This window comes from Bifidobacterium sp. (genome assembly GCF_022640935.1).
Taxonomy (GTDB): Bacteria; Actinomycetota; Actinomycetes; order Actinomycetales; family Bifidobacteriaceae; genus Bifidobacterium.
Map to the genome: position 1 here is coordinate 1 of NZ_JALCCV010000010.1, position 57,671 is coordinate 57,671.

At 60.4% G+C, this 57,671-nt stretch carries 44 protein-coding genes and 1 tRNA gene (1 of these 45 running past the window's edge); 20 read left to right on the forward strand and 25 right to left on the reverse strand.

Going from position 1 to position 57,671, the window contains the following annotated elements:
* Positions 1-549 precede the first annotated feature (549 nt).
* The 11 genes from ileS to nrdD all read right to left on the reverse strand — a co-directional run bounded on the left by ileS (position 550) and on the right by nrdD (position 22,714).
* Complete coding sequence (gene ileS / locus LKG04_RS03955; RefSeq protein ID WP_291759400.1) at positions 550-3,903, reverse strand: mupirocin-resistant isoleucine--tRNA ligase; 3,354 nt, start codon at positions 3,901-3,903, stop codon at positions 550-552.
* A gap of 404 nt (positions 3,904-4,307) precedes the next feature.
* Entirely contained in the window at positions 4,308-5,174 is an 867-nt protein-coding gene (locus tag LKG04_RS03960; protein ID WP_291759402.1) for an aldo/keto reductase, read from the reverse strand.
* A gap of 358 nt (positions 5,175-5,532) precedes the next feature.
* Complete coding sequence (locus tag LKG04_RS03965; protein ID WP_291759879.1) at positions 5,533-6,525, reverse strand: ribokinase; 993 nt, start codon at positions 6,523-6,525, stop codon at positions 5,533-5,535.
* A gap of 241 nt (positions 6,526-6,766) precedes the next feature.
* Complete coding sequence (locus LKG04_RS03970) at positions 6,767-7,723, reverse strand: nucleoside hydrolase (protein ID WP_291759404.1); 957 nt, start codon at positions 7,721-7,723, stop codon at positions 6,767-6,769.
* A 32-nt stretch (positions 7,724-7,755) separates the two neighbouring features.
* Positions 7,756-9,771 (reverse strand): ABC transporter ATP-binding protein, encoded by a 2,016-nt coding sequence (locus LKG04_RS03975; protein WP_291759406.1) that lies wholly within the window; start codon positions 9,769-9,771, stop codon positions 7,756-7,758.
* The gene (locus LKG04_RS03980) at positions 9,768-11,846 is read right to left on the reverse strand and encodes an ABC transporter ATP-binding protein (protein WP_291759409.1); all 2,079 of its coding nucleotides are present in this window, start codon (positions 11,844-11,846) and stop codon (positions 9,768-9,770) included. The genes LKG04_RS03975 and LKG04_RS03980 overlap by 4 nt, the downstream gene beginning before the upstream one ends.
* Positions 11,847-12,133: 287 nt before the next feature.
* Positions 12,134-13,405, reverse strand: coding sequence for a glutamate-cysteine ligase family protein (locus LKG04_RS03985; protein ID WP_291759411.1), 1,272 nt, complete (start codon positions 13,403-13,405; stop codon positions 12,134-12,136).
* Positions 13,406-13,619: 214 nt separating this feature from the next.
* Positions 13,620-13,778, reverse strand: a complete 159-nt coding sequence (locus tag LKG04_RS03990) for a hypothetical protein (protein WP_291759414.1) — start codon at positions 13,776-13,778, stop codon at positions 13,620-13,622.
* A 218-nt stretch (positions 13,779-13,996) separates the two neighbouring features.
* A complete protein-coding gene (locus LKG04_RS03995) occupies positions 13,997-18,922 on the reverse strand; it encodes an acyl-CoA dehydratase activase-related protein (RefSeq protein WP_434734834.1) in 4,926 nt (1,641 codons plus the stop codon).
* Positions 18,923-19,236: 314 nt separating this feature from the next.
* Positions 19,237-19,938, reverse strand: a complete 702-nt coding sequence (nrdG, locus tag LKG04_RS04000) for an anaerobic ribonucleoside-triphosphate reductase activating protein (protein WP_291759418.1) — start codon at positions 19,936-19,938, stop codon at positions 19,237-19,239.
* A gap of 385 nt (positions 19,939-20,323) precedes the next feature.
* Entirely contained in the window at positions 20,324-22,714 is a 2,391-nt protein-coding gene (gene nrdD, locus LKG04_RS04005; RefSeq protein ID WP_291759420.1) for an anaerobic ribonucleoside-triphosphate reductase, read from the reverse strand.
* A 290-nt stretch (positions 22,715-23,004) separates the two neighbouring features.
* Here nrdD and xseA point away from each other — a divergent pair, with 290 nt between their 5' ends.
* Positions 23,005-24,372, forward strand: coding sequence for an exodeoxyribonuclease VII large subunit (gene xseA / locus LKG04_RS04010; RefSeq protein ID WP_434734835.1), 1,368 nt, complete (start codon positions 23,005-23,007; stop codon positions 24,370-24,372).
* A gap of 100 nt (positions 24,373-24,472) precedes the next feature.
* Positions 24,473-24,766 (forward strand): exodeoxyribonuclease VII small subunit, encoded by a 294-nt coding sequence (locus LKG04_RS04015; protein ID WP_291759883.1) that lies wholly within the window; start codon positions 24,473-24,475, stop codon positions 24,764-24,766.
* A 99-nt stretch (positions 24,767-24,865) separates the two neighbouring features.
* On the opposite strand, the gene LKG04_RS04020 is transcribed toward LKG04_RS04015, so the two are convergent.
* Positions 24,866-25,906, reverse strand: coding sequence for an endonuclease/exonuclease/phosphatase family protein (locus LKG04_RS04020; RefSeq protein WP_291759423.1), 1,041 nt, complete (start codon positions 25,904-25,906; stop codon positions 24,866-24,868).
* A 135-nt stretch (positions 25,907-26,041) separates the two neighbouring features.
* Here LKG04_RS04020 and LKG04_RS04025 point away from each other — a divergent pair, with 135 nt between their 5' ends.
* On the forward strand, positions 26,042-27,070 hold the full coding sequence (locus LKG04_RS04025; RefSeq protein WP_291759426.1) for an isoaspartyl peptidase/L-asparaginase family protein: 1,029 nt from the start codon (positions 26,042-26,044) through the stop codon (positions 27,068-27,070).
* 217 nt (positions 27,071-27,287) lie between these two features.
* Here LKG04_RS04025 and LKG04_RS04030 read toward each other — a convergent pair whose 3' ends face one another.
* The gene (locus LKG04_RS04030) at positions 27,288-27,890 is read right to left on the reverse strand and encodes a TetR/AcrR family transcriptional regulator (protein ID WP_291759428.1); all 603 of its coding nucleotides are present in this window, start codon (positions 27,888-27,890) and stop codon (positions 27,288-27,290) included.
* Between the two features lie 249 nt (positions 27,891-28,139).
* On the opposite strand from LKG04_RS04030, the gene LKG04_RS04035 reads away from it, so the two are divergent.
* The 3 genes from LKG04_RS04035 (at position 28,140) to LKG04_RS04045 (ending at position 30,806) form a co-directional block, all read left to right on the forward strand.
* Positions 28,140-29,021 (forward strand): ABC transporter ATP-binding protein, encoded by an 882-nt coding sequence (locus LKG04_RS04035; RefSeq protein WP_291759431.1) that lies wholly within the window; start codon positions 28,140-28,142, stop codon positions 29,019-29,021.
* A gap of 15 nt (positions 29,022-29,036) precedes the next feature.
* Positions 29,037-30,659: an ABC transporter permease gene (locus tag LKG04_RS04040; protein ID WP_291759435.1), complete on the forward strand. Its 1,623-nt coding sequence runs from the start codon at positions 29,037-29,039 to the stop codon at positions 30,657-30,659.
* Between the two features lie 74 nt (positions 30,660-30,733).
* Positions 30,734-30,806: transfer RNA gene (locus LKG04_RS04045), tRNA-Arg, on the forward strand.
* Between the two features lie 68 nt (positions 30,807-30,874).
* Here the strand turns inward: LKG04_RS04045 and LKG04_RS04050 are convergent.
* Positions 30,875-31,000, reverse strand: coding sequence for a hypothetical protein (locus tag LKG04_RS04050; protein WP_291759437.1), 126 nt, complete (start codon positions 30,998-31,000; stop codon positions 30,875-30,877).
* Here LKG04_RS04050 and LKG04_RS04055 point away from each other — a divergent pair.
* Entirely contained in the window at positions 30,999-31,820 is an 822-nt protein-coding gene (locus LKG04_RS04055; protein WP_291759439.1) for a DUF4391 domain-containing protein, read from the forward strand. The two genes, LKG04_RS04050 and LKG04_RS04055, sit on opposite strands and share 2 nt — an antisense overlap.
* 243 nt (positions 31,821-32,063) lie before the next feature.
* Here the strand turns inward: LKG04_RS04055 and LKG04_RS04060 are convergent, their stop codons facing one another.
* Positions 32,064-32,564, reverse strand: coding sequence for a very short patch repair endonuclease (locus LKG04_RS04060; RefSeq protein WP_434734840.1), 501 nt, complete (start codon positions 32,562-32,564; stop codon positions 32,064-32,066).
* Positions 32,565-32,881: 317 nt separating this feature from the next.
* On the opposite strand from LKG04_RS04060, the gene LKG04_RS04065 reads away from it, so the two are divergent.
* From LKG04_RS04065 to LKG04_RS04075, 3 genes are all read left to right on the forward strand, one after another.
* The gene (locus tag LKG04_RS04065; protein WP_291759441.1) at positions 32,882-33,307 is read left to right on the forward strand and encodes a VOC family protein; all 426 of its coding nucleotides are present in this window, start codon (positions 32,882-32,884) and stop codon (positions 33,305-33,307) included.
* A 244-nt stretch (positions 33,308-33,551) separates the two neighbouring features.
* Positions 33,552-34,595: a Gfo/Idh/MocA family protein gene (locus LKG04_RS04070; protein WP_291759442.1), complete on the forward strand. Its 1,044-nt coding sequence runs from the start codon at positions 33,552-33,554 to the stop codon at positions 34,593-34,595.
* Between the two features lie 166 nt (positions 34,596-34,761).
* Positions 34,762-36,516 (forward strand): hypothetical protein, encoded by a 1,755-nt coding sequence (locus LKG04_RS04075; RefSeq protein WP_291759443.1) that lies wholly within the window; start codon positions 34,762-34,764, stop codon positions 36,514-36,516.
* Between the two features lie 103 nt (positions 36,517-36,619).
* Here LKG04_RS04075 and LKG04_RS04080 read toward each other — a convergent pair whose 3' ends face one another.
* Both LKG04_RS04080 and glmM read right to left on the reverse strand, forming a co-directional pair.
* Positions 36,620-37,276 carry a peptide deformylase gene (locus tag LKG04_RS04080; protein ID WP_291759886.1) on the reverse strand — a complete coding sequence of 219 codons (657 nt, stop codon included), beginning with the start codon at positions 37,274-37,276 and terminating at the stop codon, positions 36,620-36,622.
* Entirely contained in the window at positions 37,276-38,661 is a 1,386-nt protein-coding gene (gene glmM, locus LKG04_RS04085; RefSeq protein WP_291759444.1) for a phosphoglucosamine mutase, read from the reverse strand. Before glmM ends, LKG04_RS04080 begins: the two co-directional genes overlap by 1 nt.
* A gap of 396 nt (positions 38,662-39,057) precedes the next feature.
* Here glmM and LKG04_RS04090 point away from each other — a divergent pair, with 396 nt between their 5' ends.
* From LKG04_RS04090 to LKG04_RS04125, 8 genes are all read left to right on the forward strand, one after another.
* Positions 39,058-39,816: an amino acid ABC transporter permease gene (locus LKG04_RS04090; protein ID WP_291759445.1), complete on the forward strand. Its 759-nt coding sequence runs from the start codon at positions 39,058-39,060 to the stop codon at positions 39,814-39,816.
* Positions 39,817-40,010: 194 nt separating this feature from the next.
* The gene (locus LKG04_RS04095) at positions 40,011-40,838 is read left to right on the forward strand and encodes a transporter substrate-binding domain-containing protein (RefSeq protein ID WP_291759446.1); all 828 of its coding nucleotides are present in this window, start codon (positions 40,011-40,013) and stop codon (positions 40,836-40,838) included.
* A 48-nt stretch (positions 40,839-40,886) separates the two neighbouring features.
* On the forward strand, positions 40,887-41,597 hold the full coding sequence (locus tag LKG04_RS04100) for an amino acid ABC transporter permease (RefSeq protein WP_291759447.1): 711 nt from the start codon (positions 40,887-40,889) through the stop codon (positions 41,595-41,597).
* A complete protein-coding gene (locus tag LKG04_RS04105) occupies positions 41,594-42,355 on the forward strand; it encodes an amino acid ABC transporter ATP-binding protein (RefSeq protein ID WP_291759448.1) in 762 nt (253 codons plus the stop codon). Before LKG04_RS04100 ends, LKG04_RS04105 begins: the two co-directional genes overlap by 4 nt.
* 106 nt (positions 42,356-42,461) lie before the next feature.
* Positions 42,462-43,682 (forward strand): PLP-dependent aminotransferase family protein, encoded by a 1,221-nt coding sequence (locus tag LKG04_RS04110; protein WP_291759449.1) that lies wholly within the window; start codon positions 42,462-42,464, stop codon positions 43,680-43,682.
* A 20-nt stretch (positions 43,683-43,702) separates the two neighbouring features.
* Complete coding sequence (locus LKG04_RS04115) at positions 43,703-44,683, forward strand: NAD(P)-dependent oxidoreductase (RefSeq protein WP_291759450.1); 981 nt, start codon at positions 43,703-43,705, stop codon at positions 44,681-44,683.
* Positions 44,684-44,789: 106 nt separating this feature from the next.
* A complete protein-coding gene (locus tag LKG04_RS04120; RefSeq protein ID WP_434734836.1) occupies positions 44,790-45,680 on the forward strand; it encodes an amino acid ABC transporter ATP-binding protein in 891 nt (296 codons plus the stop codon).
* Entirely contained in the window at positions 45,677-47,161 is a 1,485-nt protein-coding gene (locus tag LKG04_RS04125) for an MFS transporter (RefSeq protein ID WP_291759451.1), read from the forward strand. The genes LKG04_RS04120 and LKG04_RS04125 overlap by 4 nt, the downstream gene beginning before the upstream one ends.
* A gap of 142 nt (positions 47,162-47,303) precedes the next feature.
* Here the strand turns inward: LKG04_RS04125 and LKG04_RS04130 are convergent, their stop codons facing one another.
* The 8 genes from LKG04_RS04130 to alsS all read right to left on the reverse strand — a co-directional run bounded on the left by LKG04_RS04130 (position 47,304) and on the right by alsS (position 55,621).
* Positions 47,304-48,335 carry a C-terminal binding protein gene (locus LKG04_RS04130; RefSeq protein WP_291759452.1) on the reverse strand — a complete coding sequence of 344 codons (1,032 nt, stop codon included), beginning with the start codon at positions 48,333-48,335 and terminating at the stop codon, positions 47,304-47,306.
* Positions 48,336-48,497: 162 nt separating this feature from the next.
* Positions 48,498-49,787: an aspartate aminotransferase family protein gene (locus tag LKG04_RS04135; protein ID WP_291759454.1), complete on the reverse strand. Its 1,290-nt coding sequence runs from the start codon at positions 49,785-49,787 to the stop codon at positions 48,498-48,500.
* A 329-nt stretch (positions 49,788-50,116) separates the two neighbouring features.
* Positions 50,117-51,160: a zinc-binding dehydrogenase gene (locus LKG04_RS04140; protein WP_291759456.1), complete on the reverse strand. Its 1,044-nt coding sequence runs from the start codon at positions 51,158-51,160 to the stop codon at positions 50,117-50,119.
* Between the two features lie 123 nt (positions 51,161-51,283).
* Positions 51,284-51,862, reverse strand: a complete 579-nt coding sequence (locus tag LKG04_RS04145) for a GNAT family N-acetyltransferase (protein WP_291759458.1) — start codon at positions 51,860-51,862, stop codon at positions 51,284-51,286.
* A 110-nt stretch (positions 51,863-51,972) separates the two neighbouring features.
* Positions 51,973-52,353 (reverse strand): type II toxin-antitoxin system PemK/MazF family toxin, encoded by a 381-nt coding sequence (locus tag LKG04_RS04150; protein WP_291759460.1) that lies wholly within the window; start codon positions 52,351-52,353, stop codon positions 51,973-51,975.
* Positions 52,350-52,604 (reverse strand): AbrB/MazE/SpoVT family DNA-binding domain-containing protein, encoded by a 255-nt coding sequence (locus LKG04_RS04155; RefSeq protein WP_291759462.1) that lies wholly within the window; start codon positions 52,602-52,604, stop codon positions 52,350-52,352. Before LKG04_RS04155 ends, LKG04_RS04150 begins: the two co-directional genes overlap by 4 nt.
* 94 nt (positions 52,605-52,698) lie before the next feature.
* On the reverse strand, positions 52,699-53,547 hold the full coding sequence (gene budA / locus LKG04_RS04160; protein ID WP_291759464.1) for an acetolactate decarboxylase: 849 nt from the start codon (positions 53,545-53,547) through the stop codon (positions 52,699-52,701).
* A 184-nt stretch (positions 53,548-53,731) separates the two neighbouring features.
* Entirely contained in the window at positions 53,732-55,621 is a 1,890-nt protein-coding gene (gene alsS / locus LKG04_RS04165; RefSeq protein ID WP_291759466.1) for an acetolactate synthase AlsS, read from the reverse strand.
* Positions 55,622-55,937: 316 nt separating this feature from the next.
* Here alsS and LKG04_RS04170 point away from each other — a divergent pair, with 316 nt between their 5' ends.
* A complete protein-coding gene (locus tag LKG04_RS04170; RefSeq protein WP_291759467.1) occupies positions 55,938-56,405 on the forward strand; it encodes a MarR family winged helix-turn-helix transcriptional regulator in 468 nt (155 codons plus the stop codon).
* A 120-nt stretch (positions 56,406-56,525) separates the two neighbouring features.
* Positions 56,526-57,671, forward strand: the 5' portion of a protein-coding gene (locus LKG04_RS04175; RefSeq protein ID WP_291763305.1) for an alpha/beta hydrolase family protein. It continues 885 nt past the right edge of the window; only the first 1,146 of its 2,031 coding nucleotides appear in the window; its start codon is at positions 56,526-56,528; its stop codon lies beyond the right edge, outside the window.

Sequence of the window (57,671 nt, forward strand, 5' to 3'; positions counted from 1 at the left end):
AGTAATTCTCCCGGCTGTCAGCCAACAGCCTGACCGCCCGTTCTTTGAACTCCTTGGTATATCTCGTACTCATAATTCCATCATTCCCTACCTAGGGGAAATCAGGAACAAAACCCAGTCCATATCACTATAATATAGCGAGCGATATGGTGCTACCAATGAAATGAATGAGTAGACACGCCTCGATATACGGGAAGAACTTGATATCCAATTAACAGCATCGAAACCGAGAATACAAGGCAGTATCCCTCCGTGAAAATCAGAGAGAGAATTAGACACAGACTCACGAGGAAGTTCATGCAGTGAAAAGTTTTCTTGGTGTCGTGCTCTTTCACCATGTTTTGCGCGGATGCAGCAATCATCAGCAGCGCATATACGCCTATAATGATTTTCAGTACTACCATAAGGCGTTTCTTCCTCATCGATTGTTGTCCGCAACATTTGAACTCCCAGCCGTGCTACGCCAATGCAACTAAACGGCAGCGCCGGGAAATGACCAACCACTCATTCCCGACGCCGCCGTTTAGTACCAATCAGCACAAGGCAACATCACGCCTTCTCCACACTCACTCCCAGCTCCTGCACCGCGTCATCCGGCACCACGTCCAGACTCGTGGCGAGCGTCTCGGCAGCGATTAGTTCGCGGAACTGTTCGACTTTTGGCGCGTCGGCAACTGGCACGGTCAGGCGCAGCGCGATGCGGTCGGAGATGTCGAGACCGGCGTCCTTGCGGGCGTCTTGGACAGCTCGAATGGCGTCGCGGGCGTAGCCTTCGGCGAGCAGGTCAGCGTTTAGCGCGGTGTCGAGAATCACGAAGCCGCCGGTCGGCAGCGTGGACGATACAGCGCCGGCCGCGACGCCGGCCGCGGCATCACTTTCCTCAACCTGGTTGATGAGCTCGTACTCTCCCTCGACCAGCGCCAAGTCACCAGACGGTGTCTGGACGACCGGCGAACCGGTGGCAGAGTCCACATGCCATGCGCCGGACTTGGAGGCCTTGATGGCGAACTGCACTTGCCTGCCAAGCCTCGGACCGGCTGCGCGGGCGTTGACCTTCAGGTCATTGATGACTTTCAGGCCGTGCTTGGGTGCGTCCTCGATGGTAGAGAACTCAATATCCTTGACGTTGAGTTCAGACTTAAGCAGCTCCTCGTAGCCGGCAGCGCCAGTCGGGTCATCGACCAGAACAGTCAAGCGCCCCAGCGGCTGGCGCACGCGGATCTGCTCCGCCTTGCGCAGGGAGAGCGTGGCGGAAACGATCTCGCGGACCTTCTCCATCGCGGCGACCAGCTGCTGATCGGCAACAAGTACCTTGCCCAGCTCGGTATCCTCACCGGACTGTGCGTCCTTGACGAACGGCCAATCCATCAGGTGCACCGATTCGCCGCCGGTCAGCCCGCGCCACACGGCTTCGGCTTCCATCGGTGCGAGCGGTGCGAGCACGCGCATGAAGGTTTCCAGCACGGTGTAGAGCGTGTTGAACGCGTCCGGATCCTCGTTCCAGAATCGGTCGCGCGTGTTGCGGATGTACCAGTTCGTCAGTACGTCGATGAAGTCCGAGGCCGCGGCATAGGCGTCGGAGATCGCGAAATCGTCCAGCGCCTTTTGCGCACACTCGACCAGCATGCGCGTGCGGGCGAGCAGATAGCGGTCCATCGCCGGCAGGCCGGCCACTTCGTCAGGGCGCAGCAGCCGCGCGTCGAAGCCCGCCCCATGGTTGGCGGCGTTCGCATACAGGGTGAAGAAGTAGTACGAGCTCCAGATCGGCAGCATGGCCTGACGCACGGTGTTGCGGATGCCATCGGCGGTGACGATGAGATTGCCGCCGCGCAGGATCGGCGAGCTCATGAGGAACCAGCGCATCGCGTCGGAGCCGTAGTCGTTGAACACGCCGTTCACATCCGGATAATTATGCAGGTGCTTGCTCATCTTCTGGCCGTCGCTGCCGAGCACGATGCCATGGCAGATCACGTTCTCAAACGCCGAACTGTCGAACAGGCCCGTGGCCATCACATGCAGCAGGTAGAACCAGCCTCGTGTCTGGCCGATGTATTCCACAATATAATCGGCCGGGAAGTGCTGCTCGAAATACTCTTTGTTCTCGAAGGGGTAATGGAACTGCGCGAACGACATCGAGCCGGACTCGAACCAGCAGTCCAACACGTCACTGATCCGGTGCATATGCGACTTGCCCGTAGGATCATCGGGGTTGACGCGCACCAGCTCGTCGATGAAGGGCCGGTGCATGTTGATCTTGCCGTCGCGCCCGCGCGGATAGTCGCCGAAATCGCGTTTGAGCTCCTCGAGCGAGCCATACACATCGACGCGTGGATGCTTCGGATCGTCAGAGACCCACACCGGGATGGGCGAGCCCCAGAAACGGTTGCGGCTGATCGACCAGTCGCGCGCGTTCGACAGCCATTTGCCGAACTGGCCGTCCTTGACGTTCTCGGGGATCCAGTTGATCTCCTGGTTGTGCGCCAGCAGGCGGTCCTTGAACTTCGTGACCGAGACGAACCACGAGGAGACCGGCTTGTAGATCAGCGGCGTGCCGCAGCGCCAGCAGTGCGGGTAGGAGTGCACGTAGCTCTTCTCCTGGAAGAGCAGTGCGCGATGCTCGGCCGGAATCTGCGCGAGTGAGCCGTCGCCGGCGCGCAGATTGCGCAGGATCGGCAGGTTGGCGTCGAATACGTACAGCCCTTCGTAATCCGGGCAGGCGTTGGTGAACTTGCATCCTGCGTCGAGCACGTCGGTCGATACGATGCCATATCTGGTCAGCGTGTTCATATCATCTTCGCCATAAGGCGCCTGATGCACCAGGCCGGTGCCCTCGACAGTATCGACGTAGTCCGCCAACAGGATCTGATAGGCGTTCGGCCCGGGCACACCGCCCTCGGCCGTGGCCTTGTCGTCCGCAAAGTACGGAAACACCGGCCAGTAGCGCCAGCCGACCATCTCGCTGCCCTTGAGCTCGCGCACGACCTCGTAGTCCTCCCCCAGCTCCTTGGCATACGAGCCGAGCAACGGCTTGCCGAGGTAGAACTTCTTGCCCGCGAACTTGCCAGTCGTTGGTTTGACCTCAACATAATCGATGTCAGCGCCCACGACGATGGCGAAGTTGGTCGGCACAGTCCACGGCGTAGTCGTCCAGAAGACCGCGTAGGCGTCCTCTTCGTCGCGCAGCTTGACCGCGACCGAAACGGTAGTGTCCTGACGGTCCTGATAGACGTCGGCATCCATGCGCAGCTCGTGCGCGGACAGCGGCGTCTCATCTTTGGGGCAGTACGGCAGCACGCGGTAACCCTGATATGCCAAGCCCTTCTCGTAGAGCTGCTTGAAAGCCCACATCACCGATTCCATGTACGGGATGTCGAGCGTCTTGTACCCGTGCTCGAAATCGACCCAACGCGCCTGGCGATGCACGTAATCCTGCCATTCGCCGGTGTACTTGAGCACTGACGCACGGCAGGCGTCATTGAACTTCTCGATGCCCATCTGCTCGATCTGGTCGACCGACTCGATGCCCAGCTCCTTTTGCGCCTCGAGCTCCGCAGGCAGGCCGTGCGTGTCCCAGCCGAAGACGCGGTTGACGCGGCGCCCCTTCATGGTCTGATAGCGCGGGATCACATCCTTGGCATACCCGGTGAGCAGGTGGCCGTAGTGTGGCAGGCCGTTGGCGAAAGGCGGGCCGTCGAAGAAGACGAACTCGTTCTGGCTGTGGTCGCCGGAGGGGTTGCGTTCGACGGACTTGTTGAAAGTATCGTCCTTATCCCAGTAATCGAGCACCGACACTTCGAGATCCGGGAAGCTCGGGTTCGGCGCGACATGCGCGCTCTGCTCGCCGGCAGCGGCCTTGGGATACACATGCTGAGATTCGGCATTCGAATTGGTGGTTTCACTCACCGCAGTTCTCCTCGTTTGGCAGGTTCGTCATACACAACCCACGAGGACGACAACGGCACCGAAGCCGCCGGAACGTGCTGTTTCAATCGGCATGTCCGGCCTGTCGGCAACCGCAACCGCGGTACCACCTCGCTTGCCGTATGTTCATCTCGCCATATTCCCACGAGACCCGCGCACGGCCGCTCGATCCGGCTATGTCGGGCCGGACCCGTCGGTTCTACTGGATTGCGACCCTCCTGCCGCCCTGATTCAATAGCGGTCAAAGCAGACCGGACGACTGCAATCGTTCTTCCGAAGACTCCCCGCTGATAACGGATCAACGCCATACTGCTTGGCATACTAGCACTGATCTGAGGACAGTTCGGCATCTTGTTCGCCAGCCGCCGCAATCGCGCGCAGGAGCATTACTCCATGTCGAGCGGAACCGGCTGATTCGGCGCGGGCAACGCGTGGCTCAGTGCGTCGAACTCTTGGTCGGCAAGCGGATTGCCCAGCACATCCGCGTTTTCCAGCGTATGCTCCGAGCTGCCGCTGCGCGGAATCGCGATGATATTCGGCTGATGCAACACAAAAGCCAGCAGCACCTGCATCGGAGTGAAACCGTGTTCCCGCGCGACCTGCCGCACTGTCCGATCGCTGACCAGACCGCGTCGCAGGCTCCCCGCCTGGGCAAGCGAGCAATATGCCATCACCGGAATATGCCGTTCGGCGAGCCACGGCATCAGATCCACCTCGATGCCGCGCGAACCTAAATGGTAGAGCACTTGGTCCACGCAGCAGTTCGAGCCGCCGTCAAGCGACAGCAGCTCCTGCATATCTGTCAGATTGAAGTTCGAAACGCCCCAACGACGAATCAGGCCTTCGTTCACGGCCTCCTGCATGCAGGCCACGGTTTCGGCCAGCGGGACGGAACCACGCCAGTGCAGCAGATACATGTCGAGGTAATCCGTGCCGAGCCTGTCGAGGCTCGCTTCCAAACTCTCGCGCAGATGAGTGCGGCCGGCATTGTATGGGTACACCTTGGAAACCAGATAGAGTTCTTTGCGCGAGTAGCCCGAGATGGCTTTGCCAACCAATCGCTCAGCCTCGCCCTCACCGTACATCTCCGCGGTGTCGATGAGCTGTACGCCCGCGTCCAGACCGGCGCGAAGCGCCTGGATCTCCGCATCCTGCGGACGCCGGCCCTCCCCCAGATACCATGTACCCATGCCGAGCCGGGGCATCATGCTGCCGTCGGGCAATTCGACTTGAAGATCTCTCGTGACATTCATATCGTTCTCTTTCTGTCGAAAACGTTCATGCAGAGGTGCTCGCTCGCATAATCCACAATATCTTTCTGCTGCTGGACGGCGTTTACAAAGTTGTGCCGTGCAGCGTATTTTCCTGTCGCACGCACCTATCTGCGTTGTGTGCGGCGTTATTCCATTCTTGCGGAGGCCTATCTGCGTTATGTGCGGCGCCATTTCACGGAGAGACGAGTATCAGACGGCCATGAAGCGCCATTTTCAGACGACGACACCCATGATGCCACAGATTTTACGCCCCATGCAACGCCGATAACCGGTGGTTAAACAATTCCCATGAGATTGCAGCGACCCCTGTAGGCCGAAAGAGGTTGAAACAGGCGTTTCACCGTCCGATGAAACGCTTCATGATCTGGACGACGTTGCCATATGAGGCTTGCGCACCGAGTCCGGTCGCCGCGTAGGCGGAGACGTAGGAGGCGAGTTGGGCGGCGTCGCGCAGCGCGAAGCCAGAGGCGAGACCAGCCAGCACGGTACCCATGAATGCGTCGCCGCAGCCGGTGGTGTCCACCGGGGTGACCTTCACTGGCGCGATAGGAGTCACATCAGTCGCATCCAAAACCACCGAACCATCGCCGCCCAACGTTACGATCGTCTGTTCGAATCCGAGCTCTCGCAGCTGATCCAATGCCTGATCCCAGTCGAAAGCGCTCCAATCATCGTTTTCCGGTTCGACGACATCAAGCATCTGCGCCATCTCGTGCTCGTTGACAAGCAGGATATCGCAAAATTCAATCAGCTCTTGCGGCAACGTGGGCATGAATGGCGAGTTGTTGATCAGCACCTTCACACCGGCCTCGTGGCAAATTCTGGCGGAGGCCGTCACCGTCTCGATGGGGCTTTCCAGGCACAGCCCCAGCACGCCGGAAGAGACCAGCTTCTCCCGCATCGATTCAATGTACTTCGCGCTGACCTGTGCGTTCGATCCGGGCGAATACACGATAGTGTTCTCGCCATGGGCATCGACCGTGATCACCGTGGTGCCGCTGGGGCCTTCGACGCGCAGCACATTCGCCGTGTCAACGCCGGCATCGCCGAGCTTGCCCAGCAGGAAGTCGGCGTTCGCGTCTTCGCCGACCGCGCCGAACAGCCACGTATCGGCGCCGATACGCGCAGCTGCAGCCGCCTGATTGCCGGATTTGCCACCGGGGAGAATCCGCAGCGGGTCACCGGTGACGGTCTCCCCAGGTCTGGGCAAACGCTCGGTGGTGACCGTGTAGTCGGCGTTCATCGAACCGACGACGGAGACGGTGCCGTGGATGCGGCTTAGCGCAGCAAGAACCGGATTGTTCGTTGTCGTGTTAGTCTCGTCACTCATTGCAGCATCAGTCGTTGCGGTAGTCATTGCGTTTCCTTTCCCCGAATATCCAATCAAGACGTTTGGCGTATGCTCGCCCCGTCAGGCTTGGCTCGAACAGCAACAGCGATGTCCGTACAAGCCTGGATCTGCGATATTGCCTGTTGCAAGATTAGCGCCTTTACCAATGCTGCACGCCGACGTTCCCGCCGAATATAATGCCGTTTTACGTCACAAAACGAGGGGAAACGTCACGCAACTGTCAGCCGGCGGCCTGCGCCAGCGCCGCAATCCGGGTCATGAACTCATTCAGGAAGCGCCTCACATCGACGCCAATCGCCACCTTCGTCGTCTTGACCGGGTCGTTCAGCCGATCGTTGTCGCCGATGGTGCGCCCGCGCGTAGGGCCTTCGACGTCGACCTTCATGTTGATCGGCAGCGTGGTCACCAGCGTCGGATCCACCGCTACGCCCACTGCCAGCGGATCGTGCAGGCCGCAGCCGCCCAGATGCGGGGCAGTGGTCTCATACGCTTTGATGTAATAGTCGGTCATATCGGCGAGGAATGCGCCTGCCGTGGTTCCCAAATCGCGCCAACGCTGCGTTTCCCTGTAGGTCAGCAAGGTTTGCAGTGTCACATCAAGGCCGATCATTGTGGCAGGAGTGCCAGAGCGGAACAGGTAGTCCGCGGCCTCCGGATCCTGGGAGATATTGGCCTCAGTCCAGGCATTCACATTGCCAGGCACGGTGAGCGCGCCGCCCATGAGCACGATGCCGCCGAGCCGATCGGCAGTCTCCGGCGCCTTGCGCAGCGCCGCCGCAATATTGGTCATCGGACCGGTCGGCACGTAGATGAGTTCCTTGCCATAGGTTTTGGCCGCATCGATGATGAAATCGATGGCCGGCTCGCTCTCCGGCTCACGATTCGAATCCGGTATAGTCACCTCCCCGATGCCGTTCTCGCCGTGGATAAACGCGGAAGCCTCGCCCACCGCGAAGGAATCGGCGGCGCTGGCATGCGGCAAACCCTTGTACACCTTAATTTCCGGATGGCCAAGCAAATCGGTAACGGCCAGAGAATTGCGCACGCCTTGGTCGAGCAGTACGTTGCCATAGGTGCCGGTGATGCCGATCAGCTCGACTTCCGGGCTGCCAAGCGCGTACGAGATCGCGAGTGCATCGTCCACGCCGGTGTCCAGATCCAAAATCAGCTTTTTCATGTACACATCTTTCGTTATCGAGGAAATGCCTGCTATTCCAATTCCACAGCACCGGTATACAACTGGTAATACTCCCCTCGCTTCGCTATCAGCTCCTCGTGCGAGCCGCGCTCGATGATGCGGCCGTGGTCGAGTACCATGATGACATCGGAATTGCGCACGGTGGAGAGCCGGTGCGCGATCACGAACACGGTGCGGCCTTTCATGAGCGCATCCATGCCGGCCTGCACCACTTCCTCGGTGCGGGTGTCGATGGAGGATGTCGCCTCGTCAAGAATCATGGCCGGCGGGTCGGCTGCGGCGGCGCGCGCGATGGAGATCAGCTGACGTTGACCTTGGGACAGGCCTGACCCGTCGCCTTCGAGCACTGTCTGATAACCGTTGGGCAGCATGCGGATGAAGCCGTCGGCGTTGGTGAGCTTCGCGGCTGCGATGCACTCCTCGTCGCTCGCATCGAGACGGCCGTAGCGGATGTTGTCCATCACCGTGCCAGTGAACAGGTTCACGTCCTGCAGCACGATGCCGAGCGAACGCCGCAAGTCAGGCTTTTGGATATTCCTCACATCTATGCCGTCATACAGGATCTGCCCTTGCTGGATGTCATAGAAACGGTTGATCAGATTCGTGACGGTCGTTTTGCCGGCGCCGGTCGCCCCGACCAGCGCGATCTTCTGACCGGGCTCGGCGAACCATGTGATGTCGTGGAGCACCGGCTTGTCCGGGTCGTAGCCGAAGGTCACGTCAGTGAAGCGCACATCGCCGCGCAGCAGGGTATAGCGCCCGTCCCGCGAAGTGACAGCGTTTTCCTTGGCCTTGAGCGCCACCTCGCGGGCCGAGCCCTGAAGTTTCTCCGCAGCCGCCAGCGAGCGCGTTCCGTCGTCTCCTGCCTCACGTTTCCACGCCCATTTGCCGGTTTCGTGATCGACCTCGGTGAGCGTGTGGCCGTCTTCGCCGACTTCGACGTTGACCAGCTGCACGGAGCCGCTGTCGCTTTCGACCGGCTCGTCCAGCAGCGCGAAGATGCGCGAGGCGCCGGCAGACGCCATCATGACCATGTTGAACTGCATCGAAACCTGGCCGATCGGGTTGATGAACGCCCTCGAGAGCGTGAGCACGGAGATGATGGTGCCGAGCGTGAACGCGCTCGCGCCAGTGAGCCCCAGATTCGGCCAGCCGGCGATGGCGGTGATGCCGCCGACGATCGCCAGCAGCACGTAAAGCAGATAGCCCATGTTGCCGATGATCGGCATGAGGATGTTGCCGTATGTATTGGCGGCCGCCGCCGCATCGAACAGTTCGTCGTTCTTCTTGTTGAAGGTGTCGGCGGTGGAATGCTCGTGGTTGAACACCTTGATGACTTTCAGGCCGTTCACGGATTCTTCGACGAAGCCATTGACCCCACCCAGCGAGCGCTGCTGGCGCACGAAATACAACCCGCTGCGGCCGACCAGCATACGGACCACCGCAATGAGCAGCACGGTGAACAGGATGGTGAATACGGTGAAAGGCACGGAAAGCCACAGCATGGCGATCAAAGCTGCCAAAGCCGAGACGCCAGAGGCGAACATCTGCGGGAAGGATTGCGAAATCGCCTGCCGCAGGGTATCGGTGTCGTTGGTATAGCGGCTCATGACGTCGCCATGCTCATGGGTGTCGAAGAAGCGGATGGGCAGCTGCTGCTGGTGCGCGAACATCTGGTCGCGGATCGTTTTGAGCGTGCCCTGCTCGACTTTGACGATCAACCAGTTCCACAGCCAGGTGCTGAGCGTGCCGATGGCGTAGAGGACGGCCATCAATGTCAGCGCGCGGATCAGCGGCCCCCAATCGGGGCTGGGTTCGCCGACCAGAGGCAGGATATACGAGTCGATCAGCGACTGCAGGAACAGCGCGGACCCTGCTTGGGCCGCAGAGCCGGCAAAGATGCACACGACGATGGCGATGACGCGCCAACGATACTGGAGAATATAGCCGAAAATGCGTTTGATGATTCCCCAGTTCGCACGGCGTGGAGCGAGCTTACGCTCCTTGAATGAAGTGGATTCGCTCATCGCGCGCCTCCTTCCTCAGCGGTTGATTGGCCGATGGTTGATTGGCCGGTAGCTGCCTGCCTAGCTATGCCCCCAGCGTCTGCTTCACCGCTGCCTGTTTCCTCAGCACCCACTTCCTCAGTGTCCACTTCCTCAGCACCCACTTCCTCAGTGGAGGAACGTCCGATAGTCGCCTGTTTGATGATCGGCACCTCAAGCTCCGGCACATGAATGGCCGGCTGCCCAATGGCAGTCTCCCGGCCCGCCGCCTCGACCGCCTCAGCAGGCCCGGCCGCCCGGTTCTTGGTCTGCGACTCGTAGATGGAGCGGTATTCCTCGCAACTTTCAAGCAATTCCTCGTGCGTGCCCGTAGCGAGGATCTCGCCTTCTTCAAGGACCACGATCAGGTCGGATTCCTGCACGGATGCCACGCGCTGGGCGATGACGATCGTCGTGGTGTCAGGGATTTCGCTATGCATGGCCGCGCGGATCAGCCGATCCGTCTTGGTGTCCACTGCACTGGTGGAATCGTCGAGAATCAGGATCTTCGGATGCTTGAGCAACGCCCTGGCGATGCACAGCCGCTGCCGCTGCCCGCCGGAGACGTTCGAGCCGCCCTGCTCGATGTATGTGTCGTACTTGTCCGGGAATTCGTTGATGAACCCATCCGCCTGCGCGAGCTGACAGGCGTGAACCAGCTCTTCGTCAGTGGCATCGGGATTGCCCCAGCGCAAATTCTGGGCGATGGTCCCGCTGAACAGCACGTTCTTCTGCAAGACCATGGCCACCTGGTCGCGCAAGGCTTCCAGCGAATATTCGCGCACATCGCGCCCGCCGACCTTCAGCGAGCCACCAGTCACATCGTAGAGTCTGGGAACCAGCTGCACAAGGCTGGACTTCGACGAGCCTGTGCCACCCACGATGCCGACTGTCTGGCCAGAGGCGATCGCGAGGTTGATATCGTTCAGCACCGGTCTCTCGCCGGTTTCGGAATACCGGAACATCACATGGTCGAAGTCGATCGAGCCGTCGGCGACGGCGTCCACCGGCCGCTGCGGGTCGCGCACCGTGCTTTCTTCATTGATGACTTCGCCGATGCGCTCCGCCGACGCCTGTGAGATGATGATCATCACGAACACCATCGTGAGCATCATGATCGACATGAGAATCTGCATCGCATAGGTCACCAGCGCGGTGAGATCGCCCGTCGTCAGACCCAGCGCAGCATTGTTTCCAGAGGCCGCGATCTGCTGCGCGCCGATCCACGAGATAAGGATCATGAGCACGTACATGCACAGCTGCATGGCGGGCATGCTGAAGCTCAGAATCTTGTCTGCGAGGCTGAAGTCCTTGAAAATCAGTTGCGAGATCCTGCCGAACTTGCCGACTTCGTAGCTTTCGCGGTTGTAGGACTTGACCACGCGGATGCCCTGGATGTTCTCGTCGACCACATTGTTCAGCCGGTCGTAGGTGTGGAACACCCGCTCGAAGATCGGATGGACGACCAGTACCAAGCCGATGGCCACCGCCGCGAGAACCGGTATGGTGGCGAGGAACACCAGAGAGACTTGCGTGTTGATGCGGAAGGTGAAAATCCAAGAGATGATGATCATCACGGGGGCGCGCACGCCCAGCCGCACCACCATCTGATAGGCGTTCTGCAGATTCGTCACGTCGGTGGTGAGCCGAGTGATGATCGAACCGGTCGAGAAGCGGTCGATATTGCTGAAGCTGAAGGACTGCACCTTTGCGAACAGATCCGACCGGATGTTCTTCGCAAAACCAGCGGAGGCGATGGCCGCGTACTTGCCGGACATATACCCCGAGAACAGCGAGACCGCGGAACACGCCAGCAGGATCAGCCCGAACCGCCAGATGGCGGGCATGGAACCGGCCGTGATGCCTTCGTCGATGAGCAACGCCATCAAGGTCGGGATGAGAATCTCAAGCGTGCCTTCGACGACTACGAACAGGGGCCCGAGCAGGCTGGGCCTGCGATATTCGCGCAAACTGCCCAGCAACGTACGGATCAAATGCCGCTGGTGCGCCGGTTCCTGGGTTTGCTGCGCTTCCTCCGCCGTCACTGCTCGTGCCACCTGATTGTCTCCTTGCCTTTTTGGATCGATGATGGGAAGCATCGACCGCGCACACGCCTGAGACTGGGATGACCTGCCTGTGAGCAATCCGGTTCAGCCGGGATCACGGGGAGAATTGGGCCGCAGTCGAAGCGATATTCAACTGTGAATATCATGCTCCGACAGATGGATAATTGCCTCGGGGTTCCTCCCCGAGCATGAGTGTCGGCAATCGTCGATTGGGCATGCTAAACGCCGCCATATCGCCTATTTTCGGCGATATCGAGCAATCGTGACCGAGTCGGGCCTTACGCTTGGAACACGTCGGGATGCTTTGGGTCGCCAGGTTCGTCCGCCAGCAGACCTTCAAGGCCGAGAAACTCCTGCCAGAAGGCCAAGGGCTGGCCATACGGCGTGCTGTGCGCGCCATGGGCCTGCAGATCCGTTTTCGTCTCGATCACATCAAATTCGTTGATGCCCCCGAAGTACGATTCGAGTCGCTCCCGGTTCGCGCGGTCGTAGAACAGCGAGCCGACGATCTCCGTCAATCGCTCGGCACGGTCGATGGGCAACGAATCCCAATGCCGTAGCTCGATGAAATTCTTGAGCCGTACATCGTTGAAATGCGTGGAGAGCACATGGTTGATTTCATATGCATTGAGCTCCCGGTCGGGGTATATCTCGCCGGCGTTGTCGCGGAAGGCAACGCGGTGTTTCTGCGGGTCTGGCAGGCTGCTGGCCTCAGGGGTATGAGTAAGGTCGGCGAACATCAGCGGCGTAGAAAGCACGTCCACTGCATAGTCCTCCCAGCCGAATCGCGAATCGTAGAGACCGGGGATGATGCCAGTGCGCTGAGGATCCTGCGTATCCCACATGAGCTGACGCAACAGCGGATAGGGATTCGTCTGCCCTTCGAAATACGGCGTGTTGCGGAAGAACCATGCCATGATCGGCCCGATGGCCGTGCCGATGCGCAGCTTCTCGATGGCATCGTATTCATTGTGATAGTCGATGCTGACCTGGGTGGAGGCCGAGCATCGCATCATGCATGGGCCGAACTTGCCGACACGGCCCAAGTATTCGGTCATCGCAGCATATCGGCTTTTTGGGTTCAGCGGCACATCGGCATAACTGGTTTTGGGCTGATAGCCGTAATTGATCAGGCGAATGCCCAGATCGTCGAGAATTGGATTGATCTGTTTGCGGAACGTGCCATATTCGCCAACCAGCTCCTCAGGCCGGTGCAGCACGCCGATCGAACATTCGAGCTGGCCTCCCGGTTCCAATGAGATGCCAATGCCCTTGCGTCCCAAGCCCACCAGCCGGCCATTCTCCCAGTGCTCTTCATCGGCGTCATAATAGGGTCGCAAACGATCCAGCAGCGTTTCGATGCCGTTGGGCTCGTAGTAATTCACGGCTTCGTCGCTGCCGTTGTGCACCGGCAGATGCTCGATCTCGACGCCATAGCCGTTCTCGCGCTCCGATTTGGCTCCGTGTTCGAAGAATCGCACCAAACTCGCCACATGCCTAGGGTTGACCGTGGTGATCAGATGTGCGTAGCTGATGCGTGGTGTATTCATGAGCGCTATCGTATCCGCCCCGGCTGGAAGACGCAGACTTCACGCTATACGAAAAATCGATAGCGAAGCCAGGTGCTAGGCGTTGACTTCATTATGACGATTGTGACGGCGGATTTCAGTGGCGAGTACGGCGACGACGGTGCCAGCCGAGAACGCGCCCGCTGCGGCGAAGATCGCATCGTGGAAGTAGCCGAAGGACAGCGATGAACGCAGGTCAGAAAAATGCTCGTGATGCTCGCGCGGAATACAGCCACCTGCCGGCGACGACAATCAGTCCTGCCACGGCGATGACGATGACGATGACGATGAGACCGGGGATATCATGGCTTTCCTCCGCCGTCAAGGAAGGCGCAATCGCCGCAATCACGGGCATACCAGTTATCTCGTCACGGACACCACGAAGGCAAGCGGCATCGCAAATCGTCGAACATGTCACCGCGCGCCCCCGAGATATTAGGGCCAATGGAAACCCGGCTCTTCGTTGCCTGACTCGACCGGGCAACGAAGTCTTGAACGCCATGCCGCTGCAACTGGCACATTATGACCGCGAGAATCCACCGCCGATTCGCCGGTTGGGCCAAATCAGAACGATCAGTCGGCCGAGGTCAGCTTCTGATGGCGTTTCTTCGCCGCGGCGATCATAAGTTTGATGCGGTTGAGCTGGTTGGCTTCCGACGCGCCCGGGTCATAGTCGATGGAGACGATGTTGGCCTCGGGGTGCAGGCGGCGGATCTTGCCGAACATGCCGCGGCCGGTCACATGGTTGGGCAGGCAGGCGAAGGGCTGCGCGCAGACGACATTGGGGCAGCCGGATTTGATGAGCTCCATAATCTCGGCGGTCAGCAGCCAGCCCTCCCCCGCCTGCACGCCGATCGACGTTACTTCGCCGGCCATCTCGACCAGCTCAGGCATCGGGGTGTCCTGGCTGAACTTGCCATGCGCAAGACCGATCGCCCGGCGCACAGGGCCCAGATACCGGTCCAATCCCCAGCGCATCGCCGCATAGGCCGCCCGGTTTCCGCCCATGCCGAGGTGATGCTCTTTCCAATCGGCGATGTAGGGCGCGGTGGTCATGAACTCCATGATGCCGGGCACGACCGCCTCGCAATCCTGCGATTCGATCACGTCGATCAGATGGTTGTTGGCATCGGGATGGTACTTGACTAGGATCTCGCCGACGACGCCGACGCGGGGCTTGCGCGGCTTGCGGTTCAATGGCAGCGTGTCAAAGCTCGTCACGATTTTCCTGAGCAGCACCGGATACGGCAGGTAACGTCTGCCGAATTCGCGTCTGGCGCTGTCTGAAAAACCATGATGCTCGATGGTTTCGCGCACGATGGTGTCCCAGAGTTCGTAGAGTCTGTTCGCGCTGCCCGGATCGGCCTCGTAGGGCCGTACACGGTACAGGCATTTCATCAGCAGGTCGCCGACGATCAGCGCCTTGATGGCACGATGTACGAGCACGGGAGTCACCCTGAAGCCGGGATTGTCTTCGATGCCTTGCGTGCTCAGGGCGATGACGGGGATCTGCGGATAGCCCGAGTCGACCAGCGCCTTGCGGATCAAGCCGAAATAGTTCGTCGCACGGCACATGCCGCCGGTCTGCGTGATGGCTAATGCGACTTTGTCGGGGTCGTATTTGCCCTGCACGATGGCATCGACGAGCTGTCCGACCACCATGATGGCCGGGTAGCAGGCGTCGTTGTTGACGTATTTGAGGCCGAGCTCGACGTCCTCATGGCTCGCGGTTGCGAGCAGGTCGAAATGGTAGCCGCCCGAGCGGATCACGGCCTCCACCAGCGACATGTGGACCGGGCTCATCTGCGGGCCGACGATTGTGTAATCCTTTTTCATCGACTTGCCGAAGGGGATCTTGTTCGCATAGCGCGACAGCGTGGCGTTGTTGTGGCGAGCCGTGCCCTTGGCGGCCCTGCCACTCTCAGCGGCTGACGCAACGCCCTCGGAGCCGCCAACCGAATCGGCCTGCGCGACTTTCCTATTCGCCAGGCGCGCGGCGTCGCGCATGGCTTCTGTGAGCTTGGGATTTGCCGCCATCACCGCGTCCAGCATGACTTGGCGTCCGGGCGTGGGCGCCTGCGGACCAGTTTTCCGGAACACGGCCTTGCGCAATGCTCCAAGCTTCGACGCCGCAGCATTCCCTACATCGCGCGCCTGTCCATATTGGCCCTGCGCTGCGAGCAGGGCAGCCTTGGCGGCGTCCAGTTGCCGCTGCGCCTGCTCGACCTTGGCCTGCGCCTGGGCAATGCCGTCATTCAGCGCAGTCAGCGCCGCCTCGTCATGCCTGCCGGGCAGCGTGGGATGCGTCTTACTCGCCTCGCGCTCTTCGACGGCTGCCTTGAGCGAACGCAGGCGGATCTTCGCCGCACCCAGGTTGCTGACCTCGTCGATTTTGAGCTGCGTGTACACGTCGGATTTGTCGGCGAGGATCTCGCTGACCTGATCGGTGGTGATCGCGTCGAGGCCGCAACCGAAAGAGTTGAGCTGCACCAGTTCAAGCCCGGGATAGGAGGCCACGAAATTGGCCGCCGCGTAGAGCCGCGCATGGTAGGCCCACTGATTGGTGACGCGCAGCGGCATCGCGGTGATCTTGCGGCCGCCAACATGGATGAAGCCTGCGGCGTCCTTCGTGCGAGGGTCGTGCTCGCCTTCGCTCAGATACTCGCTCAACCGCAGATCGTCGCCGGGGTGCAGCTCGCAGACGGAGTCTTCGGAAAGCACCACCATGCCCAGCGCGCAAATGGTTTCGGGAATGCCATGGTTGATTTCCGGGTCGATATGGTATGGCCGGCCGGCGAGCACGATGCCCCGGCAGTCGTGTTCCTTCATATAGGCCAGTGCGCGCAGCCCCTCGGTCTGCACGTCGTTCTTGAAAATCTTGTCTTCCGCATAGGCGGCGGTGACGGCCCGCTCGGCTTCGTCCCGGCCGACATCGGCCCAAGCGAATTCTTCGAGAATGCGGTCGACCATAAGTTCATGTTTGGCGAGATTGAAGTAGGGCCTCATGTAGCGCACGCCGGAGTCGCGCAATTCAGGCATATTCGCCTCGATCACGACCGGATAGTTGGCTACGACCGGGCAGTTGTAATGGTTGTCGGCGTTCTCGACGAGCTCTTCCTCATAGGAGACGCACGGGTAGAAAATCGTGTCGACGTGCTTGCCCAGCAACCACTTGATGTGCCCGTGCACCAGTTTGGCAGGGTAGCAGATGTTCTCGGAGGCGATCGACTCGATGCCGTCTTCGAACAGCTCGTGGCTCGAACGGCCTGAAATCATGACCTTGAAGCCAAGCGAGGAGAGCAGCGTGAACCAGAAGGGATAGTTTTCGTACATATTCAGCACGCGCGGGATGCCGATGGAGCCGCGGTAGGCCTTCTTATCGGTGAGCCGGCGGTAGGCGAAGCATCGCTTGTACTTGTAGTCGTAGAGGTTCGGCCGGTCGGAGCGTTGCCTCTTGGCGTCGCCGCCGCGCTCGCAGCGATTGCCGGTCACATAGCGCGAGCCGTCCTGGAAGGTCGTGATCGTGAGCTTGCAGCGGTTCTGGCACAGCTTGCACACATCGCGTTCGGAGGTCATCGACAGGTTGTCGAGCGCCTCGCCGGAAAGGACAGATGAGAGCGTGTGCCCGGAGTGGGCGTGCGCAACGACATCATCGGCCGCATCAACATAGTGCATGCGCGCGGTCAGCGCAGCGCCGTACGCGCCCATCAACCCCGCGATATTCGGCCGGGCGACCTCGCGTCCGGTAAGCAGCTCAAAGGCACGCAGCACCGCATCGTTGAGGAATGTGCCGCCCTGCACCACAACCGTATCGCCCAGTTCGCCGGAGTCGCGCAGCTTGATGACCTTGTACAGCGCGTTGCGCACGACAGAGTAGCACAGCCCGGCAGCGATGTTCTCCATCGACGCGCCTTCCTTCTGCGCCTGTTTGACGGAGGAGTTCATGAACACCGTGCAGCGCGAGCCCAAGTCGACTGGATGGTCGGAGCGTAGCGCGGCCTGTGTGAAGTCTTCGATGCTCAATCCCATCGATTGCGCGAAGGTCTGCAGGAAGGAGCCGCAGCCCGAGGAACATGCCTCGTTCACAGCAATGGAGTCCACGACTCCGTCAGTGATGGCCAGGTATTTCATGTCTTGGCCGCCGATGTCGATGACGGCGGTGACTCCAGGGCTCACCATTTCCGCACCGCGATAGTGTGCCATCGTTTCGACCACGCCCTCGTCCAGATGCAGCCCGGCGGTGATGAGACCTTCACCATAGCCGGTGGCGCAGCTGCGGGCGATATAAGCGCCATCGGGCAGCTCGGCCTGAATGTTCCTGACGATGTCAACGGCGGCGGTCAGCGGGCTGCCGTCATTCGTCGCATACGACGACCATACGATTTCGCGGTCGTCGTTGACCAGTGTGGCCTTGATGGTGGTCGACCCGGCATCTACGCCAAGGAAATGCGGGCCGTGCGCGCCCTCGAGCGTGCCGATATGGATATGCTCGCGGTGGTGACGAACGTTGAAATCCTCGCGGTCTTGTTCAGCGTCGAACAGCGGCGGCATCGTGGGCGTATCGCTCGGCAGGTTCTCAAGGGCTGCTAATTGCTCGAGTATCTCCACGCAGCCGCGCGGTTCGAAATGCTGACTCGGGTCGAGCTGGTCGTCCTCGCCGGCGAGCAGCGCCGCGCCGAACGCGACATACAGATGCGCGTCAGTCGGCGTAATGAATTCGCTGACCTTGCCCTCAAGCGCGCGGCCGAACGCCCCGCGCAGCTCGGACATGAAAAACAGCGGACCGCCCAAAAACACCACAGTACCGTGAATCGGGCGTCCTGCAGCCAGCCCGGCGATGGTCTGCGTGGCCACGGCGGTGAAAATCGACGCCGCCAGATCAGGCTTCGCCGCACCGTCGTTGATAAGCGGCTGCAGATCCGATTTCGCGAATACGCCACAACGAGAAGCAATCGGGTACAAGGTCTGATACTGCTTGGCCAGCTTGTTCAGACCGGCGGCGTCAGTGTCGAGCAGCGTCGACATCTGGTCGATGAACGCCCCAGTGCCGCCTGCGCACGAGCCGTTCATGCGCTGCTCGGGCGTAGGCTTCAGATACGTGATTTTCGCGTCCTCGCCACCCAGCTCGATGATGACATCGGCCTGCGGATACTCTTGGTCGATCGCCCGGGTTTCGGCGATGACCTCCTGCACGAAGGCCACATGCATATGGTCGGCAAGCCCTAGCCCGCCCGAACCGGTGATCGCCAAGCGGATCAAGTCATCGCCGCGGCCACGCCGTTCAAGTTCGGCGTGGATATCCTGTAGCAGCCCGGCGACGGTGGCACGGACATTGGCGTGATGACGACGATAATCGGAGAAGAGCACATCGCCGAGGCTGTCGCTGCCGCCAAGCACGACGGCCTTGACCGTCGTCGAGCCGATATCCAATCCGACTCTGAGCGGCTTGGCCGCACGCCGCCGCGCCAATGTCACGTCCGCCGCATCCGCCATGTGCATCTCCAATACCTCGGGAGCCGCCGGGCGCCGCCGCATTCCGCTTCGCAGCTTCGCCCGAGAACCTAGACCACACAATAGTCCGCTGCCATGTCAGCCCTAAGGCGTGTTCTTGCCAAGCGATTCGCCCAGACGTAGGCCATGCATATGCGAATAAGTTATTGAAATACTCACCTGGCATGTAGAGTTAGAGTCGTGTGGAAGACGCAAGACACTGTACTGAGTTGAACGTCGTTCCTCCGAATCGGGATGGTGCGCGATGAGCTGAAACTGCCCTGAACACGCCCCTTCTTCATCTTCGAATCACGCGTAAAAAACTACGACGCATCGCCTTCGCCGCTGGCACGGTCTTTGCCGTAGACCTCGGGGATGAAACGCTCCTGGTCATGCAGCTTGGCCCAGATCACCGGCCTGCCTTGCGCGAAGGACTGCGGCACGTCGATGATGCGCTGGTTGCTTGAACCGCGGAATTGCAACAACGAGTCGTGCAGCGTCTTGATATAGCGCCCGTCGACCAGAATATCGATCAGATGCAGCAGTTCGAGCTTGTCCTCGCTCTCCCCCGGCCGCATCAGTTCCTCCCACGTGTATCCGGTCCAGCACCAGATGTCCTTATCATGGCCGAATTCTTTGCGCAGCCGTCTGGCCAACGGTATGAGGATGCCCGTATTGAGCAACGGCTCGCCGCCAAGGAACGTGATGCCCTGCACGAAGCTCTGGCCGATATCCGCGACGATCTTGTCCTCAAGCCCAGCCGTATACTCGGCCCCAGCCCGGAAGTCCCAGATGGATGCGTTATAGCATTCTACGCAATGGAACGGGCACCCGGAGACATACAGCGAGCAGCGAATCCCCTCGCCATCAGTCATCAAAAACCGTTTGTAATCAGCGACCGTATTATGGCTCATCCGGTCGCTGCGCCACTGCCCCGCCCGGGGATTATTGCTCAACGCACAAGGAACACCCGGCCCTCGATTCACATCAGTCCGAGCAAAATCATGCAACGCACCCTGCGCCATCCCGGTCTCCTTTCTGTGCAATATTATTGATATCCATGTTTCAGATGGTGGGCTTTGGGATGGGGACGACGCTCGACACGTTCCGAGCTGAGCCGTTAAGCGGACAGCCCTGTGGACTGGCTGTCCGCAGGCGAAAGGAGCAGCCGCCACGGCTGCGACGAACGCGCGTAGCCCGTTGCTGCCGTTCATGCAGCCGGGCATCGCCTAATCCAAACCAAGCTTCAATGCTAACGGGCAAAATCCGCTAAGAACTACTCCGCATAAAAGACACCAGAGCGTACGTACAGGCAGGGACCGCTCACATCAGAGCGCCTAGACCCAGCATCGCAGGCAGCAGACAAAATCAAACTGACCATTCAACCGATCAGACCAAACGACACGTCACCTACTTAGTTTCTTCGAACCATTCGCGCTCCTCGCCATCCTTTAACGTCACATGCCCCGTCTCTCCGCTCATGTGCTTGACACGGTGGGCGATCTCCTCATGGCGACCGTGCACCATGGGACGCTGCACCGGGTTGCCGAGGTATCCGCAGGTGCGCTTGGTGACGTTGCATTTGTCAGGGTCGGCGTTGCCGCACTCAGGGCATTTGAAGCCTTCCTCGGTGGGCTCGAAGTCGCCTTCGAAGCCGCAGACGAAGCAGTGGTCGATCGGCGTGTTGGTGCCCAGGTACCCGATGCCAATGTTATAGGCGTAGTCCCATACTGCCTCCAGCGCCTTGGGGTTGGATTGCAGGCAGGGGAATTCGCAGTAGTTGATGAAGCCGCCAGCCGCGTAGTACGGGAAGTCCTTCTCGTAGTCGAGCTTCTCCATCGGCGTGGGCGACAGCCAGACCGGGTAGTGGAATGAGTTGGTGTAGAAGTCGTGATCGGTGACGCCCTCGACTTTGCCGAACTTTTCGCGATCCATGCGGTTGAAGCGGTCGGTCAGGCTTTCAGCAGGGGTGGAGTACACCGAATAGTGGTATCCCTCCTCGGTCTCCCACTGCCTGCACAGCTGGGTCATGCGCCTGACGATAGAGAGTGCGAACTCCTTGCCTTGCGGATCCCAGCCGTGGTCCCGCATCCAGTTCTTGCCATAGAAGACAGCGGTCGCCTCGTACAGACCGATGTAGCCCAACGAAATCGTGGCGCGCCTGTTGTTGAAAAGCTGGTCGACGTTGTCATTGGCCCCGAGCCGGCCAAAAGCGCCATAGCGGAACAGGGTCGGCGCGTTGACCGGCTTGGCCTGCTTGCAGCGCATGATGCGGAACTGCAGCGCCTGATGCGCGATGCCCATGCGCTCGGCGAACAGCTTCCAGAAGCGATCTTTGTCGCCGTGGGATTCCAAGGCGATGCGCGGTATATTCACGGTGACGACGCCGAGGTTCATGCGTCCGTCCTCTTCGTCCCTGCCGGTCCTGGGATTGATCCAACCTTGCAGGAATGAGCGGCACCCCATGGGGGCCTTGAAGGAGCCTGTGATCTTGACGATATTCTCGTAGAAGAGCACGTCAGGATACATGCGTTTGGCCGAGCATTCCAAGGCCAGCTGCTTCATGTCGTAGTTCGGGTCGCCCTTGTCGGCATTCACGCCGTGCCTGATGGTGAAAACCAGTTTGGGGAAGATGGCGGTGAGCCGATCCTTGCCGAGGCCGCGGATGCGGTTAAGGAAGATCGCGCGCTGGATTTCACGGGCGAACCATGAGGTTCCCAGTCCGAAGCCGACGGTGACGAAAGGTGTCTGGCCGTTGGAGACACGGTTGGAATTGATCTGATATTCCATGGTCTGCATCGCGTCGTAGATGGCCTTGCGGGTCGTGATCTTCGCATAGATCTCGCGCAGCTGCTCAAGCTCGGGGGCATCCTTATGGAATGGCTCGTCCGCAGGCAGCGGCTCGCGGTTTTCGAAATGCAGGTTGTCGGGCTCCTGCGCCTTCAGCCCTTCGATCATGGCGCGGACCGCTTCGGTCGGCATGATATCGGGTATCATCGCGTGCGCGGCATTGAGATTCTTCTCGTAATCCTTTTCGGCATACGGCTCGAGCATTTCATCGGCGCGGTTGACGGTCTGGCCGCCATATTGCGCGCCGGCGATGTCCTTGATGATCTGCGTGATCTGCGTTGCCGCGGTGCCGATCGATCTGGGCGAATCCATCATGGCGTTGCCCAGAGCGAAGCCATGCGCCAGCATGTCGCCGAAGTCCGGCAGCGAGCAATTGTTCATCGAAGTGAACGGCGAATAATCGGCGTCGTGGAAATGGATGTCGCCTTTCATGTGAGCGTTGGCGACTACATCGGGCAGCATCGAGAAGGCCGAGGCCTTGGACACCGCACCGGCCAGCAGATCGCGCTGGGTGGCGTAGACATTCGAATCCTTGTTCGCGTTCTCGCGCACCAGCGACTCGTCACGGTTGACCAGCCGATTGACGGCCTCGTTGATATCGGTGGCCTTGGACCGCTCGATGTCTTTGCTTAGGCGGTAGTTCGTATATGTGCGCGCCACGTCGTACAGGTGGTCTTCGACGAGTCCGTGTTCGACCAGGTTCTGGATGTCCTCGATTTTGGCCGGGCCGTTGTAGCGTTCCTTGATCTCGCCTTCAACCTGATTGGCGATATCGCGGATAAGCTGCTCCTCTTCGGGCCCCACCTCTTTGCCCAGATCGGAAAAGGCGGATTTGACCGCGCCGATGATGTTGACCGGATCGAATTCGACTACGCGCCCATCGCGCTTCTCCACGAGCACAACGGCAGTCGCGCTGCGTGTGCCGGTAGCGTCTTGCACCTGTACTTCCATCTGCATCCTCCTCGGAGCCCGCCTTGAGCCGCACAAAACTACATTGATGTAAGTTGATTTAACTATAACCCCGGCACCCTATTTAGTAAATTCGCGAAGTGACCTACCTACATATAGTGTTTATCGCAGAATAACGCCAAATCACACCCTTGTAATCCACCATCCGGCCGCTCTTCCGCGTGTCGCGTCACTTTCGATCGGCCGCCCTCTGCATCCAGGCCGCCGCCTTCGTCTTGCCGGTCAATATACCCGGCTTCGCCGACCGAAATCGGCAACCGACGCACCTGGCGATGTCCCTTCTCTATAGGACTGTAGAGAGCATGAGTTCTGCATATGGCTATGGTTCACCGACGCGCCCCGATGCGCCTGCGCATAACATGCCGGCAGATGGCAGCGGGCCGAAACCACTCGATCAACTACCGCGGCTGGCACGCGACACGACCGCCGAAAACCCATGGCCGGTCACCGTGCTCAGCCAGAAGTTCCACGATTCCGTGGCCCGTTGGCCGGAAGCCTGGGTGGGGGGCCAGATCGTCGAGATCAACATGCGTCGGCCCACGTCGGGCTATATCACGCTGCGCGACAATTTCGAAGAGATTTCCCTGCCGGTCATGGGCTTCAGGGCATTCGTGTCCAAGGCGCGCGAGTTCCGCCAAGGCGACCGCGTGGTGATCCATGGCAAGCCGGACATCTGGATGAAGGCCACCCGGCTGAGCTTCGTGGCCGATGACATCCGGCGCGTCGGCACGGGCGATCTGAAGGCCCAAATCGACGAATTGCGCAAGAAGCTTAAAGGCGAAGGACTGTTCGACGCCGAGAACAAGGTGCCGCTGCCGGAGTTTCCGGCATGCATCGGGCTGATATGCGCCCCGCAGGCGCGCGCCGAAGGCGATGTGATCACGAACGTGAATCTGCGCTGGCCAGTCGTGCAGTTCAAGATCGTGCACGCGCACGTGCAGGGGGCGCAGTGCCCAAGCGACGTGATCAACGCGATCCAGCTGCTTGATCAGGACCCGCAGGTTGACGTGATCATCGTCGCCCGAGGCGGCGGCAGCTTCGAGGATCTCATCGGCTTCTCCGACGAAGGCGTGGTGCGTGCTGCGGCGGCGTGCCTCACTCCGCTGGTCTCCGCCGTGGGCCACGAGGACGATTGGACGCTGATCGACCTGGCGGCCGACTTGCGCGCATCGACGCCGACCGACGCGGCCAAACGGGTCGTGCCCGACGTGCGCGAGCAATGCCAGCTCATCGCATCCGCCCGTGCACAAATGCATATGCGGGTCAGTGCGCGCATCGACAACGAAATCCGCTTGATAGAGGGCTATGCGAACCGCCCCAGCCTTACCCGTCCGCTCACTATGCTTGAACCGCACCAGCGCTTTCTCGACGATGCGCGGCAACGCATGGAACGTGGACTGACGCGCATCGTCGACGACGCCGGCTTGAACGTCGAAAAACTGCACGCCAGTCTGACCGCGCTCAGCCCTCAATCCACCCTGAATCGCGGGTACGCCGTAGTGCAGGGCGAAGACGGACGCGTGCTCGACGATGCGCAAAACATAGCGCCAGGCGACGAGCTGACGCTCACCCTCAAGCATGGCGTCGTGGTGAGCCGGGCCACTGTGATCGGCGGACGGCGACAAGGCAAAACCATATAAATCTCGACACGAATATCAGATATATACCCATATAAGCGATCAAGGAGCAACGATGAGCACAGCAGCAGCGAGCAACGACAACGGTGAAAACACCGAAAACATGGACGAAGGAACCGCCACTGCCGGCCCGGGCTCGAACCTGAGCGACAAGGAACGCGACGCCATCGCCGTTATGCCCTACGAAGAGGCGCGCGACCGGCTGATCCAAGCCGTGCAGGCGCTGGAGGCCGGCGGCCTCAACCTCGACCAATCGATGCGCCAATGGGAGCTGGGCGAGGCACTCGCCAAGCGCGCGCAGTCGCTGCTGGACGAGGTCCACGCAAAGCTGGATGCCGCCCAGGCCGAGCAGGAATCCTCGGCGGAGATGGCTGGTACTCAGTCCAACTTGGACTGAGTACCCTTAGCCGATGCTAAGGCATCGTCTTTGAGGCCTTAGCGGCCGCTCGCTTCTCCTGCGGAGACAGTGACGGCACCGTCTGCTTCACGGCTCGGCCTAACGGCCCAGTACGGCAATCGTGGCAAGGAGCGCAGCGTGGTCGGAACCCGGGACGGTGACCACGCTCATCTGTCCGGCAGTGATGCCCTTGTCCACGACCACATGATCAATGCCGGCAAAGGGCGGCACATATCGCCGATTATTGGGCCAGGTGAACGTGAAACCGTGACCGGCAAGCTGTGCGGCATCACGAAAACGTTCTCCGAGGAAATTCCTGAATGCCGCATGATCGGCCGTCGCATTGAAATCGCCCATAAATATGTATCGAGAGCCGGTTTTCGCGCGCATTCTGGCAAGCTCATCCAAGGATCTTCTCCACTGCCGCCATGTTCCCGGTTTGGGAGATGTCGTGTGCACACTGACGAATCGTATCGCCGTATCGCCGAAGTTCACTGTGCCTCCCGGCATGAACGAGGCGCTCGAACTGACCTCGTCATCGACGACGTCGCCCAGTGGCGAGGCCGACCACAGACCGTTGCCAAAGACCCCGTCAGCGGAAGATACTTGTGAATATGGCAGATAATCGGCGATGCCCGCTTGCTCTAGGGCAGCAATGAAGCTGCGCGTCGTCTCCTGGAGCGCCAGTACCTCGACATGCTGGTCACGCACCGTTTCGACGATCGCCCGCGCATCGGCATGCCCTTTGTAGACATTCATCGTCATCACCCGCGCGTAGGCGTCATTGGCATTAAGCGTCGCAGCAGACACAGCCGTTTTCGCCGCGCCCGGCAGTTGAGCCGCAGCCTTGAAGAACGGCGCCTGCCACCACACCTGCACACCGATCAGCGCCACCGCCACAAGTGCCACGCCCCACCGCCTCGCAGGCAGCGCGCACAGCAGCGCGAACAATGCCGCCAACGCGAACCACGGCGTGAACGACACCATCACCGGGACATACGGCTGCGATTGCAGCCCTTCCGGCAGTATCCTCGCGAGCGCGCCCAGCAGCGCGACGAGCGCGAACAACCCGGCAAACGACCCCAGTATCATATGATGGGATCGTTTGCGGGCATATGATTGCGAGGCGACTGCGGCCATGGTTCCTCCCTTGTCGACGCTCACACACTAGGTCGTTCGCCAGGTGTGATCAATCAGCGCGCGAAAACCCACGCCATATCCGCACCATCGCTTCCGCGCGGTACATTGAATCATATTGAACGATCGGAGATTCCCATGGCACAGACTACGGAAACACGGATCACGGAGGCGCAGCCTACGACTCCACAGCCATTATCCGCACAATCAGCAGCACTGCAGGCCGGGGCAACGCATGCTTCGCCCCGGCTCCCTCAGGCCACCAGCGAACTGGTCGGGCCGGAAGACGGCCCGTTGCTCCTCATCCACGGCGGCGCCGGAGATCGCGGGCCGAACAGCACTGCAGCGCGCCGGGAACAGGTGGCGACCGATCTCGAACGGGCGCTCGACGCCGGATACGCGGTGCTGGACGCGGGTGGAGCAGCCGAGGACGCGGTGTGCGCGGCGATCCACATCATGGAAGACGCTCCGGAATTCAATGCCGGTCGGGGCGCGGCACTCACCAGCGACGGCAACGTTCAAATGGACGCCTGCCTGATGACCGGTGACGGCGAGGTCGGCGCGGTCGCCGGGCTCACGACCGCACGTCACCCCATCGATGCGGCACGGGCCGTCAAACACCGGACCAGGCATGTCCTTTTCGCCGCTCCAAACGACAAGGAGCTCACAGATTGGGGCGTCGCCATGGAGGATCCGTCGTATTTCGTCACCGAGCAGCGCAAGGCCTCGCTGGCCGACGCACAGGCCAATGGCGACGCTTGGGAGAAACATGGCACGATCGGCGCAGTGGCGCGTGACGCCGGCGGAAACATCGCGGCAGCGACTTCCACCGGCGGCATCACCAACCAGATGACCGGGCGCGTCGGCGACTCGCCGCTGCCCGGATGCGGCAACTACGCCAACGCTGACACCATTGCGGTTTCAGGCACCGGCATCGGCGAGGCTTTCGTGCGCGCAGTCGCTGGCAGGCAGCTTTCCGATCGCATCGAATACGCCGGGCAACCGCCTAAGGATGCCGCTGAGTCGACGCTGGACGATATCGCCAGGCATCGCGGGGACGGCGGCATCATCGTTGTGCCGGCGCGCGGCCAAGGCGTGATCGCATTCAACAGCGAGATGATGAACTTCGGCTACCGCTGCGCGGGATCCACGCGGGTCAACAGCTGACCGTGCCTGCGGCTTGAAACTATCGAAGCTCCCTGGGGCATGCGTGTTTCAGGCTACGTCAAGGCTGCCGTGCGAAAAAGCACGTTGCACGGCCACTATGCGTACCCCCTTTTGCACAGCCCATGGCACTAGCGTAAAAAGGGCATGCAGAAACGGGCGAGATCAACGGCCAGAAACACTTACCCGGTTGTTCGTTGCCCTCCAACCTATCTCAACCTCAACGGGACGGCGAGGGCGCTATGCCTTTGATGAGCATCTTCACAAATTGCTCGCTGTAGGGCACGATCGCATCTCTGATGCCCGGATCCAGCGCACCCTGCGTCATCATGCGCAGGTACAGCAGCAGGAATTCGTCGGAATATTCCGGGTCGACGCTGCCCTCCTTGCGCCCCTTGGCAAATAGGGAGAGCAGGATGCCGAAGGATTGCCTAGTGTATCGCGCCCGTAAGTCCTGCATGCCCGGCCCATCATCCTCGGCGTACCAGCGCATGAGGTCACGGTAGAACTGTTCGGATACACGACTGAGACTATCCAGTTCATAACGCGTCAGCGCCATCATCATCGGCGCGAACGGCAGATCCTGCGTGACAATATGCTCGGCCCCCTCGGCGATCTGGGCGAGGAAACGGTCGAACACACCCGAAATCAGTCCTTGCCTCGAACCGAAATAATTGAAGATGGTGGCGCGCGAAACATGGGAATGCACCGCGACAGCGGCGATGCTTAAGGCTTCTGCTCCCCCGCCGGTGTTCACAAGGTCGAACGCGGCCCCGAGCACCTGCTCCCGCTTGACCCGGGTGCGGAGCTCGAAGCCATCCATATCGATCCTTTCTGTTGCCGTTGCGGCGATTACAGCGCTGCGGCCATTGAAAATTCCAATGCTCACAGTGTATAACGGCCATCGCAACACCCGATCAAGGCATCGTTGTCGACACAGGCTTCGTACAGCCCACGAATCGCAGAGTTTTATACTTTTTAGGAAGATAAGTCTATAATGTTCCGTATTCATTGGCATATTCCATGGTCCAATGGCGGACGGCCAACAATGGCCCGGGAAAAGAGGTTCACCATGAGCAATGTCGTTGCAATAGCTCAGCTGCGCAAATCATTTGGCAGCGTGCAGGCGCTGGACGGCGTATCGTTCGATGTCGACGAGGGTGAAGTCGTCGGGTTCATCGGCCCGAACGGCGCGGGCAAGTCGACCACCATCCGCACGCTGCTCGGCATCCTGCGCCGGGACGGCGGCAGCGCGACGATCTTCGGCAAAGACGTGTGGTCGCACGCCCAGGAGATCCACCGGCGGCTCTCCTACGTGCCCGGCGACGTGGCGCTCTGGGGGAACCTTTCCGGCGGCGAAATCATCGACTTGTTCATGAAATTGCACGGCGGCGGCAGCGCAGCCCGGCGAGACGAGCTCACCGAGCGTTTCGAGCTCGACCCGCGCAAGAAGGCCAAAGGCTATTCGAAGGGCAACCGGCAGAAAGTCGGCCTGATAGCGGCGCTGTCCGTGGATTCCGATCTGTACATTCTCGACGAGCCGACTTCAGGCCTCGATCCGCTGATGGAGTCGGTGTTTCAAGAAGAGATCGCGACCATCAAGTCGCAAGGCAAAGCCGTACTGCTCTCCTCACATATCCTGAGCGAGGTCGAGCGGCTGGCCGACAAGGTCGTTATCATCAGCAAAGGCGCCATCGTCGAGCACGGCACGCTCGACCAGTTGCGTCATCTGACCAGATCCACGGTGACCATCTCAGCCATCGGCGACCTTGCGACGCTGGAGCCTTTGGAAGGCGTGCATGATTTCATGCGCAAAGGCGCATCAGCCACGTTCTCGCTAGACGATTCCGCCATCAACGATGTGCTCGGACATGCCGCCAAGCTGGGCATCACGAAGTTCGAAGCGGTGCCGCCCACACTCGAAGACCTCTTCATGCGGCATTACGCGGCCTGAAAGGAGCACATCACGATGAAACAACTGAACCAGCAATTCGAATCGTGCACGACCTTGCTCGTGCAGTATCTGCGCCGAGACTGGAAGAAGATCCTTGTCTGGGTGCTGGGCCTAGGGCTGTTCTGCAGCGTCTATGTGCCGGCCTTCGAAGAGGTGGCGCAGGGCAACGGCCATATCGGCATGTTCGTCACCATGGGCAATCCGGCGATGATTGCGCTGGTCGGGCCCACGCCCGTCACGAGCGCCGCCGATTACACGGTCGGGGCGATGTACGCGCATGAAATGCTGCTGTTCTGCAGCATCATGGCCATGGTCGTCTCCATTCTGCACGTCGTGGGCCATACGCGGCGCGAGGAGGATCTGGGCCTGAGCGAGATGATCCGCGCCTTCCCCGTCGGTCGGCAGGCGAGTTCGCTGGCAGTGATCATCGAAACCGTCGGCATCAATATCGTCCTTGGCGTATTCACCGCTGCGGTCATGGCGAGCTTCCACGAGGCCTCGATAAGATTTGCAGGCAGCATGCTCTTCGGGCTGTCATTGAGCGCCGCAGGAATATTAGGCACCGCAATTGCGCTTGTATTCGCGCAAGTCATGCCGACGGCATCAGGGGCGAGCGGCGCGTCGCTCGGCGTGCTCGGCGCGCTCTATATCCTCAGGGCGGCCAGCGACGTGAGCAATGAGACCCTTTCCCTTATCAATCCGCTAGGATCCACCTATCTCACGTATCCTATGACGCAGAACCGGTGGTGGGTGCTGTTCATTGCGCTGGGCTATTCGGCGGCGCTGTTCGTCATTGCTGCGCTGCTCGAGAATGGTCGCGATATGACGGCGAGCTACATTCCCGAGCGGCTCGGGCTCTCCCATGCACGACGAGGACTGCTATCGGTGCACGGGCTGCTGCTGAGGCTCAATCGCGGCATCATCATCGCCTGGTTGGTGGCATTCGCCTGCCTCGGCGCTGCGTACGGCTCGATTTACGGCGACATGAGCTCGTTCCTGAACAGCAACCAGCTCATGAAATCAATGTTCGCGGATTCAGGGGTGTCGCTCGAAGCCTCGTTCACGAGCACGATCCTCATTGTGCTCAGCGGCCTGGCCGCTATATTGCCGATTGTCGTCGTCAACAAGCTCTATGCCGAAGAGACGCGGCTGCATTTAGCCCAGCTCATGTCCACGCAGGTCTCGCGCGGCCGCCTGTTCTGGACGAATACCGCGTTGGCATTCATTTGCGCCGTGCTAGGCACGCTGTTCACCGCCGGGACGCTCGGCGCAGCAGCGCTGTCATCCGCCTCGGGCCAGCTGTCGATCGGCATGGGCGATTTTCTTGCGGCGGGATTCAATCAGCTTCCCATCATGCTGATTTTCGTCGGGCTGGCGGCGCTGCTGCTCGGCCTCGCCCCGCAACTCGGCAAAGCGGCATATGGTTACCTGACGTATGCGATTCTGCTGAGTTACTTCGGCAATATCCTCGATCTTCCGCAATGGGTGATGAAAACCTCGCCGCTCAACTGGATGCCGCGCATGCCCGTGGAATCCTTCGACTCTGCGCCGTTCCTGTTGGTCGCAGCAGCTGCGATCGCTATGACCATAATCGGCGCGTGGGGCTACTCGCGGCGCGATATGCACGAAGGGGCGTAGCCCTTCGGGGGCTACATGGCTGAGACCCTACGCCGCTTCAACCGTCGTAACTCCGTGTACAATGGTTGCTCGTTGCCCGGGTAGCTCAGTGGATAGAGCACCGCTCTCCTAAAGCGGGTGTCGACGGTTCGAATCCGTTCTCGGGCACTCCGACTTGGCATTCACACCATCGGTATGCGCGTCTTTCATGCTCTTTGCTTTTTTACGAGAAAACGTCACATAGGCGAAGCCTCGACTTTGTGTTTCGCTGCGACGCCGAGCCCGTATACGATGGAGCGCAGGAGTTTCATGTAGCTAAAGCCTACGAACGACTTGGAGATATCGGAAAGAAGGATGCTCATGCCCGCAGCACAACCCATATCGCAATGCGCTTCTTTGACGGCGCTTTCCCTAGGGCTCCCCGCCTCCACTGCCATTCCCGCGGCCAAAGGCACGTTGCCCAAGCAGATGTTCACCGCGAAAACACCGGTTTCCGCCAAGCTCAAGCAACGTTTCGCCAATGACATCGACAGCATCACCATGCTGGCCCTGCTGCGACCGTCCACCGTAGGAGTTGCTGCGAATCCGGACGGCAAAGGGGTCGACGAGATCATGGTGCTCGGCATCCGACACCAAGGAGCGAGCGCACCGATCGAAGTCATCGACCATATTGCTGCCATGCGGCGTTCCGGCATTGTCTTCGTGTGCGTGCGCGACGACGCCGCCGTTGGCGGAGGCGGCAATGCCAGGCAGCAGGCGCAGCCGCCGCACGGCGAGAGTTCCGGCAGCAAATCGCCCGCGGCGGCACAGGTCAATCAGAGCGAAGCATGCGCATTCGCAGTGCGACGCTCCCTGCCCAGCAAACCCGGCCATCCGCAGCTAAGCAAGGTGTTCGTCAGCGACTACCGCCCTGTTGGCGAGGCCCGGCTTATCATCAGCGGCGCGACACTCGACGACGTGTGGGACAGCCTCAATGCGCAGATCATCCTCGGCAGCACTGATGCAAAGAGTATCGACGCACGCATCGCGAATCGTGACCATTTGGCAGCTCTGCGCGCTGACGAGGCCAAACTTGCTAGGGATCACGCCCGCGCCAAGCAGGCTGCGCAACGCAATGAACTCTATGCCAAACTGCACAAAGTGCGCGTCGAACTGGGCCGGTTGGAGGCTGAGCAGCAGTAGGCGGCAGCGGGGGGCAGCAGTCAGGGCTTGCGCCATGATGCCCCATGGCGAGTTCGCGCATTATGGGACCAGAAATCCGCGGCCACGGCCACGACCATCTCGGGACTCCCGCTGGGCGCGCCGAAAGACGGCGAAATGGCTCTTTCCCAGTCTGCAAAGCTGCAACAACTCGCCGAACAGCACCCCGCCACATGCAAAGAAGATCGCACGCAACAGGACTGCATACCTCACGGTGCCTCTGGCCTAGGCCAGTTCGTCAGGCATATCGGCCGACCCTGTGATTTCCCCGTACAGGCGGGCCAACTGCTCTTCGCGCGTCTGCTTGTTGAGCTCGCATTCCCAGACGTCGATCACGCGCCAGCCCATCGCTGCCAGTCTCGCATGCTGTTCGCGGTCCCGCTCGCGGTTGCGCAGCAGCTTGACGCTCCAGTATTCCACATTGGATTTGGGCAGCGAATACCTGGCACAGTGCTCATGCGCATGCCAAAAGCACCCGTTGACAAAGACCATGGCATGCCATTTCGGCAGCACCACATCGGGATGGCCCGGGTAGCGTTTGTCGTTTTTGCGGAAACGCAGTCCGCGCGCGAACAGATAACGGCGCACCTCCACTTCGATGGCCGTGTCTTTGCCATGGATATGCGACATTGTGTAGCTGCGCGTGCCCCGGGCGTATTTCTCGGCATGGTGCTTCGACTGACGACCCGCCGCCCGCTTCGTGGGTCGGGGTTTCGCTTTGCGAATCGATTCAGGCTGCGAAGCAGTTCCCGTCATCTTGCGGTTGTCGCGCGGGATCGGCATTTTCCCGATGCCCGTCGCATCACCTTGCCCAATGACTTTCTCAGCTTCGTTCACGTCACCCATCACCACGCAATACGCCTCGATCACTGTGCTTTGGCGAATGTGACGGATCCACCGTGCCGACTCCGATGCAACCGCCTCAACGCAATCTCCTCAGTGCGGACACCCAACGCAGTCAACCGTCGCAAAGCGTTGCAAAGCCGGCATAACACCGCTGGACGCAATCCTGGAGTAACCACAGAACCTATAGAATAGCTCATATGATTGATCATGTCACTGTATATGTGAGAGACCTCGGCAAATCCGGACGGTTCTATGCCCGGTTGCTGCAGCCACTCGGCTATCAGCGGAATCTGACCATGCGCGATGCCATGAGCTTCAGGCAAGGCGACGGCCCGTCCGCCGATCCCGGGGGCGACTTCTGGATCAGCTGCACGCAAGATTCCTTCAAACCGACGCACATCGCCTTCCACGCAACAGATGCCTCCCAGGTGCGGGCCTTTCATGCTGCGGGACTGGCCGCAGGCGGCACCGACCATGGTACGCCTGGACCGCGCCAGTATCATCGAGGCTACTATGCGGCCTTTGTGCTCGATCCGGACGGCAACAATATAGAAGCCGTGATCCACGACTATGTGCCCCCCATATCAAAGGCAGCAGCACCGGATGCGGCAGCATCAGCGTAAACACTGCCATTTAGCCATAACGTGATTCGCGTCACCGGTTGTACACGCCCATCACCAGCGCTCGATGATCGCCGAGCCTTCCGATTTCAGCGTTATGCCCGTGAGAGCCTCGGAGAATCGAGGCCGTGGCAAAGTTTTCTACCACGATGGCTCCACTTTTGTCTTGTTCCGCAAAAGGCATGAGCCTCGCCTCGCCAGACCACCGCATACACTGGAAGACGACACCACGATTCAAGGAGGAATGATGAGCAGACTCAATGGCAGGCGTGCCGAGGCCGAACGGGACGGCCTGAAGGTGAATGTCGCGATACTCGGTGCCGGCAACATCGCAAACGCAATGGCCACGACGCTCAACGCGATGGTCAGGGATCCCCGATACCACGGTCTCGTCGCGCCGTATGCCGTCGCCGCGCGCAGCAGCACGCGAGCAGAGGCCTTCGCCAAGCGATATGGCATCCCGGTCTCGTATGGCTCGTATGAAGAGCTCGCGGCCGACCCGAATGTCGATCTGGTCTATATCGCTACGCCGCATAGTCTGCATGCCGAGCAGGCAATCCTGTGTCTTAAGGCCGGCAAGAACGTGCTGGTCGAGAAATCCTTCACCGCCAACGCCGGGCAGGCGCAGGCGCTGCTGGACACGGCCCATGCAACCGGGCTGCTGTGCACCGAGGCCATCTGGACGCGGTACATGCCTTCACGCGGGATCATTGACGGCATCGTGGCTTCGGGCGCCATCGGCGAAGTGCGCGCTGCACGGGCGAATCTGGGTTATCCCGTCTTCGGCAATCTCCGTTTGACCGACCCTGCGCTGGCTGGCGGTGCACTGCTCGACATGGGCGTGTATCCGCTCAATTTCATCGATATGGTGATGGGTCCGCGGCCGATCGAGCGGATCAGCACCGCTATGATTCCCTACGAGAGCGGCGTCGACGCGCAAAGCTCGACCATGATCAGCTATCGGGACGGCACGATGGGCGTCGCCGACTGCTCGATGGTTTCCGTCTCCGAGCGCATTGGAACCCTCTGGGGCACCGAAGGCTATCTCATTTGCGAGAACATCAACGACGTGGCGTCAATCGACGTCTACGACGCCGATCACAGCCTGGTCAAGCACCACACCGTTCCTAAACAGCTGACGGGATACGAGTATCAGGTGGCCTCGGCGGCCAACGCGATCCTCGACGGCAAAGGCGAATGCCCCGAGATGCCGCACGCCGACACGATGCGCATCATGGGGCTCATGGATCGGATCCGCAGCCAGTGGGGCCTGCGATATCCTTTCGAATAGACCCGATGGAACCGAATAGAACAAATGCGGTCAATTTAATTGACATGGAATCAGATTCAGTGCGAAGCCCGATCATATCCGGTTTCACGCCTCCAGCGAACCTGCCGTTCGGTAGGCTTGAAGATGCAAGGCCCTACGAGCTCACGAGCGAAGGAGACGATCAGCCATGACACGGTCATTTTCCAAACGACACGACTCCTCTGAATGGCATGATGCTGACGAGCGTCACGATCCTTCCGACTACGATGACTACGCTGCAGCCAAAGCGGACAGGAACTGGCCCACGCAGGAGCTTGATGCGCTCCGCGAATTCGTCGAGGAAAGCTGGCCGCAATGCGCCGATAACGAGGGGCCAACCTTCCTGTGGAGCCAGCTGGTCGAGGAGCTGGCGAACCAAGCGGATTCCGCGCGCACGAACGGCCCGGTCGCACCGGCCGATCAGGCGCGCGCGATCATGACGGCGCCGCTGCAATGGTATCTTCGCTCGGTTGCCCCTGCCGTGTCGGAGGCAGACCCCCTAGCAGACGATTATGCGCATTCGCTCGACGCCATATCCCAAGACGCCATGACGCTCGATGCCTTGCCTACTTTTCATCTCGAAACCCATGCGCTGGATGGCGTGCAGGCCGTTGTCGGCAATGCGGTGATGAGTCGGCAGTGGCGTGAGGCGGCTGAGAATCTCGCGTTGGCTTTGACCATTACTACAGACTTCATCGGCAGCATCGCCGACCGCGAGGATGAGGGCTTCGCATTCCTCAAGCAACTGATCCAAGAGGTGCGCGTCTACTTCGAATCGCTGGCACGCCAGGCCGATCCGATCACTGCGCAGGGCGCGTTGCAAGCCATCACCGAAGCCGCCTGCAACGAGAATTTCGGGCTCAATCCGGCGCAGATGGTCGAGTTGCTCTCATGCGCGCTGCCGTTTGCCCAATGGGACGACACCCGCGTGCTCGCATACGATACGGTGCACAAGGCCGATGCGGTCATGGGCCGCATGGTGCAGGAGGAGCGCCAGGAACGCCATGGGCAGGATAATTCGATGGGAGAGCAGGATCGCATTGAAGGTCAGTTGCGCGACGCGGATGGCGAAAACATCATGTATCCCCTCGAACTCGTGCACCTGCATTATGAGCAATCGATGCTGTTCCTGCGCCACGATCTGCTGCGTCTGAGCGGCGAGTACGAGGCGGCGGACCGCTTCCTGGCCGAGCATCATGACATGGAGCCTTTCGCCGACGCCTACGCCGCCCGGCTCATCACGCAGGAACGCTGGCAAGAGTTGCTTGATTTCAGCGAGACGGTGATGCGCGACGAGCCAAACCAGCAGCTCATGATCATCCCGCCGGATGCAGCGCCCTACGACTGGGATTCCCTGCGCGAGGCCGCGCTGCAGGGTTTGCATGAGGGCGAGGAGCTGTGCGAACTGTATCGCGAACGCATCGTCGACGCCTATGGGTCAGACGAGGTCGTCAACGTTTCGCGGCTTCGGGCTGTGAGCGGCAAAAGCTGGCCTCGACAGATCGACATGATTGTCAAGGAATACGATGATGGCCGCGAGCATTTCACGCGCAATATGGCCTATGAGCATCTGCTGATCAGCGAACGGCTCGGCGAGCGGGCATGGCGCTACTCCCGTCAATTCCCTAAGGCGCGGACGAAACTGGCGAAGACCATCGCCTTGGCGAAACCGGACACGGCGCGGCGCATCATTCTGGGCCCTATCGGCATGGATGGCAGTTACGATGGCGATATGCCCGCACGACAGGCCGTCTACCAGCGCATCGCCAAGTCGCTGATGAAATACGCAACCGTCTTCAGCCTGTCCGAGGCGCGATCCATCGCATACGGACTGGTGCGGCATTACCCGGCCCGGCCAAAGCTCGCGCAGGCGCTGCACGCACTGCTGGAGACGGAGAGCTAAAGATCGACCAGCGCATCATTTGCGACATCACCCAAGCTAACTGGCGTAAATGATGCATGGGCAGGGGCGAAAGAACAGGTTACCGGAATCTCGTCCTGTTCTTTTACTCGATCGAAAAGCCGAGCTCCTCGGCGGCCTCGGTGGGCACAGGGTCTTCGCTCCACAGTTCGCTCAGATTCTCGTCCTCGCTCAGCGAGCGGATCTCGGCCTTATCGATGTAGACCTCGCCGCTCAAATGGTCGGTCTCATGCTGGAAGATGCGGGCCGGCCAGCCGTGCATCCGCTCCTCGTGCTGCTTGCCTTCCTCATCCTGCCAGCGCGCGGTGATATCGAGCCAACGCCGTCGCACGGCCTGATAGCCGGAGAAGCTCAGGCAGCCTTCGTAGAAGCTCCGGATTTGCGTGCCTGCCGGCTCGTACACCGGGTTGATGATGGCATGGAACGGCAGCTCGGCGATTTCGCGCGGATCGTCCTCGTCACCACGTACATGGTCTTCAATCACCGCTATGCGCAAACCAAGCCCGATCTGCGGCGCCGCAAGGCCGACGCCGGGGGCATCGAGCATCGTCACATGCATCACGTCGATCAGCTTGGCCAGCGTGCGGCGACTGAGCTGCCCGGCATACTGTTCGGCCGGCTGACGCAGCACCGGCTCCCCCATCTGCACGATGGGCAGAATGCGCTCGTTGCCCGACTCATGCAGCAGATCCTCGACATCACGATTGAGTTCAGCATCAATCTTCGTATTGCGTGAAAGAATCACAGCGCCAGCTCCTCGGCGACCACTGCGGCGAGCCGCGCGCAAACCTCATCGGCCTGGGCTTGCGTGCCGGCCTCGGCCATGACGCGCACGAGCGGCTCGGTGCCGCTCGGCCTCAGCAGCACGCGCCCGGTGTCGCCCAGCAGCTTCGACTCGCGTTCGACGGCGGCTTGCACGGCGGCGTTGCCGGCGGCCGCGGTCTTGTCCACATTGGGCACATTGACCAGCTGCTGCGGCAGCTGCGGGAAGTCAGCGGCCAGCTGGCGCAGGCTGCGCCCTGAGGAAACCACTTCATTGCACAGGGCCAGCGCGGTGAGCGTGCCGTCGCCGGTCGTGGCGAACTCGCGGTTGATGACATGGCCGGATTGTTCGCCGCCGATCGAATAGTCGCCGCGCAGCATTTCCTCGAGCACATAGCGGTCGCCGACTGCAGTCTGCACGGTCGCGATGCCCATGTCGGCGAGCGCGAGTTTGAGCCCCAAGTTGCTCATCACCGTGACAACCAGCGTGTCGTGGTTGAGCTTGCCGGCGCGTTTCTTGGCGCGGGCGAGAATGCCCATGATCTGATCGCCGTTGACCATCGTGCCGTTCTCGTCTACAGCAAGGCAGCGGTCGGCATCCCCATCGAAAGCGACGCCCATCACCGCGTCCGAGGCCTTGACCATGGCCTGCAACTGCTCGGGGTGGGTCGAGCCGGCATTCTTGTTGATATTGTAGCCGTCCGGCGAAGCATTGATGACAACGACCTCGGCGCCGGCTCGACGCAATGCCGCCGGAGCGACGGCCGATGCGGCGCCGTTGGCGCAGTCCGCCACGATTTTCAGACCCTTGAGCGGCTTGGGCTGCGCCTTACCAGGGCCGATGGGCGCGATAGCGTCCACGAGGTGATCGATATACAGATTGGTGGCGGTGGCGACGTCATGGCTCACGCGCCCTACTCCTGCTCCCGTCGGCCGTTCCCAATCCTGCCCGAGCAGGGCTTCGATCTCGTCCTCTTTGGTATCGGGCAGTTTGAAACCGCCGCGCGCGAAGAACTTGATGCCGTTGTCGGGCATCGGATTGTGCGAAGCGGAGATCACCGCGCCCATCTCAACGTTGAGCACCGAAGTGAGGAAAGCCACGCCCGGAGTGGGAATGATGCCTGCGTCAATGACGTCGAAACCGCCGGCGCTCATTCCAGCGGAGAGCGCCGAGGCGAGAAAATCGCCGGAGACACGCGTATCGCGGCCCACCAGCGCGCGCCGCCGGCCCTCCGGACGATCATCCTTGGTGCCGGAGCCGCCCAAGACACGGACCGCCGCATCCCCCAGGTCGAGCGCCAGCCGCGCGGTCAGATCCCTATTCGCCAAGCCACGTACGCCATCGGTACCGAACATCCTGGGCATATATCCCATCCTTAGTCTGCGTCTGTCAGTTGTGCAGTCATGCTTCGTCTATCGTACCCAAGGCTTCGAATCAGCCCGCCCGATCAGCGTGTATGTGCCCGGATCCATCGCATTTGCGTATAGCGGGCACATTCGTGAGTGCTGGATGTTGCAACCGTATACCGCAGCCGACATCACGTCCAAGTGCAACCGGTCATCTGCAACGCACCATCACAAAACGTCATATCCCTCTTGCGCGCTGCCAGCGAAACCTGCGGCAGCGTAACGCGGCCGTAACCTGTGACATGATCCGGTTACTTCACTGTGCACTTGAGAAAACAAAGTACGCATAGTTTGTCAAGTACTTTGTGGGGCACATCACAAAAAAAGTCCTGCATAGTCGAAAGGAGATACCTCGTGCCATCTTTTTTCCAGTGGTCTCTCGTCTGGGATTATCTCCCACGCCTTATAGCCGTACTGCCGGTCACGCTGGCGATCGTTGGCGTGGCAACGATCGTCGGTTTGATCCTGGGAGTGTTCATCGCCTTCCTGCGGGTCGAAAAGGTTCCGGTTCTCAGCCAGATCGCCGCCGTATTCGTCTCGTTCATCCGAGGCACGCCTATTCTGGTGCAGCTGTACATTGTATATTACGGCGTACCGATGGTCGTGCAGGCCGTATCCGGTGCCGATATATCCTCATGGAATAAGATCATCTTCCTGTATATCGCCTATGGCCTGAACACGGCCGCCTTCCAATCAGAGACGATCCGCTCGGCCATCCTGAGCATCCCCGCCAACCAGATCGACGCAAGCATCGCCTGCGGACTCACCAAGCCGCAAATGTATATGAAGGTCATCCTTCCGCAGGTCGTCAGGATCGCGATGCCCGCCTTCGGCACCACCACAATCGGACTGCTGCAAGATACATCGCTTGCCTTCACCATCGGCGTCGTCGATGTCGTAGGCAAGGCGAAGGCGCTGGGTGCCGCAAACTTCCACACCATGGAAGGCTATGTCGGGGCCGCATTCCTGTTCATCATCCTGAGCTTCGTTCTTGAACGCGTGTTCGCGGCGATCGAGCATCGCATGAGCTTCGACACGCGAATGGCACCAGCCGCGCGCAAGTCATTCTTCACGCACCTGCTCTGGTTCGGGGCACAGCAGCAAAAAGCCTAAACGCCTACACCGCTCTACTGTCAGCCGCTTCGCCGTCGTCTTTTTCCTCGACAGGCTCCGACCGGCAGCGCACCTCGAACCGGCTATAGTCCGACCACCACGGACTCTCTGAACAGCAGTCAACACCCAACCTCTCATTCCATTCGATATGGCATATGACATCTGGCCACTTCACCGCGAACAAAGGAACACTCATGAAAACGCATAAGCCCCGCATCACACTTCTCGCACTCGCCGCGGCCACGGCACTCCTCGTGGCCGGCCCACTCGCCGCATGCGGCAGTTCCAGCTCGTCGAACGACGACGGGGTCAAAACGATTACCGTGGCCACCGGCAATGACGGCAACCCCTTCTGCTACATGGACACGAACGGCAAACTGACCGGCTATGATGTCGCCATCATGAATGCGGTGGGCGACAAGCTCAAGCAGTACTACAAGTTCACCTTCATGCCTTCCGACTTCCCCACCTCGCTGACCAATCTGGCCAGCGGCAAGGCGCAAATTGCCGCCTACGAATACGAGGTGAACGATCAGCGTAAAGCCAAATTCACCTATGGCACCGTAGGCACGACGAAGTGGGATACGCTCATTATCTCCGACCCGAAGAACGGACCCGTCTACCAGAGCTTCGACGAACTCAAAGGCAAGAAAGTCTATGCGACCACCGCCACCAACCAGGCGGCCATGGCGGAGACTTACCTGAAGAGCCACCCGGACGCCTTCAAGCTCGTCTACGGCACCTATACCAACGAACAGACCGTGCAAGCCATAGCGTCCGGTGCTGTCGACGCAACGCTGGCACCCCAATATAACCTCGACCTGTTCAACAGTCAGCTGAAGGCAGGATTCAAAGGCTCGGACGGCCCGGTGCACAAATCCGCCGCATACCTGCTCTTCCAGAAGAACGCGGACAAGACGCTTATGGACCGGGTGAACAAGGCTATGCAGGAGATCAAGGACGACGGCACCATGAAGAAGCTGTCAGTGCAGTATCTCGGCGCTGATTACGTGCCGGAATAAACACAAACGACCAAGGACAATCCAAGAGCACAGAGCATAGGAGACACCATGGGATTCAGCGTTCAGGCTGTGGTCGCATCCATAGCATATGCCATACGGTATCTGGGAACGACCCTGTTCATATCGGTGTTCGCGCTGGTGATCGGCGTCATCATCGGCTTCGTCGCGGCGCTCGCCCGCTTCTACGGCGTGCCGTTGCTCTCCCAAGTGCTGCAGGTGCTGATCACGCTGCTCAAAGGCGTGCCTATCGTGCTGATCCTGCTGGCGATGTATCTGCTCGCCTCAACCCAGTTCGACATCTGGGCGAAGGCCTTGCACATCTCCCTGAGGTTCAAGGATTTCAACACGATATGGCTCGCCGTCATCGGCCTGAGCATCATGGCGTTCGTCAATGCCAGCGAGATATTCCGCGGGGCCTTCGCATCCATCGGCGTCGGCCAGCTTGACGCCGCCAAATCGATCGGCATGACCAACTGGCAGACGATACGCCGGGTGCTGCTGCCGCAGGCCATACCGGTGTCCATACCAGTGTTCGGCAATCTGCTCATCAATCTGATCAAAGCCTCCGCCTTGGCCTCGATGGTCGGCGTCGTCGACATCTTCTCGGCGGCCACGATCTCCGCGCAGCAGACCTACACCTTCCTGGAGGCCTACGCGGGCGTCGCGCTGATCTACTGGGCGGTCGTGGTCTGCATCGAAAAAGGCTCGGGGCTGATCGAGCACCGCATGACACGCCACTTGGGGAGGGCAGCGCAATGATGAAGATCCGTGGCATTACCAAGCATTTCGGCAAGCAGGACGTGCTCAAGGGCGTCGATCTCGATGTCGGCACCGGCGAAGTCGTGGTGATCCTAGGGCCCAGCGGCTCTGGCAAAACCACCTTCCTGCGCTGTCTGAATTTCTTGGAACATGCCGACAACGGGGAGATCACCCTCGATGACGCCCATGTCGACGTAAAGAAATCAAGTCGACGCGAGATCCTGTCCTATCAGCGCCAGACAGCGATGGTGTTCCAAAACTATGCCCTGTTCCAGAACAGGACGGCTATGGACAACATCATCATGCCGCTCGTCGTCACCGGCAAGGCCAAGAAGGACCAGGCCCGCGCACTGGCCGAGAAGCTCCTCGGGCAGGTCGGCCTGTCCGACCGCAAGGACTTCTATCCCGGTCAGCTCTCCGGCGGCCAGCAGCAGCGCATCGGCATCGCCCGGGCGTTGGCTTTGAATCCCAAAGTCACGCTGTTCGACGAGCCGACCTCTGCGCTCGACCCGGAATTGGTCGGGCAGACCTTGGCGCTGCTGCGCGACATCGCCGACGCCGGGGCGACCATGATTCTGGTGACGCATGAGATGAAATTCGCCTACGAGGTCGCCGATAAGGTCGTGTTCATGGATCAAGGCGTGGTCGTGGAACAGGGCTCGCCGCATGAGGTGTTCAAGCACCCCAAGGCGCAGCGCACCAAGGAGTTCCTCGCGCGCTTCACCAGCCAGCTGGCCCATGCCGCGGCATCGCAGTGAGCGAGAAATCGCGCCGCATCAGCATATATGCATTACATAACGTACATATACATAGGTATACATACAAATACAGCATCACGAAAGCAATAAGAAAGAGAGCATAGGCATGGAATACCGCTTCTCCAAACGACTGGCGCATGTGACCCCTTCGGTCTTGCGCGAAAACGCGAAAAAGAACATGAGCGCCGAAAACACGATCTCCTTCGCCTATGGATTCCCCTCGACGCAGGCCTTCCCGATGGACACGCTGCGGGAGATATCCGAGAAGCTGTACACGCAGTACAACCCGGACACCTTTCTGCAATACGCGCCTTCCGAAGGCTATCCGATCCTGCGCAAGCTGATCAAAGAACGGCTGGACGAACGTTGCGGCATTCACAACGACGAGGAAGTCATCGTCGTCTCCGGTTCTTCGCAGGCCATGGACCTGACGGTCAAGGCACTGTGCGACGAAGGCGACATCGTCTTATGCGAGGAGCAGACCTTCTCCGGCGCGGTCAAGGCGATCCAAAGCTATGGCGCGATTCCGATGCCCATCCCCATGAATATCGGGGAGCAGTCGGTGGATCTCGATGCGCTCGAAACCCTGCTGCGCGAAAACGACCGGGTGAAGATGATCTATATCATCCCCACATTCCAGAATCCGCTGGGCACTTCGATGCCACTGGAGAAGCGCCAGGCGCTGTATGACCTCGCGCACCGCTACGACATCATTATCTTCGAGGACGACCCGTACGGAGATCTGCTGTATTACGGCGAACCAATCGCGAAGATCAAGTCCTTGGACGTCGACGAACGCGTCATCTACGCCGGATCGTTCTCCAAGATCCTCGCGCCGAGCACGCGCTTGGGCTTCGCCATGGCCGCCAAGCCGCTGCTCGACAAACTGGTCGTTGCCAAACAGGTGGCCGACTCGCATTCCAATTACTACTGGCAGGTCATGCTCACCGAATACATGCTCAACTACGATTTCGAAGGCCATGTCGACTATCTGAGGGACATCTACCGCGAGCGCCTGGATGCGATGACCGAGGCGCTCAACAAGCTCCCGGCCGACAAGATCAGCTACATCAAACCCACCGGCGGGTATTTCATCGGCTGCACGATGGCCGGCGACGTCGATCCGGAGCTCTTCTACGAGGCGCTCAACACCTGTAACGTCGCCGTGATCCCCGGCAACATCATGAGCGTCACCGGCGAAGGCTATGAACATGACTTCCGCCTCAACTTCACACGGCCCTCGGTCGAGGAAATCAAGAGCGGCATCGCCTTCATAGGCCAGGCGTTGCAGGCCGCCTCGCACCCAAGCTATCAGACCGTCTCCTGACCGAACCGAAGGGTTGCATCATGAAACTGGCGTATTTCGGTGCTTCAAAGGCCACCATGCCGGTCATCAGGCGCTGGGAGCAGGCGAATGACGCACAGGTCAGCGCCATCCTCGAAGGATTGAGCGAAAGCACCATCGACTTGGCGCGCGGCCACGACGGAATATGCCTGTACCTGAGCCGCGACATGCAAAACCGCGAATCCATGTATCGGCAGCTGCACGAATACGGCATGCGCCAGCTTTCGCTGACGTCGGCCGGCATCGATGGGCTGAACCGACAATGGGCGCAGCGGTACGGTCTGAGCGTCACGAACGTGCCGTCCTACAGCCCTACTTCGGTCGGGCACTACGCACTCATGCTGATCCTCATGATGCTGCGGGGCGTGCCCGCTGCCCAGAAAGCCCCCACGCTGAGCCGAGTGATGCTTGGCCGGGAGCTGGCCGATGTCACGGTCGGGATCGTAGGCACCGGCCATATCGGCAGTATCGTGGCTTCGGCGGTCAAGGCCTTGGGCGGCCATGTCGTCGCCTACAGTTCGCACAGGAATCCGCAGCTGCGCGGCATCGCGGACTATGTCAGCTTCAACGAGCTGCTGGCGCTCAGTGATGTCATCTCGATCCATGTGCCGCTCACCAGCGCCACGGAACACCTGTTCGACGATGAAGCCTTCTCCCGCATGAAGCCGAACAGCTGTCTAGTCAACACCGCGCGAGGTGGCATCGTGGATACCGAGGCGCTGCTCCGGGCGCTGGAAAACGGCCGGCTGGCGGGGGCCGGGATCGATACCATCGAAGGCGAGGAGCGGTATATGCCCCGGGGCTGGGGCAGCAATCCCCTGTGCCAGCGGCTCGTCGGTTACCCCAATACGATCGTCACGCCGCATATCGCCTACTACACCGGCAGGGCAGTGGAGGAGATCACCGTGGCCGCACTGAACAACGCCAAAGACATCCTGACGACCGGACGCTGCGCCAACACGGTACTCGTCTGTCAGCCGTGAGACGGTATGCTCCAGCAGGCCGTCCACCGCGATCGACGGCACCAATGACCGCAGACACTACGGACCCGAACTTTTCAATGACCGATGGCAAGGAGAGGAAGCGACCATGATACAGGCACAGGTGCTTGGACTGCGCAAGCGGTTCGGCGACAATGAAATCCTCAAAGGGGTCTCGCTCAACGTCGACAAAGGCGAGGTCGTATGCATCATTGGCCCCAGTGGATCAGGAAAAACAACGTTTCTGCGCTGCTTGAACTTACTCGAGGAGCCAGATGAGGGCAGCTACGCGCTCGGCGAGAACGTACGCTGCGACTTCGGCCATGTCGGCGCGAACCAGCGGCGCATGATCGCCCGCCAGACGGCGATGGTGTTCCAGTCTTACGAGCTGTTCCACCACATGACTGCCGTGCAGAATGTGATGGAGGGCCTGATCACGCCACGCAAGATGCCTCGCGCCAAGGCGAAGAAGATCGCGACCGACATGCTGGAACGGGTCGGCATGGCCGACAAGGCGGATATGTATCCCGCGCAGCTTTCCGGCGGCCAGCAGCAGCGCGTCGGCATAGCGCGGGCCATGGCGCTCTCCCCCGACTTGCTGCTTTTCGACGAGCCCACCTCCGCACTCGACCCCGAACTGGTGGGCGATGTGCTCAAGGTGATGCGCGATGTGGCAGACAGCGGCCAGACCATGGTCGTGGTGACCCATGAGATGCAGTTCGCCAAGGAAGTCGCCGATCAGGTGGTGTTCATGGCCGGCGGCGTCGTAGTCGAAAGCGGCAAGCCCGCTGACATTTTCGAGCATCCGCAGAAGGACGCCACATGCAGATTCCTGAGCAATTTCGATTTGGATGCCAGCGACTCTGAGGCCACCCCGTCAGACGGCGATTCGCCGGACGTTCCTGCACCCGAGGTGCCTTCGTTGGATACCCCTTTGCTGAATACAAGCTCGACTGATACGGATCCGTCAGATGCGGATTCGCCGGAAAGCCAGTCGTGAACGCCAGCATACGAAAACTCACACAGGAGAAGGCAACCCAACCACCCGCGGAATCGGCAACGCATGAATCCGATTCGGAGGATTCGACCGATTCCGCTCTGGAAGCCACGTTGGGTTCTGATCCGACGATGGATTCTGTAGTCGCTGCAGGCTCGACCAGCTCCGGGACGCTGTGGAATCCGCGTTTCATACTGCTTATGGCGGTCGCCGCGCTGGCTTCGACGGCCATCACCACGCAAATGGGCACGCTGCCGCTCTACGTGGCTTCGCTTGGCGGCTCTGAAGCCATATCCGGCTTGATCGTTGGCGTGCTGGGGATTGCTGCGCTCATCTGTCGCTTCCCCATCGGCATCCTGCTGGATCGCTACGGTCGCAAGATCATCCTCGTCTGCGGCTTGGCGATTCTCCTGGTCGATTTCACGCTGCTGAACCTATGCAGAACATTGCTCGCGCTGCTCTGTCTGCGCATACTGCAGGGCATAGGCAGCGGCACTGAAACCACGTCGTCGTCGACTATGGCGGTCGATCTCATTCCGGTCGGCAAGCTCACCGTCGGTTTGGGATACTTCAGCCTCACCCAAGTGGTGCCCGGCGCCTTGGGTCCGCTGCTCGGCCTGACTGTCGTGGATCTGTTCGGCTTTCAGGCGCTGTTCGTCTTGGGCACTGCGCTGACGGCGGCCGCGCTGCTGCTCAGTCTCTTCATCAAATCCGAAGCCATGTATCCGCGCAGAAAACAGCCGAAAACAGCCGAAACACCTGCTGCTGCGCCTTGCACGAAAGCACCCGGGATCTTGGAATCGCAGTCCGGCGCGATGCAATCGCCCACGCGGACATCCGTCGCGCCACACGGCAGCGCGGCGAAGCCTTCTGCAACGGTCCCCTCCCCGACAGTGCCTCGCGTAACGATGCCCTCGCTGTTTCTTCGGCCCGGAATCCTCCTGCCCAGCCTGATCATGTTTCTTGTCTTCGGCGCGAATTCGGGCATCACCGTGTTCGTCGCGCAGTTCGCCGTGGAGAGCCATATCCCCGCTCCCGGGCTGTTCTTCGTCATGCAGGCGAGCGTCACGTTGCTCATCCGCGTCTTCTTCTCCCCCATGCTGGCCAGATGCAGCCAGAGCCTAGTGATCGTCGGCAGCATCGTCATGATCAGCGTGGCCTTCATCACCGTCGCCAACGCCTCCGATCTCGGCGTGCTGCTGCTGGCCGCCGTGCTGTGCGGCGCCGGTCAGGCGAGCTTGCAGCCGATGATGAACGCGCTGGTGCTCTATGGCATTGAACCCGACCAGCGCGGCCAAGTCACCGCGTTGTTCTCCGCTTCGGCGGATGTGGCCTATGGCGGCGGCGCGCTGCTGTGGGGATGGGTGGCGGGCCTGTGCGGCTTCAGGCTGATGTTCGTCATCTGCGGCTTGTGTTGCGCCCTGTCCCTGCCCTGCTACGCATGGCTCCGCCTTTTCCGGCGACACCGCGATCTGTTGGCTTAGTGCCGTAGCGACGACTCTGCGCATTATGCAGGGCGCGCCTTCCGATTTGTGCAGGCATGCGTCTGCGCAAAGACACTAAATCACGCTTTGCAAGGGCCGATCTGCGTTATGCGTAGCGTTAGCTTGAGCTTGCGGAGGCCGATCAGCCCTGAATTCCAGACCAATCCTTGTTGACCAGATACCGAGGCACCTTGCCGCCCACGAGCAGGTCGACCATGCCGCGCAAAGCCATCTCACGCGCCTGATAGAACGATTCCCCGGAGAGGAACGCGGCATGCGGATTGATGACCACATTTTCAAGGCCCCTGAGCTCGGTCTGCTCGGTGATCTCATCCTCGATGACGTCGACCGCAGCGCCTGCTATCGTCTTGTCCTTGAGCGCCTGCACGAGCGCAGCCTCGTCGACGATGCCGCCACGGGCCGTGTTGATCAGGTATGCCGTCGGCTTCATCAGCGCAAGTTCGCGGGCCGAGATCAAGTGCCGGGTCGTTTCAATGAGCGGCGTATGCAAGGACACGAAATCCGAGCGTTCGAGCAGCTCGTCGAGCGTGTCGACTTTGCGCGCGCCAAAGCTTTCGATGAATTCGGCGGTTTTCGTCGGTGCATACACAAGCACCTGCAGGCCCAGCGCCAGCAGCGCAGGCATCATATGCTGCGGGATGCCGCCGAAGAACACCAATCCCACGCTCTGGCCTTTCAGCCGATGCGGCATGGCGCCAGCCAGCGGCTCCCAAGCGCCCTGCCGGACCTCGCGGTCGTAATAGCTGATCTTTCTGGCGAGATCGATGATCATGCCGACGGCGGTCGTCGCGACCTCCTCCTGGCAGAACCCAGGGGCGTTGGTGACCGCAATGCCATGCGAAGTCGCCTCGGGTATGTCGACCATATCCGTGCCGATCGATTGCAGGCCGACCACTTTGAGCCTCGGCAAACGGTCCATCACCGTTCCGGTGATGCGGAAATACTCGACTACCACCCCATCAGAACCATCCGTAGCCCGTACGAAGGAGTCGTCGTCCTGATGGTCTGCGACGACCTCGCGAAGCAGGACCCTGCCAGCGACGTCCCATCGGGCAAGCAACTCACGTTCGTAGTCGAGCCCGTCAGAGATGTTGAAGTATGAGATGACCACAGGCGTTTCGCCGCCCGCCGCCACCGACATGGCTTCTTCCATATGGACCTCCGTGGTTGCCGGTTGATGGTGCCGTTGCTGGTTCTGTATGATGCCGCCGGCCGATCAGAGTGGTTGGCTGATCGATTCGTCCGGGCCGCTGGCGACGCTGGTTGGCTGCTGTGCTGTCGGCTCTTGCGGCGCGCAGACCAGATATGTGATGGCTCAGTCGCTGTTTTCCGCGACGCTCAGGCTTTCATCCAGGATGGCGATGCCCTCGTCGATGACGTCCTTGGTAACGTTCAACGGCGTCGCCATGCGCATGCCGTTGCCTTTGACGCCACACGAGAGCGTAAGCATGTGTCTGGCCAAAGCCGCCGAACGGGTGAGTTCGACGAGATCACCACCGGTGCGGCCATCGGTGTGGTCGAGTTCGATGGCGACCATCAAACCCAGCCCTCGAACGTCGGCGATAATCGGATGGCGTTCTTTCAGGCCGAGCAACTCCTGCTTGAGATATGCCCCTTGTGTGTTGACATTGTCGAGAATATGCGATTCCGCAAATTCGTCCAGCACTGCCAGCCCGGCGGCGCCCATGACAGGATTGCCGCCGAAAGTGCCGCCGTGCATGCCGGGATGCCACTCGCTCATAATCTTCTCGGTGCTGAGCACTGCGCTGGCCGGGACGCCCCCGGCGATCGCCTTGCCAAGCGTCATAATGTCGGGCACAACGCCGAAATTCTCAGCCGCGAACATTGTCCCCGTGCGGCCGTATCCCGCTTGGATCTCGTCGAAGATCAGCATGATGCCATGTTCGTCGCACATCGCCCGCAGCCCTTTGAGGAATGAAACCGGCGGGACGACATAACCGCCCTCGCCTTGCACCGGCTCGACGAGTATGGCAGCCGTCTCGTCGGGCGCGCAGATATAGTCGAATATGCGCCGGATGTCGCCTAGGCACCACGCGCTGCGCTGCTCCTCGTCATAGCCTTGCGGACACTGGTCGGCCGAAGGGTACGAGGCGAAATGGATGCCGCCTACAAGCGGCTCGGTGTATTTACGGTACTTCGAGTTTGACGCGGTGACCGAGACCGCGCCGAGCGTGCGCCCATGGAACGAGCCCTTGAAGGCGATGATGCCGGGGCGTTTGGTATACGCACGCGCCAGTTTCAAAGCCCCATCGGTCGCCTCGGCGCCGCCGTTCGAGAAGAAGATACTCGACAGCTCACCCGGCGCCACCTGCGCGATGCGTTTGGCAAGCTCCAAGGTGCTGGGGTAATTGACCATGTTGAACGATGCGGTCGTGAGCTTCTGCACCTGCTCCGTGATGGCGCGTACGACACGCGGATGGCTGTGTCCGAGCGCGTTGACCGCAATGCCCTGCACCCAGTCCAAATACCGCTCGCCTTCCACGGTCCAGATATAGCTGCCCTGCCCGCGCTCGATCACCAGTTCGGTGGTTTTGGCGAGCGCCGGCGAGAGATACTGCTGATAATCCTTGAATTCGACAACCATTGCGCCTGCTCCTTGTGCGGCTGTGACATAACCTGCATGCCCTTGATGATCCGGCTACCCCGTGAGCCTACAGCAGCGCAGGCAACGCCTATGTAAACTCGGTTCATCAATCGGAAACCAATGAATACGCACTGCGCATGCCTCCGATTGCGTAGTGCACGCAAAACGAACATTGGGGGCCACTGACCAGTCCTGTTGAAACCTTGTGATCGCGAGGCCCATGAACGATCATCGTTGACGAGCATGTTCGGTTCGTACGCACTATGCGACTCGCAAAAGACGTAGTGTGCACTCACCATCCAGCAGCCAGATTATAGCCTGGCCACGGATCACCTGACCTTGATCAGCGGCTTGATGATCCTGCGATGATCGAGGTCATCGTAGGCCTGCGCAATGTCATCAAGCGCATATTCCCTCGTATAGACCTTGCCCGGCTCAATGGAGCCGCTGAGCACCTCGGGCAGCAGCTGCGCAATATAGTGATGGGCAGGCGAAATGCCGCCGGTTATCGTCACATTCGTGGCGAACAGCTTGGCCAAGTCGATGCTCACGCCATGGGGCAGCCCTACATAACTGATAGTGCCGCCCGGCCGCACCATGCCGATCGCCGTCTCGAACGATTGGGCGCTGCCCACGCACTCGAGCACAATATCGGCCATATTGTCCGCGCTCAGGCCGCGCACCGCCTCGACCGCCTGCTCACCGCGCGCGGTGATAATCTCGTCCGCCCCGAATGCCTCCGCCAAATCATGGTGGTTTTCGTGCGTGCTGCCAGCGTTGATGACATATTGGGCTCCCAGCATTTTCGCCGCCAGTATGGCGCTCAAGCCCACAGCCCCATCGCCGATGATGACCACCACATCACCATGGTTGATGCCGGCGCTCACCGCGCAATGGTATCCTGTCGTGAACACGTCGCTCAATGTCAGCAGGCTCGGTATCAATGCCGCGTCAGGTCTCCTGCCGTCGGGATAGGTCTTGACCAGCGTGCCATCGGCGAACGGCACGCGAGCGGCCTGCGCCTGGCCGGCGTCAGGAATATGCCGGCCCCAGAACCCGCCATTCACGCAGCTGGTCTCCAAGCCCCTGCGGCAATTCGCGCAGGTGCCGTCGCTCCATCGAAATGGCACGATGACCCAATCGCCGACCGATATGTCATGGACCTCAGAGCCGATCTGGCTGACCGTGCCGACGAACTCATGCCCGATCCGGCTCGGGGCCACGGCGCCTTGGCCGCGATAGGTCCACAAGTCAGAGCCGCACACGCCGGCGTATTCGATCGATACGACAGCATCGGTGGGGTCCACCAGCCGGGCATCGGCGACGTCGTCCAACGAGACTGTTGCATTGCCGTGGTATACGGTGGCTTTCATAGCGTGCCTTCCTGCCTGCATATAGGGATTCAAGAATTATCGTATCTGTTATAAAACAGGTACGTTCAAGGAGATGTTTCGACACTGAAAACTTGGCGATGCGCTTTCGAGCTTCTGACCTTCTCACAGCTCAAGCGCCACTACGGCGCGTGATGGCGTAGGGCGGGCGACGATCTGGAATCCGGAGCGCAGAAACGTCGACAGCACGCCGACGAACAAGGCATTGCTTGAGGCCGAAGACACTGCGGTGTCGATGGGATAGGCCTCGAGGACCCGCGCGCCGTGGCTGCGCGCATGCTCAATCGCGGCGTCGAGCAGAACCGCGCCCAAGCCTCGATGCCGGTATTCGCGCCGTATCGAGAAGCAGGTTACAGCCCAGACATCCGGTGCATCGATCGGCTCGGCGCTTCCCTGTCGCACGATGCGCGAGCGGCCAAGCCGTTGCTGCATCGGTCTCGGTCCGACGCGCACCCATCCGGCAGGCTGCCCGTCGATATAGGCCAGCACCCCCGGCGCAAGAGGACCGAGCAGCTCATGATGCAATAAATCAGCACGCTGCGCGGCATTGGTCGTGCGCCATGTGGGGGCGCCCACCACGGGCCACTGGCATTGGCAGCTGCGTCCGTCGCCACCGCCGCACAGCACTGTTTCCACGTCGTCCCAGCGCTGCACGGTGGCTGGTTGCGTCGAAGTCTGCGTCATAGCACGAGCGTATGGCCTATGAATGACAAGCGACGTATGGCAAACGACGCGTGCCAAGCGAACGCGATCTTACGCCAGCGGCCTGCGCACGCTTGTGACGATTCAGGCCATCAAGAGCCGATAATCGTCATTTCGGGCTGGATCAAACAACCGAGCACGGTCTCGATTATTTGCGTAAGCGCATCCTCAGGCAGCGTAGAGACTTTCGCAGCGTTGCGCGCCTGCAAATCAAGCGATTTAAGCTGCTCGACCTGCGCCCAGCCGTGACGCCGCCCACCGGTTGCAGTGCCGTCAGGCACGCGGCCAACATCGACATGCAATGGATAATGGTTGTCGGTGTGCGATATCGGGACGACCATCGTCAGTCCGCTGCGCCGATTGAATGCGTCATTACTGACGACTACAACCGGTTTTCTGCTGGCCTGCCCTTGGCCATCGGAGGGATTCGAATCAACCCAGAGCACATCTCCGTAATGAAATCGAGGCGTCACAGCGAACCCTTGCCTGCAGCCTTGCCGAAGCCATCCTCAACAGGTCTGAAATCGCCCTCGTACCCGGCGAAAAGGGTATTGATATTCTTGGGATGAATGGCTCTGCGCCTCTTAGGGGACAGCACGATGGAATCATCGCGAATATCGGCATCAAGCTCGTCGCCTACATGCAGACCCGTCTGGGCAAGCAGCCTCCTGCTGAGTCTGACACCTTGGCTGTTGCCCCATTTCTGCACTGTCATGGTAGTCATATCCGGCCTCCGTTCCCCTTTGTATATACATAGTATATACAACAGTGCAGACCTTATTGTAGGCGACTATCGTCCGGCTTGCGCACGGATTCGCCTAGCTCTCCGCGCTGGCAATGGCTCCGGCGATGTCGTCGCTGGAGAAGTCATGCTCCAAATACCGTGGATTCGCCACCGGCAGATGCTCCTGCAGCGTATCGAAACGCTGCACGGCAACACGGGCCTTGTCCACATGGAAATCGAGCGCATGGCCGCCGATCGTGTGATCATCGGCAAGATAATGCATGTGGAAACCGCCGACCGCCACGCCGTTGAACACCTGCGGCGAATAATAGGCCAGCAGCGTGCCTTCGGTGGATTCGGCGTCGAACACCCGCTGCTGCTGCGCGGTATGCTCGAGCGAAGGATACGGCCGACTTTGCTTGGCGCAGGCACGCGTGCGCATATTCGCGAACCTTCCCGTCACCGTGACGGCGAAGAACGTATTATCCAAGCCGGTGGTTTTCAACAGGAAATCAGACAGCTCGGCCTTGCTGCGGTCTTCGAAGACGCACAGCGGCGAGAATCTGGCCCAATGCGCATTGGCGAAAGGAAGCATAAACGAGTCAGAGGCGACGACGACGCTGCCGTCGTGACGCACTTGGTACGGGGTGCCGTGCAGGATGACGATCTCGCCGTCCAAGCCCTCGCCGGTGCCGATGCCCGTATCGCCGTGCGTGAGCAGCTCGCCCATGCTCAATGTACCGTCGAACAGCCCTGGCACCAACAACGCCAAGGTGCCATGCTGGTACAACGTGCGAGCGTTGCGTCCGCTCTCGTCTTGGTCCCCGCCGCCGGCTACGCCATCGAATGCCGCAGAGTCATCCTGCGCGGCGCCAGGCCGCGCTGCATCAGACCGCGCTGCATCAGACCGTGCAATGTCATGTTCGATAAGTTGCGTCGTCATATGTTCTCCTATCGCTATCGTGTTCCTTGTGGGATTTTCCTGCGACGGACCTGCAGGCCGGAATTCGCCGGCACATACGCCTTGCCAGCATATGACCGGCCGTTACGCCAATCGCCCGCGGTGCGGCCTAGGTCTTGTGGACTTCTCATCGCACCTTATCGGCCCTATATGGTCTTATGACGAATCAGCTCAGCTCGTCCCTGATCAGGGATTCGTTGAGCTCGTGGTTATGCGAATAATCGACCGGGACGTCGATGACGACCGGCCCGTCCTGCGCGAAAGCCCAGTCGAGCGCCTCGTCGAGGGATGTCTCGCCGTCGACATGCCTGCCTTTGGCGCCGAAGCTTTCGGCATAGCGCACGAAATCGACATGGCCGAGCGCCACACCGGCATCCTTGCCATACTTGGACATCTCCTGGAAACGGACCATGTCATAATGCTCGTCGTTCCAGACGAGCTGGACGATGTGCAAGTGCTCGCGTACAGCTACGTCAAGCTCCTGGCCGGAGAAGAGGAATCCACCGTCGCCCGAAACCGAGACCACGGTCTTGCCGGGTCGTACGAGCGCGGCCGCGATGGCCCACGGCAGACCGACGCCCAAGGTCTGCATGCCGTTGCTGAACAACAGGTGGCGAGGTTCGTAGCTGCGGAAATTACGGGCCATCCAGATGTAATGACTGCCTACGTCGACGCTCACCGTCATGTCGTCGTCGACCCGCTGCTGCAGCGCATGGACGATCTGCAGCGGGTGGATGAGCGCAAGCCCGTCGGGACCGGTCCGTTGTGCCGGCCGGGGAGGCAGGCTCTCCTGCTCGAGCCTGCCGCGCAAGCCGTTGAGGTATGCGCGCGACTCCTTCGGAAGATGCCAAGCGGCATCGGATGCGTTGACGCCGGCTTCGCCCGCCTTATCGGCCTCATGCGCCGCGCCGCCGGCATTGCCCGCCTCGCACAGGCTGGCGAGCGCGGCGAGCGTCGGCGTGATGCCATAGGGAATGACAGTGTCAGGCTGGAATTCACGGGTGAATTCGGGAATGACGTCGTCGATGCAGACGATCGGAGTGCTCGAAAGCACATTCCAATTGCGTGCCTCGTATTCGATCGGGTCATAACCGACCGTGATGACCAGATCGCTGCGGCGCAGGATCTCGTCGCCCGGCTGGTTGCGGAACAGCCCAACCCTGCCGAAGTACAGCCGTTCAAGGCTGCGCGGAATGATGCCCGCCCCTTGGAACGTCTCGACCACCGGCAGGTGGTTGACCGTTAGGAAACGCCGCAATGCCGCTGCCGCGTCCCGCTCCGAGGCCCTCATTCCCGCGAGGATCACGGGAAGTTTGGCGGCCCGCACCCGCGCAAGCAGCTCGGTCAGAGTCGAAGGGTCCGACGCCTGCTGTGCCGGGACAGGTAGGCGGGATGCCCGTTCGGACCGCACTTCGTGACCCATCACATCCTGCGGCACCGAAATGAACGCCGCGCCCTTCTTGGCGGCGACGGCCGTGGCGTAGGCGTTGTCGAAGGCTTCAGCCAGATTGTCCGGGTCCTGCACCTCGACGCTGCTTTTGGTAATCGGCGACATCATGCCGCGGCTGTCGATGCTCTGGTGCGTCAGCCGGGACAGGTCACCGCGCGGCACTTGGCCGGCGATGGCGATGACCGGGTCTCCTTCGGCGGTGGCCGTGACCAAGCCAGTGGCGAGATTGGAGGCGCCCGGGCCGGAAGTGGCAACGGCAACGGCCGGCGTTCCGGTCAGCCGCCCGATTCCGGCGGCCATGAGGGCGGCATCCTGCTCGTTCCTAGTGATGATCAGCTTCGGCGTGCCCGGCATGGCGCTGTATTGCAGCGTCTCGAAGAGCTGATCGACTTTCGCGCCCGGAATGCCGAACACATAGCGAATCCCATGGTCGATCATAGCTGCGGCCAACGCCTCGGAAGCCTTGACCGAAGCCGCGGGAGCGGCCGGGATCCGGCTGATCGCCATCTGCTCGATTGCAGGAGGATCAGGCGTGGTTGCCCTGCCGTCCAGCGTATCCGTCTGCGCGGCGACGCCCCGCTCCAGCACGCCTGTTGCATTGTCCATGATGTTTCAAAACCTTTCCGACGCCATGCCACCGACCGATAATCGCCACTGGGCGTGGCGTATGGCATTTGGTTTGTATTACTTGGAAAGATAGAAGTCTCATGTTGATCTGTCAACACAAAATGCCGGGATTTCACTGTAATTCTCGTCACAGTCTTTGCCGCAGCCTGTGCGCGTTCCAGCCTGCGTGAACCCGCAGACGCATATTGTTCCGCATGCGGCTAGGCTGAAGTACAGGATGAACCGATAAGCACACAGTGATATCGCGCACAATGGCACCGCACACAATGGCGTGGCAAACCAGAAAAGGAGAGCAATGCACGATCTGGGACATTTGGCGCAGGACATTTCCATTCTGCACCGTTCGTATTACAAAGACACCGCTTCGGCGTTCAAAAGGCTGCGGCTCAATCCCACCGCCGCCTGCATCATGATCGCGGTATGCGACTCCCCCGGCATCAATCAACGGCGGATCTCGGATTATCTGGCGATCGACAAAGGCCTCACCGCCCGCGAGGTCGCCAAGCTGGAATCCTCAGGCTACTTGCGCCGGGTCAAGGGCAAGGGGAAATCCATATCGCTCGACGCCACAGAAGCAGGCGAAGGCATCGCCGACAAAGCGCGCCGAATTCGCGCATCCTGGTGGCAGAACCGCTTCTCAAGCACCGGCGTCACCCAGACCAGCGAGCTGCTGACCGGCATCGAGCGCATCGTCCGCTCGCTGACCGGCGGCCTCGACATCCGCTCCCCCGACGGCACGGAATCCGAGGACGCGAGGCAATGACGGCATGCTCGGCGAAGAAACGCCGGCGTTGATGCGGACAGCCGAAGACACGCTCTCCCTATGGCGCGTAACGATAACCCGCACTCGCATGTGGTTGCATGTAACGGTACCGAACGAATAATGAAAGGGTTTTCTCTCGTGAAACCACTTGACATAGTTGATTTGAAGACCATAACCGGGATAGCGATGCACCCGCACGAGCCTCGGGGGGTTTGGGCGGTGCAGCAGCCGAACGTCGACGCGAATGCCTATGTGGGCCAGCTGCATGCGATCGACGATCAGGGCAAGAGCAGGCAACTGACGTACGGGCAATGCGACAGCCATCCGAAATTCAATCGTACAGGCGACCTGCTCGGTTTCCTCAGCCGTGATCTGGAGGGAAAATCGCAGGTACGCGTGCTCTCATCGGCTATGGGCGAATCAGTGCAACCGGCAGATTTGCCGCTGGGTTGCGCAGATTTCGATTTCTCCGCCGATGGATCCCTGCTGGTTGTCATCGCCGAACGGCCTGAGGACGGGCGCTACGGCACTGTGAAAGGTCTGAGGCCGCAAAGCGAAGCGCCACGGCTCATCACGACGCGCAGATGGTATTCGAACGGCAGAGGCTACCTTCAGAACAAGCCGTTGTCGCTCGCCTTCATCAGCCTCGGCGAGCTCTCGCTTGGCCCTGCCGCCTCTGCCGCCCCCGGGGAACAACGTTGGACGGGGAGCGATGCGCCGGCTGCTTGGGCTTGGTGCGACGTTCCCGAGCTGTCAGACCAGAATGAGCCGCCTGTGCAATGGGAATCAGCGCAGTTTTCGCTCGATGGCACGGCGCTCCTGGCCATCGGCAACGCCCACAAGGGACGCGATCTCAATCTGCGGAAGGATCTGTATCGCATTCCTTTGGAACCTGGCGCAGACGGAGCGTTCCCCGCTGCAGGCACGCCCAAATGCCTCACTGGGCAGTTCGGCAACTTCGACGTCTCCGGTTTCGCCCAGCTCGCCGATGGCCGGATCTTTCTGTCGATGACTGATCTGGACGAGGATGTGTACGATGCCGAAGCCCACGATTCCTTCATCGCTATCCTCGACGGCGCCAAACTGACTCGTCTGACCGAGCCCAAAACCACGGATATCGGTTTCGATGGCCATCTGGCGCTGGCGGGCGAGCGTGCGGTACTGGCCGGCGACAAGCAGCATGGACTGGTCACGCTTGTCACAGTCTCAGACGATGGCGCCATCACTCCGGTGATCGACGACGCGGTAAGCATGACCGCTTGGGAT

Coding starts and splice junctions, on each gene's coding strand:
- LKG04_RS04105 (WP_291759448.1), top strand. CDS start 41,594: ATGATGAAGATCCGTGGCATTACCAAGCATTTCGGCAAGCAGGACGTG.
- LKG04_RS04055 (WP_291759439.1), top strand. CDS start 30,999: ATGCCCGCAGCACAACCCATATCGCAATGCGCTTCTTTGACGGCGCTT.
- xseA (WP_434734835.1), top strand. CDS start 23,005: ATGTCCCTTCTCTATAGGACTGTAGAGAGCATGAGTTCTGCATATGGC.
- LKG04_RS04025 (WP_291759426.1), top strand. CDS start 26,042: ATGGCACAGACTACGGAAACACGGATCACGGAGGCGCAGCCTACGACT.
- LKG04_RS03965 (WP_291759879.1), bottom strand. CDS start 6,525: ATGAGTGACGAGACTAACACGACAACGAACAATCCGGTTCTTGCTGCG.
- LKG04_RS04130 (WP_291759452.1), bottom strand. CDS start 48,335: ATGGAAGAAGCCATGTCGGTGGCGGCGGGCGGCGAAACGCCTGTGGTC.
- nrdD (WP_291759420.1), bottom strand. CDS start 22,714: ATGGAAGTACAGGTGCAAGACGCTACCGGCACACGCAGCGCGACTGCC.
- glmM (WP_291759444.1), bottom strand. CDS start 38,661: ATGCCCAGGATGTTCGGTACCGATGGCGTACGTGGCTTGGCGAATAGG.
- LKG04_RS04030 (WP_291759428.1), bottom strand. CDS start 27,890: ATGGATGGCTTCGAGCTCCGCACCCGGGTCAAGCGGGAGCAGGTGCTC.
- LKG04_RS04050 (WP_291759437.1), bottom strand. CDS start 31,000: ATGAGCATCCTTCTTTCCGATATCTCCAAGTCGTTCGTAGGCTTTAGC.
- LKG04_RS04120 (WP_434734836.1), top strand. CDS start 44,790: ATGATACAGGCACAGGTGCTTGGACTGCGCAAGCGGTTCGGCGACAAT.
- LKG04_RS03975 (WP_291759406.1), bottom strand. CDS start 9,771: ATGAGCGAATCCACTTCATTCAAGGAGCGTAAGCTCGCTCCACGCCGT.
- LKG04_RS03970 (WP_291759404.1), bottom strand. CDS start 7,723: ATGAAAAAGCTGATTTTGGATCTGGACACCGGCGTGGACGATGCACTC.
- budA (WP_291759464.1), bottom strand. CDS start 53,547: ATGACGACGCAACTTATCGAACATGACATTGCACGGTCTGATGCAGCG.
- LKG04_RS04170 (WP_291759467.1), top strand. CDS start 55,938: ATGCACGATCTGGGACATTTGGCGCAGGACATTTCCATTCTGCACCGT.
- LKG04_RS04145 (WP_291759458.1), bottom strand. CDS start 51,862: ATGACGCAGACTTCGACGCAACCAGCCACCGTGCAGCGCTGGGACGAC.
- LKG04_RS03985 (WP_291759411.1), bottom strand. CDS start 13,405: ATGAATACACCACGCATCAGCTACGCACATCTGATCACCACGGTCAAC.
- LKG04_RS04100 (WP_291759447.1), top strand. CDS start 40,887: ATGGGATTCAGCGTTCAGGCTGTGGTCGCATCCATAGCATATGCCATA.
- LKG04_RS04040 (WP_291759435.1), top strand. CDS start 29,037: ATGAAACAACTGAACCAGCAATTCGAATCGTGCACGACCTTGCTCGTG.
- LKG04_RS04155 (WP_291759462.1), bottom strand. CDS start 52,604: ATGACTACCATGACAGTGCAGAAATGGGGCAACAGCCAAGGTGTCAGA.
- LKG04_RS04110 (WP_291759449.1), top strand. CDS start 42,462: ATGGAATACCGCTTCTCCAAACGACTGGCGCATGTGACCCCTTCGGTC.
- LKG04_RS04070 (WP_291759442.1), top strand. CDS start 33,552: ATGAGCAGACTCAATGGCAGGCGTGCCGAGGCCGAACGGGACGGCCTG.
- LKG04_RS04015 (WP_291759883.1), top strand. CDS start 24,473: ATGGACGAAGGAACCGCCACTGCCGGCCCGGGCTCGAACCTGAGCGAC.
- nrdG (WP_291759418.1), bottom strand. CDS start 19,938: ATGGCGCAGGGTGCGTTGCATGATTTTGCTCGGACTGATGTGAATCGA.
- LKG04_RS03960 (WP_291759402.1), bottom strand. CDS start 5,174: ATGAATGTCACGAGAGATCTTCAAGTCGAATTGCCCGACGGCAGCATG.
- LKG04_RS04140 (WP_291759456.1), bottom strand. CDS start 51,160: ATGAAAGCCACCGTATACCACGGCAATGCAACAGTCTCGTTGGACGAC.
- LKG04_RS04075 (WP_291759443.1), top strand. CDS start 34,762: ATGACACGGTCATTTTCCAAACGACACGACTCCTCTGAATGGCATGAT.
- LKG04_RS03990 (WP_291759414.1), bottom strand. CDS start 13,778: ATGCCCGTGATTGCGGCGATTGCGCCTTCCTTGACGGCGGAGGAAAGC.
- LKG04_RS04095 (WP_291759446.1), top strand. CDS start 40,011: ATGAAAACGCATAAGCCCCGCATCACACTTCTCGCACTCGCCGCGGCC.
- LKG04_RS04035 (WP_291759431.1), top strand. CDS start 28,140: ATGAGCAATGTCGTTGCAATAGCTCAGCTGCGCAAATCATTTGGCAGC.
- LKG04_RS04065 (WP_291759441.1), top strand. CDS start 32,882: ATGATTGATCATGTCACTGTATATGTGAGAGACCTCGGCAAATCCGGA.
- LKG04_RS03995 (WP_434734834.1), bottom strand. CDS start 18,922: ATGCACATGGCGGATGCGGCGGACGTGACATTGGCGCGGCGGCGTGCG.
- alsS (WP_291759466.1), bottom strand. CDS start 55,621: ATGGACAATGCAACAGGCGTGCTGGAGCGGGGCGTCGCCGCGCAGACG.
- LKG04_RS04020 (WP_291759423.1), bottom strand. CDS start 25,906: ATGGCCGCAGTCGCCTCGCAATCATATGCCCGCAAACGATCCCATCAT.
- LKG04_RS04135 (WP_291759454.1), bottom strand. CDS start 49,787: ATGGTTGTCGAATTCAAGGATTATCAGCAGTATCTCTCGCCGGCGCTC.
- LKG04_RS04115 (WP_291759450.1), top strand. CDS start 43,703: ATGAAACTGGCGTATTTCGGTGCTTCAAAGGCCACCATGCCGGTCATC.